Here is a 47,375-nt window from a genome sequence, read left to right on the forward strand (position 1 = left end):
GCCGGTCCGGTCGATCCGGTCCAGGTAGCCGGCGACGTCGTGCCAGTCCCAGTCGAAGTCGGCCGGATCGCCGTTCCAGCCTGCGAGTTGGCTGCGCAGCGCGGGCCGTGTGGTGTCGTCCACCGGGGCGTAGGACAGGCCGTCCTGGCCGAGGACCTCGCAGGTGACGCCCTGGGTGACCTTGGCCGGGTGCTCGGGTTCGAGCAGCAGGGCGAGGTCGGAGTGGGCGTGCATGTCGATGAAGCCTGGGGTCAGGACCAGCCCGTCGGCGTCCACCACCTCGGGCGCGTCGAGGCGGTCGCCGATCTCGGTGATCAGGCCGTCGGCGATCCGTACGTCCGCCCGGTAGCGCTCCGCACCGGTGCCGTCCACGACGGTGGCGCCCCGGAAGACCGTCGGGCCCGCCGGGTGCACCCGGTGCACCCGGTTCACCCGGTTCACCCGGTTCGCCACGCTGTCCGCTGTTGTCACGATGTCCGCCGCCGTCACCCGGTCCGCCGCCGTCACCCGGTCCGCCGCGCCCGCACCGGCCGCTCTTCCCCCAGCCATCAGAAGAACGTCCTGACCAGCCCGGTGACCTTCGGCTCGGCCGCGTCCGCGGAGTCCAGCACCGGGATCGCCGTCCACTTGTCGAAGGCGGTGCACGGGTGCGACACGCCAAGGCGCAGCACCGCACCGATCGGTGCGAGGTCGCCCGCGTCCCGCAGGAAGGCGTGCTGGTCGTTGAGCGCGGTGATCCGGGCCGCCGTCCCGGTCAACTCGGCTCCGCCGCGCACCCGTTGCGGCTCGGGCAGGCCCTCGTCGCAGGGCAGGTCGCGCTTTCCGGCGTCCAGCAGGGCGAGTTGCGGTTCGGGCCGGGAGATCACCCGGGCCCAACCGTGCAACGCGCCGCGGAACGGCGCCTCGCCGTCGGCCCGGGCGAGCGGCGAGATGCCCCGGTAGTAGCCGTCGTCGTGGGCGACGTACGCACCCGAGCGCAGCACGACCAGGGCGTCCGACAGGCCGGTCGTCTCCTCGGCCACCAGGTCGAAGTAGGCGCTGCCGCCGGCGGTGACCACCGGTGGCGAGTCGTCCGGGTAGGCGCGCGCGAGCCTGCCGTGGAGCTCGGCCAGGGCCCGGAGGTAGCCGCGGACGGCGGCCAACCCGTCGGCCGTGGCGTCGTGCGCGAGCGCGCCCTCGTACCCGCCGACGCCGGCGAGGCGCAGGGTGGGGGCGCGCAGCACGGCGGCGGCGACCTCGACGGCCGCGTCGACACCGCGGGCGCCGGTCCGCCCGCCGGGGCCGCCGAACTCGACCAGCACCTCGACCTCCCGCTCAGCCCCGGCGGCGCGCAGCGCCTCGTCCATCAGCCGGACGCTCTCGGCGGAGTCGACCCAGGAGAGGAAGGCGAAGCCGGGGTCGGAGGCCAGTTCATCGGCGAGCCAGGCCAGTCCGGCCGGGTCGAGCAGGGTGTTGGCGAGCAGGATCCGCTGCACCCCGAAGGCCCGGGCGACCCTCACCTGGGGCAGGTTGGCGAGGGTGATGCCGTGGGCTCCGGCGTCGAGCTGCGCCTGCCACAGGGCGGGGGCCATGGTGGTCTTGCCGTGCGGGGCGAGCGCGACGCCCGCCTTGGCGCACCAGTCGGCCATGGTGCGGACGTTGTGCGCGAGCGCGGCGCCGTCGAGGGTGAGCAGCGGGGTGCCGAGCGAGGAGAGGGTCGGGCCGCCGGTCAGCCACTCCCGCACGGTGACGCCCCCGGGGGCAGCTGCCGGCCGCAGGGCCGACGGAGTGTCCGGTGGAGCGGCCTTGAACCGCCAGTCCAGCGGCTCGTCGGCCAGGGCCTCCACCGCGCCGCGGGTGATGCCCGGCCCGGTGCCGCTGCTTGCGAAGGTCTGCTGCACGCTCTTCCTCCATTCGCCATGTTGCAACATGCGCAACGCGGGTTGCGCATGTTGGCAGCACGGTTCTAGCATCGGCGCCGGATCACGGTCAACGGAACTGACTCACGCTCAACGGACCCGGCCCGCGCCCGACACGGCGGGCGGGCACTCGACGGAACCGGCCCGCGCCCGACACGGCGTGCGGGCACTCGACGGAACCGGCCCGCGGTCACCGGCAACACACAACGGACCACGGACCACGGACCACGGCCCACGGACCACACACCGGACCACGGACAACCGACAACCGACAACCGACACGGTCGACGGAGTCGGCCCGCTCTCGACGCAACGGCCGCAGACGAGGAGCCCCGCACATGCCGCGACAGGACCCCCCGGGCCCGGCCCGCCCGGGCCCTCCCCCGACGGCCGTGTGCGTGGGCGAGTCGATGGCCGTCCTGCTCCCGGACCGCCCCGGCCCGCTGGAGTCGGTGGAGACCTTCCGACTCTCCGTCGGCGGCGCCGAGTCCAACGTGGCGGGCGTGCTGGCCGCGCTCGGCGTGCCGACCGCCTGGATCAGCCGGGTCGGCGCCGACGGCTTCGGCCGGCGGCTGCTGGCCGAGCTCGCCGCCCGCGGCGTGGACGTCTCGGCGGTCGCGGTCGACCAGCACCGCCCGACCGGCCTCTACCTCAAGGAGGTCGGCGGCTCCACCGGCCACCACCACGACCTCGGCCCCGGGCGCAGCCGACTGCACTACCACCGGCACGGTTCGGCAGCCGCCGCGCTCTCCCCCGCGCTGCTCGCCGACCCGGCCGCCGCCCGACTACTGGCCCACGCCCGACTGCTGCACCTGTCCGGCATCACCGCCGCGCTCTCCGACGACTGCCTCGCCCTGCTGCGCACTCTCGTCATCGAGCGCCGCCACGCCACGGGGGCCCACCCGGCCGGGGGCCGGGGGCTGGTCAGCTTCGACCTCAACTGGCGCCCCTCGCTCTGGCGGGACCGCGACCCGGCCGTGTTGCCGCCGCTGCTGGACGCCGCGGACCTGCTGCTGCTCGGCGCCGACGAGGCCCAGGCCGCCTTCGGCACCGGCGACCCGGCCGCCCTGCGCCGCCGCTTCCCGTCCCCCGCCACCGTCGTGGTCAAGGACTCCGGCCGGCACGTCACCGCCCTGGGGCGGGACGGCACGGCGGTCACCGAGCCGGCCCTCGCCGTCGAGGTGGTCGAGGCCACCGGCGCGGGCGACGCCTTCGCGGCCGGCTACCTGGCCGGCGCCGTCCGGGGCCTGGACCAGCGCCGCCGCCTGCGGCTCGGCCACCTGAGCGCCGCCTGCGCCCTGACCGCCCACGGCGACCAGGCCGAGCTGCCGCCGGCCGCCGTGGTGACGGCGTTGCTCGACGCCTCGCCGGCGGACTGGGCCGCCACCCGGGTCACCGTGGACGGCATCGCCGGCCCCGCCCTGCCCGTCGGCCGCGCCCCTGGATCCGACCACGCGCACCTCGCCGACGGCACGCACCGGGCCGCCCCGGCACACCCCACCGAGCCCGCCGACCGCGTCCCGCCCGCCGACCGCACCCGGGCACAATGAGCAGGAACCCCGGCCCTCGAAGCGGAGCACGATGAGTCAGACCGTCACCCGCGCCCTGCGCATCCTCGCCCAGCTCGGCGAGGGCGAACGTTCCCTCGACCAGCTCGCCGAGGTGCTCGGCGTCCACAAGACGACCGTGCTCCGGCTGCTCCAGAGCCTCGAAGAGGAACGATTCGTCTACCGCGACGCGGCCTACCGCTACCACCTGGGCGCCGGCCTCTTCGCCCTCTCCGGCCTGGCCCTGGAGCAGCGCGGCATCCGCCGGATCGCCGCCCCGCACCTGGCCGAGCTGAACGCCGCCACCGGCCAGACCGTGCACCTGGCCGCGTACGAGGGCGGCGAGGTGGTCTACATCGACAAGTTCGACTCCCGTCACCCGGTCCGGATGTACTCCCGCATCGGCCTGCGCGCCGCGCTGCACAGCGCCGCGGTCTCCAAGGTGTTGCTGGCCGACCTGCCGCTGCCCGAGCGGCGCCGGGTGGTGGCCGGGATCGACTTCATTCCGCACACCGAACGCACCCTCACCACGCCCGAGGCGCTGCTCGCCGAGCTGGACAAGGTCGCCGCCCAGGGCTGGGCGCAGGACCACGCCGAGCACGAGTCCTTCATCAACTGCGTGGCCGCGCCCGTCCGGGACGCCAGCGGTCGGGTCGTCGCCGCCGCCTCCATCTCCGTCCCGGACGTCGTCCTCCCGTACGAGCAGGTGCTGGACCTCCTCCCGCACCTGCTCGCCACCGCCCGCGCCGTGTCGGCCGACTGCGGCCGCCCTGACCACAACTGACGGTCCGTCACCACGCGCAGAGGAGCCCCATGCCCGCCGAGCACCCCCAGACCGCCGAGCACCCCCAGACCATCGCGACGCCCGAGACCACCGCGGACCCCCGGGCCACCGCGAACCCCCGGGGCGCCGAGAAGGCCGAGATCCGCACCGACGGCGCCCCCGCCCCGGCCTGGACGTTCTCCCAGGGCGTCCGCAAGGGACCGATCCTGCAGGTCTCCGGCCAGGGCCCGCAGGACCCGGCGACCGGCGAGTACCTCCACCACGGCGACGTGAAGGCGCAGACCCGGCGCACCCTGGAGAACGTCAAGGCCATCGTCGAGGCCGGCGGCGCGACCATCGACGACGTGGTGATGTTCCGCGTCTACCTCACCAAGCGCGCCGACTTCCCGCTGATGAACGAGGTCTACGCCGAGTTCGTCGAGGAGAACATCAAGCCCGGCGGCGTGAAGCCCTGCCGCACCACCGTGTTCGTCGAGCTCCCGCAGGAGCCGATGCTGGTGGAGATCGACGCCCAGGCGGTCGTCGCCTGACGATCCCGCACCCCCGCCCGCACCCACCGCAGGGCCCGGACGCCTCCCCGCGCGTCCGGGCCCTGCGGCGCTTGCCACACCCGACCGACCACATTAGGTTAGGCTCACCTAACCAACTGGAGGTCCGTCCATGAGCCTGCCCACCGGCGACACCGAGGTCCCCGAGCCGACCACCGCCGAACGGATCCTGAACCTGCTCAGCACGACCTCCTCGCTCGCCGTCCGCGCCCTGGGCGAGCACCACGACCTGGACACCCCGGTCGCCGTCCACGGCTCCCGCCTGCGGCTGCGCGCCGCGCTGGACGCCCCGCTCACGGTGGCCGCCACCCACGCCACCGACGGCCTCGCCGTCGTCCTCGACGTCACCGACGTCTCCCCCGTCGCCGTCCGCGACCGCGTCCGCGCCCGCCTCACCCTGGCCGGCCGGCTCCACCTGGCCCACCTCGCCGACGACGGCCTCAGCGTCCACCTGCGCGTGGACGTCGCCCACGCCGTCCTCGCCACCCCGTACGGCACCGGCGCCGTCACCGCCGCCGACCTCGCCCACGCCGCCCCCGACCCGATGGCCCGCCACGAGGCCGCGATGCTCACCCACTTCGCCGACGACCACGCCGACGCGCTCGACGTCCTCACCCGCCTGCTCGACCCGGTGCTGCTCGCCCGGAACCCGGACGTCCGCCCGCTCGCCCTGGACCGCCACGGTCTGGTGCTGCGCCTGGACCACCCCGACGGCCACCGCGACGTCCGCCTGGTCTTCTCCGAACCGGCCCGCGACACCGAGGACTTCGGCCACCGGATGCACGACCTGCTGGCCGCCGCCCGGTACGGCCAGCCCGCCCACCGCGGCTGAGCCGGCCTCACCGCTCGAACCGCGCCCCGGGACGACCCGCCCCATCCGCCCGAGCAGCGCCGACAGCGTGTACGGGCGGACGTTCGGGTCCGTCCCGCCGCCGCACCCGAACTCCCCACCCCCTTCGGCGCGTTCAGCGGGCTCGAAGCCCGCGCCGCACTGGCCCCGGACATGGCAGCGGCCGGCCCGGCTCGCGAGGGAGGTGGGTCCCGCGAGCCGGGCCGGCCTGGGCGTGTCCCGCGCCCATGTCCACTGTGCGGCGATCATCCGGTCGAGCGGTCACCCGACATGACCATCCCGGAGGATCGATTCGCTCCGCAGCAGCGGTGGTTCCTGAAACCCCGGAAGGGTCAGAGCGCGACGCCGTGCGCGCGCAGGTAGGCGACCGGGTCGATGTCCGAGCCGTACTCCGAGCCGGTGCGGATCTCGAAGTGCAGGTGCGGGCCGGTCACGTTGCCGGTGGCGCCGGAGAGGCCGATCTGCTGGCCGACGGTGACGGTCTGACCGATCTTCACGCCGATCGACGAGAGGTGCGCGTACTGCGCGTACTTGCCGTCGGCGAGCTTGATCTCGACCTCGTTGCCGTAGGCGCCGCCGTTGCCGGCCTTGACCACGACACCGTTGGCGACGGCGCGCAGCGGGGTGCCGGTGGAGCAGACGAAGTCCTGGCCGGTGTGGTGGCCGGAGGCCCACATCGAGCCGGCCACGCCGTAGGCCTCGCCCAGCACCGGGTTGGCCAGCGGCGCGACGTAGCCGGCGGTGGCGGCGACCGGAGCGGCGGTCACGGCCTTGGCCGGAGCGGCGGTCTGAACCTGGGTCTGCACCGGGGCGGACGGCTTGGCGGCCTCGGTCTTGGCCTGGACCTGGGCCTGCGGCTTGGCAGGCTTGGCCGGAGCAGCCGGAGCGGCGGGCTTCGCCGGGGCGGCGTCCGCGGACGGCGCCACGGCGTGGCCGGCGATGGTGAGCTGCTGGCCCGGGAAGATCAGGTTCGGGTTGGCGCCGACGACCGAGCGGTTCTGCTCGTACAGCGCGTGCCAGCCGCCGTCGACGTTCTTGACGTCGGCGATCTTGGACAGGGTGTCACCGCTGACGACGCGGTAGCTCTCGTGCGCGGCGGCCGGAGCGGCCTGCGCGACCGGCTTGGCGTCGGCGGCGGGAGCGGCGGCGGGGGCCGCGGCCGGAGCGGCCTGCGCGACCGGGGCGGCCGGGGCGGTGTGGGCCTGGGCGCTGATCGCGGTCACGAGCGGGAGGGCGAAGGAGGCACCGGTGACGGCGGTGGCGATGCCGATGCGGGCGGCGCGGGGCAGGGCGATACGACGAGCCTGAGCAGGCATGGAAGTTTCCTCTCCGACGCCTGCGAGGTGAGCTGTCGGGTTCGGGCTGGAGTTGCCCGGCCGCATGCGCGGCTTCACCCCAAGCCGGCCCTGGACGCCCGCGCCCTGAGGCGCGAACTCCGGTCCGGCGACTTACCTGTGGGTCCCCCGCTCCTGCCGTACAGAGTTCAGTTCGAACCACCGGGAAGCGGCAGGACTCGGCGTTCCACCCGGTGGATCCGTCCGGGCTGGCCGGGCGGTCGCTGAACTAAAACCCATCCGTTCGGGTGAAGCAATGTCGATCTCTTGAAACCGCAACGACCCCCACGGCGCCGGTGACCCTCCGGATGATCCGCAGCACGGTGCGCACACAACCCATTCACCCCGTGCCACTGATCCACGACCCTGCGCAGACGTCGACGGCACTGCGCAGTCGTCCGCTCACGCACCGCCCACCACCAACACACCCGCCGGTGAGCCTTGTCACGTGGGCCCCACGAGGGCCAGGATCGGGCCGTGGCCACCTCTGAAGCCGGCACTCTGCGCCTGGGCACCGCGCAGGGTCGCTGGGTACTCCTGGCAACGGTGCTCGGCTCCAGCATGGCGATGCTCGACGGCACCGTGGTGAACGTCGCCCTGCCCCGGATCGGCGCCGACCTGGGCGCCTCCCTGGCGTCCCTGCAATGGACGCTGAACAGCTATCTGCTCACCCTGGCGGGCCTGATCCTGCTCGGCGGCGCGCTCGGCGACCGGTACGGCAGGCGCCGGGTCTTCCTGATCGGCGTGGTCTGGTTCGCCGTCGCCTCCGCGGCCTGCGCCGCCGCGCCGAACATCCAGGTGCTGATCGCCGCCCGCGCCGTCCAGGGCATCGGCGGGGCGCTGCTCACGCCCGGCTCGCTCGCCATGCTCCAGGCGGTCTTCCGCCCTGACGACCGCTCGGCGGCGGTCGGCCTGTGGTCCGGCCTCGGCGGGGTGTCGGCCGCGGTCGGCCCCTTCCTCGGCGGCTGGCTGGTGGACGGCCCCGGCTGGCGCTGGATCTTCCTGCTGAACCTGCCGCTCGCGGCCGCCGTGATCGCGGTCTCCACCCGGTCCGTGCCGGAGAGCCGGGACGAGGGCGCCACCGGCCGCTTCGACGTGATCGGCGCGGTGCTCGCCGCGCTCGCCCTCGGCGCGATCACCTACGCGCTGACCGCCGCCGGGGAGGGGGTGTCGGCCACCGTCTGGGCCGCCGGGGCGATCGGCGTGCTGCTCGGCGTCGCCTTCATCGTCGTCGAACGGCGCACACCCGAGCCGATGCTGCCGCTCGGCCTGTTCTCCTCCCGGCTGTTCACCGCCGTGAACCTGGTGACCCTCTGCGTCTACGCGGCGTTCAGCGGCGTCTTCTTCCTCCTGGTGGTGCAGCTGCAGATCGTCGCCGGGTTCTCGCCGCTGCTCTCGGGCTTCGCGCTGGTGCCGATCACGGTGCTGATGCTGGCGCTGTCGGCGCGCGCCGGACGGCTCGGCAAACGGATCGGCCCACGCATCCCGCTGACCATCGGCCCCCTGGTCTGCGCCGCCGGGGTGCTGCTGATGCTGCGCATCGGCGCCGACTCCTCGTACTGGACGGACGTGCTGCCCGCCGTCACGGTGATGGGCTGCGGTATGACGCTGCTGGTTGCGCCGCTGACGGCCACGGTGCTGGCCGCCGTCGAGGTCCGGCACGCGGGCATCGCGAGCGGGGTCAACAACGCCGCCGCCCGCGCGGCGGGCCTGCTCGCGGTGGCCGCCCTCCCGGCACTGGCCGGGCTGAGCGGCGACGCCTACCGGGTGCCGTCCGCCGTCGACTCCGCCTTCCACACCGCGATGCTGATCTGCGCGGGCCTGCTGACCACCGGCGGACTGATCGCCTTCGCCACCGTCCGGGGCAACGTGCTCTCCCCCGAGGACCACCCGGTGGCCGAGCCGGACTGCCAGTGGAACTGCGGCACCACCCCGCCGCTGGACCCCGGCCACGTCCACACGCACGAGGGCCCCGCCACCGGTCCGGCGGCGGGGCCCTCGCCCGAGAGCTGACGCTACGTCAGGAAGCCTCCACTCAGGGGCCGTCCACTCTGAGGACGGCCGCCCAGGGGGCGTGCGCCCAGAGCACGTCGGCTCAGAGGATGTCGGCCGGCGCGTACTTGGCGGCCTCCGGGTAGGCGGCCGCGACGGCCTCGACCAGGCGGACCACCTCGGCGACCTGGGCGCCGGCCGCACCGGTGAAGGAGAGCTTGTCGGCCAGCAGCGCGTCCAGCGCGGCGCGGTCCAGCGGGATCCGCTCGTCGGCGGCCAGGCGGTCCAGCAGCTCGTTCTCCCGGGCACCCGCGCGCATCGCCAGCGCGGAGGCGACGGCGTGCTCCTTGATGACCTCGTGCCCGGTCTCCCGGCCGACGCCCGCGCGCACCGCGCCCATCAGCACCTTGGTGGTGGCGAGGAACGGCAGGTAGCGGTCCAGCTCGGTCTCGACCACGGCGGGGAAGGCGCCGAACTCGTCGAGCACGGTCAGGAAGGTCTCCAGCAGGCCGTCGAAGGCGAAGAAGGCGTCCGGCAGCGCGACCCGGCGCACCACCGAGCAGGAGACGTCGCCCTCGTTCCACTGGTCGCCGGCCAGCTCGCCGGTCATCGAGGCATAGCCGCGCAGGATGACGGCCAGGCCGTTGACGCGCTCGCAGGAGCGGGTGTTCATCTTGTGCGGCATCGCGGAGGAGCCGACCTGGCCCTCCTTGAAGCCCTCCGTGACCAGCTCGTGGCCGGCCATCAGGCGGATGGTCTTGGCCAGGCTGGACGGCGCGGCGGCCAGCTGGACGAGAGCGGTGAGCACCTCGAAGTCCAGCGAGCGCGGGTAGACCTGGCCGACGCTGGTCAGCACGTTGTCGAAGCCGAGGTGCCCGGCGACCCGGCGCTCCAGCTCGGCGAGCTTCTCGGTGTCGCCGCCGAGCAGGTCCAGCATGTCCTGGGCGGTGCCGACCGGGCCCTTGATCCCGCGCAGCGGGTAGCGGGCGATCAGCTCCTCCAGACGGCGGAAGGCGACCAGCAGCTCGTCGGCGATCGACGCGAAGCGCTTGCCCAGGGTGGTGGCCTGCGCGGCCACGTTGTGCGAGCGGCCGGCCATGACCAGCTCGGAGTGCTGGGCGGCCAGCTTGGCCAGGCGGACCAGCACGGCCACCGTGCGGTCGCGGACGTGCTCCAGCGACTGGCGGATCTGCAGCTGCTCGACGTTCTCGGTCAGATCCCGGGAGGTCATGCCCTTGTGGATCTGCTCGTGGCCGGCGAGCTCGCTGAACTCCTCGATCCGGGCCTTCACGTCGTGGCGGGTGACCCGCTCACGGGCGGCGATCGAGCCGAGGTCGACCTGGTCGATCACCCGCTCGTAGTCGGCGACGGCGTTCGCCGGCACCTCGACGCCGAGGTCCTGCTGGGCCTTCAGGACGGCCAGCCACAGGTGGCGCTCAAGGACCACCTTGTGCTCGGGGGACCACAGCTGGGCCAGGGTCGCCGAGGCGTACCGGGAGGCCAGGACATTGGGGATCTGGGGCTTCGCGCTCACGCTTCGCAAGAGTAACAGTCGAGGTCACGCCGGGCGTCGGCGGATGGGGTAGGCTGCGTCGATTGAGTGCCATTCAGACGCCACAGTACAACCTTCTCGCCGCAAGGATACCACATCGATGAACGGACTTCCAGCGACCACCCGAAACTCCGACAGCGCCCTCGCCGAGGCCCTGCGCGCCGAACAGGCCCGTCTCACCCGGCTCTACGACCGGCTGGACACCGTCCGCGAACGGGCCCGCCGCACCGCCGCCGAGGCTCACGACGCAGCCGCACCCGGCGGCACCCACCAGGCCCGGCTGGAGCGCGAGGTCCGCGCCCGCGAGGCCGCCCGCCAAGCCGCCCGGCTCGACGCCGTCGAACGCGGCCTCTGCTTCGGCCGCCTCGACGAGCGCGACGGCACCGTCCGCTACATCGGCCGCACCGGCCTGACCGACGACGCGTACGAACCGCTGCTGCTCGACTGGCGCACCCCCGCCGCCCGCCCGTTCTACACCGCGACGCCCGCCGACCCCGGCACCGTCGTCCGCCGCCGCCACCTGCACACCCGCGGCCGCACCCTCACCGGCCTGGACGACGAGGCGCTCGACCTCGCCGGACTGGACGACTCCGGCCGCCGCGGCCTGGTCGGCGAGGCCGCCCTGCTCGCCGCCCTCGACCGCGCACGCACCGGCCGGATGCGCAGCGCCGTCGCCACCATCCAGGCCGAGCAGGACCGGGTGATCCGCTCCCCGCTGCGCGGCGCCCTGGTCGTCCAGGGCGGCCCCGGCACCGGGAAGACCCTCGCCGCCCTGCACCGCGCCGCCTACCTGCTGTTCACCCACCGCGCCGCGCTGGAGCGCCGCGGCGTCCTGCTGATCGGCCCCAACCCCGGCTTCCTGCGGTACATCGACGAGGTGCTGCCCGCCCTCGGCGAGACCGAGGTGGTGCTGCGCACCGTCGGCGAGCTCTACCCCGGCATCGCCGCCACCGGCACCGACGCCCCCGCCACGGCCGTCGCCAAGGGCGGCCCCTGGATGGCCGGGGTCCTCCGCCGCGCCCTCGCGGCCCACCAGTCGGCTCCCGCCGAGGGCCTCGACCTCGGCGAGGGGCTGACCGTCTCCGCCCGGGCCTGCGCCCAGGCCCGGGATGCCGCCCGCGGCCTGCGCGTGCCGCACAACCGGGCCCGCGCCTTCTACCTGCGCACCCTGCTCGACGCCCTCGCGATCGCCCAGGCGCTCTCCCTCGGCCGCCCGTACGACGAGGAGGAGGCGCACTACGCCCCGCGCGAGCTCTGGGCCCGGGCGGACGTCCGCGCCGTCCTCGACCCGCTCTGGCCCCTGCTCACGCCGCAGCAGCTGATCGAACGGCTGCTCACCAACGGCGAGTTGCTCATCGAAGCGGTCCCCGAGCACGCCGCCGCCCTGCTCCGCCCGCCCGGCTTCCCCTGGACGGCCGAGGACGTCCCGCTGCTGGACGAGGCCGCCGAACTCCTCGGCGAGGAGCGGCCGTCCGCGACCGCCGACCGGGATCAGGACGGAACCGACGACGAACTCGCCTTCGCCCAAGGCGTGTTGACCATCACCGGGCAGACCGACGACGTCCTGCTGGACTCCGCCGCCCTGGCCGGACGCTTCCGGGACGACGGCCCCTACCGCTCGACCGCCGAACGCGCAGCCGACGACCGCACCTGGGCGTACGGCCACGTCGTCGTCGACGAGGCACAGGAGCTGTCCGCGATGGCCTGGCGCGCCGTCCTGCGCCGCGTCCCGGCCGGCTCGCTCACCATCGTCGGCGACCTCGCCCAGACCGGATCCCCGGCGGGTGCCCGCAGTTGGGCCGAGATGCTCGACCCGCACCTGCCCGGCCGCTGGCGCGAGGAACGACTGACCGTCAACTACCGTACGCCGGAACCGGTCATGGCCCTCGCCGTCGCCGTCCTGCGCACCGCGGCGCCCGACCGGCAGCCGCCCGAGTCCATCCGCCCGGGCACCGAGCACCCGTGTGCGATCCCCGTCCCGGACGCCGACTTCGCCAGCGCGCTCGCCCGGCTCCCCGCGGCGCCGGGCACCGTGGGCGTGATCGCCCCGGACGACCTGGCCGCGGAGCTGGGCGCGCTGACCGTCGCGGCCGCCAAGGGCCTGGAGTTCGACGCGGTCGTCGTGGTCGAGCCGGCCGCCCTCGGCCCGAGGGACCGCTACGTCGCGCTCACCCGGACCACCCGCGCACTCACCCTGCTCCACCACCGGCCCCTGCCGCCGGAGCTCGCCGACCTGCTCTGACGGCGATGGGAGCGCTCGGCGCGGGCAACACGGGCGGCGCGGGACCTACTGCGCGCCGCCCGTCCGGCCGGCCAGCACCGGCAGGACCTGCGAGCAGATCGAGTGCAGGGCGATCCGCTGCTCGTCGGTCATCTCCGTGAAGGCCTGGTGGGTGCGGGCCATCTCGCCGCGGATGCGGGCGAGGATCTCCCGCCCCTCGGCCGTGATCACCACGATCTTCACCCGGCGGTCACCGGCCGCCGCCGCCCGGTTGGCCAGGCCCAGCGACTCCAGCCGGTCCACGATCCCGGTGACGTTCGACGCGTCGCAGCCCAGCCGCCCGGCCAGCGCACGCATCGGCACCGGCTCCTGCACCGCGCCCAGCGCCTTGGCCTGCGAGGAGGAGAGCCCGTGCCGGGCCGCGGCCGCCGCGAAGTCCTGGAAGTACGCGGCGCCGACGGCGGCCAAGACCTCCATCAGCTCGGCGTTGGTCGGTACGGTCGTCGTCGCTGTCGAACCCATGGGGTCAGGGTACGACCAGGTGCTTCAGCAACTCAAGCTTTGACCAGGGCAACCGTCCGCGAGGCGGCTCACACCGCCGCCCAGCGACCCGCCCGGCCCGCCCGCAGACCCGCCCGCAGACCCGCCCGACCGGCCGTACAGCAGCAGCGCTCAGAGCACCAGCTGGTCGAACAGCCGCCGCAGCTCCGCGTCCGGGTCCGTGGTCAGCCCCGTGTGCACCGGCCCCGGCTGGACGATCGCACTGCGCGGCGCGGTCAGCCAGCGGAACCGCTGCCCCGGGCTGTCCCCCGCCGCCGGACCGGCCTGCGGCCCGCCCAGGCAGACCGCCTCGATCCCGTGCAGCGCCCGCCGCACGCCCTGCACGTCCGCCACCGGGTCCAGCGCCAGCAGCCGCGCCTGGTCCAGGTGGGTGCGCGCCGCCAGGTGCGAACTCTGCCGGCAGTACAGCAGCACCCCCACGTTCACGCACTCGCCCCGCTCCACCCGCGGCACCGCGCGGATCACGGCGTACTCGTAGTCGTGCAGCTCGACGATGGCCGGCAGCGCGGACGTCGACGACCCGGTCATGCGGACACCTCCGGCAGCCAGTCACGCGGACCGGCCAGTCGCTCGTTCAGCTGGGCACGGTACGCGGCGCGCACCTCGTCGGGCGAGTCGAAGCCGAACTCGTCCGTCAGCCAGATCTCGGGAATGTCCGCCACGGCGGCCTCGATCGCCGCCTCCGCGAGCGGCGCGAGCGCCTTGTCCGCCGCCTCCAGGTCCGGCCGGGCGCGCAGCAGCGCATGGTCGGACGCGTCGTACGGGCGGCTCGCCCAGGCGGCGGCGCCCGGCCAGTTGTGGTGGAAGATCAGGCTCGCGCCGTGGTCGATCAGCCGCAGCCCGCCGGTCGCCACCAGCAGGTTGGGGTTGCGCCAGGACCGGTCCACATTGCCGATCAGCGCGTCGAACCAGAGCACCCGGCCCGCGAGTTCGGGATCCACCTCGAAGCAGAGCGGGTCGAAGTTGAGCGCACCGCTGACGAAGGCCATCCCGAGGTTGGTCCCGCCGCTGGCCCGCATCTGGTCCTGGACCTGGTGGTCCGGCTCACTGCGCGCGAGCACCGGATCCAGGTCGACCGTCACCAGTTCCGGCACCGGCAGCCCCAGCCGCCGCCCCAACTCCCCGGCCAGTACCTCCGCGACCAGGGCCTTGCGCCCCTGCGCCGCACCGACCCATTTCAGCGCGTAGAGCCGCCGATCATCGGCCTCGACCAGGCCCGGCATCGAGCCGCCTTCTCGCAGTGGCGTCACGTACCGGATCGCCGTCACCTCGGGTAGCACGCCCCCAGCCTATCGGTGACCCCGCGCCCACACCCACCTCCCCCGTCCCCACCTCCCCCATCCACCCCACCCCAGTGGCAGCCCCCGCCGCCCCACATCCACCACACCCCCCACCACACCCCCGACCCCACCTCCCCCATCCACCCCACCCCAGTGGCAGCCCCCGCTGCTCCGTGCGAGTGTGGCGGACAGTAACGGGGACCTTCACGGCAAAGGGATGAGCGATGGAACGACCTCGGATCCTGATCGTGGGCGGTGGCTTCGCCGGCCTGGAGTGCGCCCGCCGTCTCGAACACAAGCTGTCACCGTCGGAGGCCGAGATCTCGCTGGTCACGCCGTTCAGCTACCAGCTCTACCTCCCCCTCCTCCCTCATGTCGCCGCCGGCGTCCTCACCCCGCAGTCCGTGGCCGTCTCCCTGCGCCGTTCGCTGCGCCGCACCCACATCGTCCCGGGCGGCGCCATCGGCGTGGATCCGGCGTCCAAGGTGTGCGTCGTCCGCAAGATCACCGACGAGGTGGTCGCGCAGCGGTACGACATCCTGGTGCTCGCTCCGGGCAGCGTCACCCGCACCTTCGACATCCCCGGCCTGACCGACTACGCCCGCGGCATGAAGACGCTCGCCGAGGCGGCCTACGTCCGCGACCACGTGATCGCCCAACTCGACCTCGCCTCCGCCAGCCTGGACCAGAGGGAGCGCGAGTCCCGGCTCCAGTTCGTGGTGGTCGGCGGCGGCTACGCGGGCACCGAGACGGCTGCCTGCCTGCAGCGGCTGACCACCGCCGCCGCCCACCGCTACCCGCGCTTGGACGCCCGGCAGATCAAGTGGCACCTGATCGACATCGCCCCGAAGCTGATGCCGGAGCTCGGCGACCCGCTCGGCGAGGCAGCCCTGGAGGTGCTGCGGGCCCGCGGAATCGAGGTGTCGCTGGGTGTGTCGGTGGCCGAAGTCGGTGCCGAGTCGGTCAAGTTCACCGATGGACGGGTGCTCCCCTGCCGCACGCTGATCTGGACCGCCGGCGTGGCCGCGAGCCCGCTGATCGGCACCCTGGACGCCGAGACCGTCCGCGGACGGCTGGCCGTGACGGCGGAGATGCGGGTGCCGCAGTTCGAGGGCGTGTTCGCGCTCGGCGACGCCGCCGCCGTGCCCGACCTCGCGAAGGGCGACGGCGCGGTCTGCCCGCCGACCGCCCAGCACTCCGCCCGCCAGGGCCGCGTGGTGGCGAACAACGTGATCGCCTCGCTCCGCAACCAGCCCCTGGAGCCTTACTACCACAAGGACTTGGGCCTGGTGGTGGACCTGGGCGGCAAGGACGCGGTCTCCAAGCCGCTCGGCGTGGAGTTGCGCGGCGTTCCCGCCCAACTGGTGGCTCGCGGTTACCACTTGATGGCGATGCGCACCAACGTGGCCAAGTTCCGGGTGGGTTCCAACTGGCTGCTCAACGCGACCGCCGGGGACGACTTCGTCCGCACCGGGTTCCTGGCCCGCCAGCCCGCCCGGCTGCGCGACTTCGAGTACACCGATGCGTATCTGACGAAGGATCAGGTTCGCGCCCATGCCCAGTCCCTGCTCGCCAAGGGCTGAGCACGCCGAGTCCGGCGCCCCCGCGATCACGTCCGCGGGGGCGCCGGATCAGCGCGATCAGCGCGCGGCCAGGTACATCCCGCTCGCGTCCTGCCCGGCCGTGTTGCGGCACGAGTAGTCACCGCTCGGACGGCCCCACAGCAGCGTCAGGCAGCGCCCGACCGCCTGCTGGCCGTAGTAGTTGGGGTGCATCGACTCCTGCAGCGCGCCCTGCGTGGAGTTGAGCCCGCCGTCCAGGAAGCGCGCCCACTCGCTGGTGGTCGCGGACGGGCCGGAGCTCGTGGTCGGCTGCTTGGTGGCCGTCGAGCAGACCTCGCGGCCCTGCAGCATGTCCGACAGGTCCAGGAACTGCGCGCCCTTGGACGCGGCGACGCCCGCCAGCGCCTGGGAGATCTGCGGCACCATCGAGTCGCGGGCCCAGTCGGCGTCCCCGTCCCAGAACGGGCAGCCGCCGGTGTTGGAGCGGGTCCAGCCGCTCTCCGGGTAGCGCATCTCGGCGCTGCGCGGGATCGGCGACGGGTAGGACTGCAGCACCAGCCGGTAGTCGGACTGCGCGTAGCCCGCGCCGGCCATCACGGCACGGATCTCGTCGACCGCCTTGCCGACGCCGGCCATCGCGGTGGGCATCTTCCCGTCGATCTGGGACTGCGCGGAGTCGTGGCAGTACGAGTACCAGATCAGGTAGTCCTGGACGCAGTTGGAGATGATGTCCGCGAAGCCCAGGTCGTTTCCGCCGATCGACAGGGTGATCAGCTTGACGTTGTTCTGCCGGGCCACGGTGGCGAGTTGGTCGGCCTGCGGGGCCTCGCCCTTGAAGGACTGGCCGCCGTTGGAGGCACGGAAGATGTTGTCGGTGACGGCACCGGAACAGGCCAGGTTGATCTCGTTCTGGGCGCCGGTCGAGGCGCTGAGCACCTCGGCGACGTCGGAGCGGTCGCAACCGCTGGACGCCGTGGCGCCGTAGACCCGCGAGGGGTCGTACGAACTGCCGGTCCAGGCACGGTCGGAGCCGTTGCGGCTGCCGCTGGTGCCGGCGGAGTTGCCCTTCCAGCGACCGGCCTCGCCGGAGATGTAGCTGTCGCCGAGCGTGACGCTGGCGGTGGGCCCGGAGGGCACGGCGGTCAGTGCGGTCGGGGCGGCGTAGGCCGGTGCGGCGACGGCCAGGCCTGCGACGGCGAGCGGGAGGGCGAGGGCTGCGGTGAGCAGCCGTCGGCCGAGTCGAGGCGTGCTGCGGGTGATGCTCGAACGGATTTCGGGCACTGCGGAACTCCTGCGGCTCGGTCTCCCCGTGCATGGGGAACGGGAAGACGCGTAGGTGAGGGTGGGCCGCCGGCCGGTGGCGCGATGAAGATGACATGCCCTCTCCCGTTACCGCTAGGTATCTGCAGCAGGTTTCCGCTTTTGTTACCGCCGGGTTCAGACCAGACCGGCAACGTCGACCGGAGGCCGCCCGCGGTTCACACCCGCCACACTCGCCCCGCCTGCCCCACCACCCGCCCCGCCGTTCACACCAAACGCGAGCCGCCCCCGCCCGTCCCCAGCACCGCCGCCAGGTCCTCCGCCAGGCCCCTGGCCTGCGCCGCTTCCAGCCGGGCCGTGGTGAAGCGCAGCCCGGGCGGCGACTGGATCCGGTACCGCGCGCCGGGCGCCGCGACCCAGCCGCGCTGCACCAGCGCCGCCAGCGCCGAGGTCTCGTCCGGCACCGGCACCCAGACGTTCAGCCCGCTCTGCCCGTGCGCCTCGATCCCGCGCGCCGCCAGCTCGTCCAGTAGCGCGTCCCGCCGGGCGCGGTAGGCGGCCGCCACCCGTGCGACCGGCGCGGCGTCGCTGCGCCACAGTTCGGCCACGGTGCGCTGCAGCAGGTGGCTGACCCAGCCGGCGCCCAGCCGCAGCCGCCCGACGACCCGTCCGATCGTCTCCGCGTCGCCGACCGCCACCGACACCCGCAGGTCCGGCCCGTACGCCTTGGCAGCCGAGCGGACCACCGCCCAGTGCCGCGAGCCGGCGCCGACCAGCGGGTGGTACGGCTGGTCGACCATGCCGTGCCCGTGGTCGTCCTCGATCAGCAGTACTCCGGGGTGCTCGGCCAGGACGGCCTTCAGCTCCTCGGCCCGGCGTGCGGTGAGCGCCGCGCCGGTCGGGTTCTGCGCCCGACTGGTGACCACCACCGCCCGGGCGCCCTCGGCCAGCGCCGCCGCGAGCGCGTCAGGCAGCGGGCCCTCGTCGTCCAGCCGGACGGGCAGGTGCTTCAGACCCATCGCGGGCAGCAGGTCGAACAGGCTTCCCCAGCCCGGGTCCTCGACGGCCACCGCGTCGCCGGGGCGCAGCCGGGCGCCGAGGATGCGTTCGATGGTGTCGAGCGAGCCGGAGGCGACGGCGATCGGGCCGCCGGGCAGGCCGTCGGCCTCGAAGGAGGCGCGGGCGAGCGCGAGCAGCTGCGGGTCGACGGCCGGGTGCCCGTACAGCACCGGTTCGGCGCGCGCGGCCTCGGCGGCGGCCGCGAGGGCGGGGCCGAGGTCGGGCAGCAGCGCCGGGTCGGGGTTGCCGGTGGACAGGTCCCGGGCGTGCGGCGGGACGGGGACGCGGATCTGGTCCCGTGGGGTGAGGGCGGGCCTGGGGAGGATCCGGCTGCCCTTGCGGCCGGCGGTCTCGATCACGCCGCGGTCGCGCAGCAGCCGGTAGGCGGCGGCGACGGTGTTGGGGTTGACGCCCAGTTCGGCGGCGAGGTCGCGCAGCGGGGGCAGCGCGGTTCCGGGGGCGAGCAGTCCGCTGCTCACGCCCTGTTCGATGTGCGCCGCGATTTCGCTGGCGCGTCGCCCTGTCAGCGGATAGTCTCCTAGCACAAACCAAATTATGCACTAGTACATAGAGGATGTCATGTCAGACAGCACGGAAGGCTCGCCGACCTACTCCCGTACCCCCAGGACCACGCCCACCCGCTACAAGGACCGGGCCACCTGGGAGCAGGAGGCGATCCACGCCATCCTCGACAGCGCCTACATCTGCCACCTCGGCTTCGTCGCCGACGGCGCGCCCGTGGTCCTGCCGACGATCTACGCCCGGGTCGGCAGCCGGCTCTACGTCCACGGCTCCACCGGCAGCCGTCCGATGCGCGGCGCCTCCGGCGAGCAGGGCATGCCGGTCTGCGTCACCGTCACCCAGGTCGACGCGCTGGTGCTGACCAAGTCCGCGTTCAACCACTCGGTGAACTTCCGCTCGGTCGTCGCCCACGGCACCGCCCACCAGGTCACCGACCCCGAGGAGCTGGACGTCGCGCTGGCCGCCCTGGTCGACCACGCGATCCCCGGCCGCTCCGCCGAGGTCCGCCCGGCCAACGCGAAGGAGCTCGCCGCGACCGCCGTCCTCCGGCTGGAGCTGGACGAGGTCTCGGCCAAGACCCGCGACGACGACGCCGGCGACGACCCGGCGGACGTCGACCTCCCCTACTGGTCCGGCCTGATACCGGTCACCACCGTGCACGGCACGCCCGTCCCGCACGACGACCGCACCATCCCGCGCCCCGCGCACCTGCGCGGCTACCCCCGCTGACGAGGAGCACCCGATGCTGATCAGGTCCTGGGACCGCGGCGACGAGGACGAGTGGCGCGCCTGGCTGGCCGAGGGCCGCGACTTCGGCCTGCTCGCCGCCAACGGCGGCCCGGGTGAGGGCCCGGTGCTCGTCCCGACGCACTTCCTGCTGGACGCCGAGCGCGGCGAGATCCTGCTCCACCTCGCCGCACCCAACCCGCTGCTGGCCGCCGTCCGGGCCGACCCGAGGGTCACCCTCGCGGTCACCGACGGCTACGCCTTCGCCCCGGGCCACTGGCGCGGCGCCCCCGGCACACCGACCAGTTACTACGCCTCGGTGCACTTCCACTGCACCGCCGAGGTCGTGGAGTCCGCCGCAGGCAAGGCGGAGATCCTCAACCGCCAGCTGGCGCACTTCCAGCCCGAGACGCCGGAGGTCCGAGTGGTGCCCGGTGACGGCGAGTTGGCCCGGCAGCTGCCCGGACTGCGCGGGCTCCGGCTGACGGTGAACGAGGTGCGGGCCAAGTTCAAGTACGACGACAAGAAGCCCGTCGAGGCGCAGCACGCGATGGCCGACCGGCTCGCCGAGCGGGCGGACGGCGGCGGGCGCGGCCGCGACCAGTACGCCGCCGCCCGCACCCAGCTGCTCCGCCGTCACCAGCGACGCACCACCGCGCCGCGCACCACCGCGCCACGCACCACCCCACCGCGCGCCGACGACCCGCGCACCACCGCGCCACGTACCACCGGCTGACTCCGCGTCACCCGTTCGGCTGCGCAACACGGGCAACGCGACCCCGGCGCTGCTCCAATGTGACACGAGCCCTGCCCACTCGCCGTCAGAGCGGGCCCGTCCACCCCGGGGAGCGCGCGTGTCCACAGCCAACGGCCGACGGGTGGGCGGCGAGGCCCACCTCGGCCACGTGGTGTTCATCTCGGCGGCCGCCGCCATGGGCGGCTTCCTGTTCGGCTACGACAGTGCGGTGATCAACGGTGCGGTGACGGGCATCCAGAAGCACTTCGGGGTGGGCCACGGCACCACCGCCTTCGTGGTGGCGATCGCGCTGCTGGGCTCGGCGGCCGGCGCGGTCGTGGCCGGCCGCCTCGCCGACCACTTCGGCCGGGTGCGCACGATGCTGCTGGCCGCCGTGCTGTTCGCGGCCAGCGGCATCGGCTCGATGTTCCCGCCGAACATCGAGACCCTCGCCGCCTGGCGCGTGGTCGGCGGCGTCGCGATCGGCATCGCCTCGGTGATCGCGCCGACCTACATCGCCGAGGTCGCGCCGACCGCCTACCGCGGCCGGCTCGCCTCCTTCCAGCAGATGGCGATCGTGCTCGGCATCACCGTCTCCCAGCTCGCCAACTGGGCGCTCAACCAGGCCGCGGGCGGCGAGTCCACCGGTCACCTCGGCGGCATCCAGGCCTGGCAGTGGATGCTCGGTGTCGAGACCGTCCCGGCCCTGGTGTACGGCCTGATGGCACTCTCGATCCCGGAGTCGCCGCGCTACCTGATCGCCGACCACCGCGAGGCACGGGCCCGCGAGGTGCTGGTGGAGGTCGAGGGCGAGGACGTCGACCTCGACGCGCGGGTCGCCGAGATCCGCGCGGTGCTGGAGTCCACCCACAAGCCCCGGCTCAAGGACCTGCTCGGCGGCCGCTTCGGCCTGCTGCCGATCGTCTGGGTCGGTATCGGCGCCTCGGTGTTCCAGCAGTTCGTCGGCATCAACGTGATCTTCTACTACTCGTCCTTCCTCTGGCAGTCGGTCGGCATCAACGAGTCCAACTCGCTGCTGATCAGTCTCTCCACCTCGATCATCAACGTGATCGGCACGGTGGTCGCGATGGTGCTGGTGGACCGGATCGGCCGCAAACCGCTCGCGCTGGCGGGCTCGGCCGGCATGGCGCTCGCGCTGGGTACGGCGGCCTGGGCGTTCTCCTACCGGCAGGGCACCGGCGACAACGCCACCCTCGACAACACCCACGCCACCGTCGCCCTGGTCGCCGCCCACGTCTTCGTGTTCTGCTTCGCCTTCTCCTGGGGCGTCGTGGTCTGGGTCCTGCTCGGCGAGATGTTCCCGAACCGGATCCGCGCGCTCGCCCTGTCCGTCGCCGCCTCGGCCCAGTGGATCGCCAACTGGGCGATCACCGTCAGCTTCCCGGACCTCGCCGACTGGAACCTCTCGGCGACGTACGTCATCTACGCGGTCTTCGCGCTGCTCTCCATCCCGTTCGTGGTCTTCTGCATCAAGGAGACCAAGGGCCGCGCCCTGGAGGAGATGGGCTGACCCGTCCCGCACCGAACCCCGCCGCACGCGGCCCGACCCACCGAGAGGAAGCCATGTCCGACCAGGGCGGCTCCCGGCAGAACGTCACCTTCCCGAGCAACGGCCGCACCGCGCACGGGTACCTGGCCCGACCTCCGCAGGGCGTCGGGCCCGGCCTGGTGGTGGTGCAGGAGTGGTGGGGGCTCACCTCGCACGTCGCCACCATGGCCGACCGCTTCGCCGCCGAGGGCTTCACCGTCCTCGCCCCCGACCTGTTCGGCGGCGCGACCACCCACGACAGCACCGAGGCGGCCCGGCTCAAGCGCGAACTCCCGGTCGAGCGGGCCGTCGAGGACCTCTCCGGGGCCGTCGACCACCTGCTCTCACTGGACGGCGTGGTCGGCGACGCCGTCGGGGTGGTCGGCTTCTGCATGGGCGGCGGCTTCGCCCTGCTGCTGGCGGCCCGGGCCGGCGACCGGGTGGCCGCCGCGGTGCCCTTCTACGGCCTCCCGCCGGACCCGGACTTCGACTACCGCGGCCTGACCGCCCACGTCCTCGGCCACTTCGGCGAGTCGGACCGTTCGATCCCGATGGCCGCCGTGGACGAGGCCGCGATCCGGATCGGCGAGGCCACCGACATCCGCCCCGAGGTCCACTTCTACCCGGCCGGGCACGCCTTCATGAACGACGAGAACCCGCTCGGCACCTACGACCCCCTCCAGGCCGGGATCGCCTGGGGCCGCACCCTCACCTTCCTCCGGGGTCACCTCGGCTGACTCCCCCGGGGCCACCCCGACATCGCCCCGGCCGAGCAGGCCGGCGCGACAGGTGCGCAAACTCGATGGACACCTGTACGAACTCCGGCCATAGTCGCCGGGTGCCGACCCCACCCCCACGCCCCCGCCGCCTCGCCTGGGCGAGCCGCAACTTCCGCATCCAGACCGCCGCCACCGTGATCAGCGGCCTGGGCAACGCCGGTGCCCCCATCGCCACCGCCTTCGCCGTCCTCGGCAACGGCGGCACCACCACCGAGGTCGGCTACGTCACGGCCGCGCGGCTGCTGCCGACCGTGCTGCTCCTGGTGCTCGGCGGAGCCCTCGCCGACCGCCTCCCCCGACACCGGATCATGGTCGCCGCCAACGTCTTCAGCGGCGCCTCCCAGGCCGTGCTGGCCGCGCTGGTCCTGGCCGGGCACGCGCAACTCTGGCAGCTGTTGCTGCTCTCCGCCGCAGGCGGCGCCGGCTACGCGCTCTACTCCCCCGCCTCCGGCGGCATGATCATGCAGGCCGTCCCCCAGGAGCACGCGGCCCGCGCCTTCTCGGTCTTCCGGATGGGCCAGAACGCCGCCCAGATCGGCGGCGCCGCCCTCGGCGGAGCCCTCACCGCCGCCCTCGGCCCCGGCTGGGTGCTCGCCCTGGACGCCCTCTGCTTCCTGATCGCCGCCGCGCTGCGCTTCTTCCTGGAGCCGGAGCAGGCCCCCGCCCCCTCGGGCGGCAGCATGCTGCGCGACCTGCGGGAGGGCTGGCGGGAGTTCGCCTCCCGCCGCTGGCTCTGGGTGGTCGTCCTGCAGTTCTCCGTCCTGGTCGCCTGCATCGGCGCGGTCGAGTCGGTCTACGGGCCGGCCATCGCCAAGGAGCGGCTCGGCGGCGCGGGCGCCTGGGGCCTGGCGATGTCCGCCTACGGCGTCGGCCTGGTCGCCACCGGCCTGCTGATGGCGCGCTGGCGGCCGCGCCGGATCCTGCTGGTCGGCAACTGGGGGGTGTTCCTGTTCGGCGTGCCCGCGCTGGCCCTCGCCGCCGGTGCGCCGCTGCCGCTGCTGGTCGTCGCCATGTTCCTCTCCGGTGTCGGTGTCACCGTCTTCAGCGTCAACTGGATGGTCGCGCTCCGGCAGGAGATCCCGGAGGAGATGTTCTCCCGGGTCTCCGCGTACGACGAGCTCGGCTCCTACTCGCTGGCCCCGGTCGGCACCGCGCTGGCCGGCCCGGCCGCCGTGGCGCTCGGCCTCGGCGGTGCGCTCTGGACCTGCGCCGTCGCCTGCCTGGTACTCAGCGCAGCGGTCCTGCTGGACCCGCAGGTACGCCGGCTGACCCGCCGGGGCACCACCGACGCACGGGTGCCCGCCACCGAGCCCGTACCCGCGCCGTGAGCCCCCTGTGCGCCCTGCGTGCGCCCACCGGGGCGCAACCGGTGGGACGGATGGTTCGTCCGAGCGGGTAGGAGACACGACCGCCCTGGGGGCCCACCGGTGCCGAAGCCACTGCTGTTCCTGGACGTCGACGGCGTCCTGAACCCGGTCTGCCCGCATCCGGACACCGGTTTCGACACCCACGCCCTGTTCGGCCACACCGTCCTGCTGTCCACCCGGCACGGCGAGTGGCTGCGCGAACTCGCCGGAACGTACGACCTGGTCTGGGCCACCACCTGGGAGGACCACGCCAACACCCACATCACCCCGGTGATCGGGCTCGACCCGCTCCCGGTGGTCCGCTTCAGCGGCTACGTCCCACAGCCCGGCGACCCGCGCGTCCCGCTGATGGAGCTGTTCTCCGCGGCCAAGTGGGCCCCGCTGCTGCGCCACGCCGGAGGCCGTCCGTTCGCCTGGGTGGACGACGTCATCCCGTCCCGGCTGGTCCGCCGGTCCCGCTGGCGCCGCGACCGCCTGCTGCTGCCGATCGACCCCGGCCAGGGTCTGGAGCGCCGGCACGTCGACCGGCTGCTCGCCCGCCCGCCGCGCGGGCGCGCACTCCGGATCGGGGCGTTCAGGGGGTCGGCAGCCAGCTGACGTGCCCGGCTAGCAGCGCGTAGCCGACGAAGGCCACCGTGTCGATCAGCGCGTGCGCCACCACCAGCGGCATCACCCGCCCCCAGCGCCGGTACAGCAGGCAGAACACCGCGCCCATCACCATGTTGCCGACCAGCCCGCCGACCCCCTGGTACAGGTGGTACGAGCCGCGCAGCACCGAACTCGCCGCCACCGCCGCCGGCCAGGACCAGCCCAACTGTCCCAACCGGCGCAGCAGGTAGCCGAGGACGACGACCTCCTCCAGGATGGCGTTCTGCCAGGCCGACAGCACCAGCACCGGCACCCGCCACCAGACGTCCGGCAGCCCCGAGGGCGCCACCGTCAGGTTGTACCCGGCCGCCTGCGAGGCCAGGTACAGCGCCAGCCCCGAGCCGCCGATCGCCGCCGCGACGGCCGCGCCCCGGCCGAGGTCGCGCAGCTTCTGCCCGAGGTCGAAGCCCAGCACCCGCAGCGCGACGCCCTCGCGCACCAGCAGGTAGCCGACCAGCACGACCGGCATCAGGCCGCGCCCGATGTAGTACAACTGCCACACCAGGTCCAGCCAGGGCCGCCCGGGCGCCCGCGAACCGTTCAGGGTGGCGACCTGCTGGCCGAGCTTGATCGGTTCGGTGAGCGAGCCGGCGAAGCTGATCAGCGCGCCGATCCCGCTGGCCCCGAGCGAGAGGCCGAGGACGATCAGCAGCTCCGCCCCGAGCAGCCGGCGGGTGAGCTGCTCGGTCTCCGGCGCGGTCGGGCGGGTGGTCACGGGGGCTCCAGCGGACGGGGCGGTCGCTCCGGCCGTCGGCCGACCGCCGGAGCGATCATCCTGACACAGCGGCCCGGCCGACCCACCGGCCAGGTGCGGTCCCGTCACCGGACGTGCTCCGGCGGCCGGGTGCGCGGCGGCTAACCCACCGGCCAGGTGTGGACCGGCTCCCCGCCGCGCATGTACTCGGCGTAGCGCCGGGTCATCGCCGCGAGCGCCGTCGGCCGGTCCATCCCGTACTGCTCGCGCAGCCGGTGGAAGGTCGCGCTCTGCCAGGCCGCGCCGTTGGTGCGGCGCAGGCAGCGCTGCTCGATGATGCCCAGGTAGCGGTCGCGGTCGGCGGGCTCCACGCCCCACTCGTCGAGACCCTGGTAGGCCATCGGCAGCAGCTCGCCCAGCACCAGGTCGACGGCGGACACCGTCTGCAGCCCACCGCCGCGCCCGGCCCGCCCGGGGCGCGGCCACTGGAACACCGCGTCGATGCCGTACCGCGCGCCCTGCCGGAAGTTCTCGTCCGCCCGCTCGAACGGCAGCCGGGTCCAGACCGGCCGGGGCTGCTCGGCGAGCACCCGCACCAACCCGTAGTAGAAGGCGGCGTTGGCCAGCGTGTCGGCCACCGTCGGCCCGGCCGGCAGCGCCCGGTTCTCCACCCGCAGGTGGGCCACCCCGCCGGCGATGTCGTAGATCGGCCGGTTCCAGCGGTAGATGGTCCCGTTGTGCAGCCGCATCTCGGCGAGCTTGGGAGCGCCGCCCGAGGCCAGTACCTTCAGCGGGTCCTCGTCGTCGCAGATCGGCAGCAGCGCGGGGAAGTACCGCAGGTTCTCCTCGAACAGGTCGTACGCCGAGTCCACCCAGCGCTCGCCGAACCAGGTGATGGGGCGTACGCCCTGCGCCTTGAGCTCGGCCGAACGGGTGTCGCAGGCCTGCTGGAAAAGCACCGGCCGGGTCTCCCTCCACAGCTCCCGCCCGAACAGGAAGGGGGAGTTCGCGCCCACCGCGAGCTGCGGCCCGCAGAGCGCCTGGGCGGCGTTCCACACCGAGGAGAACCGCTCGGGGGTCACCTGGAGGTGCAACTGCAGCGAAGTCGCGGCGGCCTCGGCGACCATGGTGATGGACTCCAGCTGGAGGTGCTCCACGCCCTCGATGTCGAGCGTGATCTCCTCCCCCCGCGCGGCCAGGATCTGGTCGCTGAGCAGGCTGTACCGCTGGTTGTGGCTCATCGAGTCGAGCCCGGTGTGGGCGTGCTCCAGGGTCGGCAGGATGCCCACCATGACGATCCGGGCGCCCGCCTCGGCGGCCCGCCGGTCGGCGTAGCGCAGCCCGGTGTCGATCTCCTCGCGCAGTTCCTCGAAGACGTGGCCGCAGAGCCGGTGCGGCGTGATGTTGACCTCGATGTTGAACTTGCCCAGTTCGGTCTGGAAGTCGCTGGAGCCGATCTCGCTCAGCACCTGGGCGTTGTTCATGGCCGGCAGGCCCTGCTCGTCGGCCAGGTTGAGCTCGATCTCCAGCCCCATCACCGCCCGCGGCCGGTCGAAGCGGTCCTCCCGCAGCATCCGTCCCAGTGCCTCCTGACAGGCCTGGAGCTTGCGCCGGTAGAGCTGCCGGTCCGCCAGATCCGCCCGAGTCGCCACGACCTTCTCGCCCACGGTCCCCTCCTTCTGAGACACCCCGTTGAGCCACCCGGCCGACCGACCGTGGAAGCATCATGCCCACCTCGAAGATCGATACCCGAATGCTTGTACTGGCTTGCAATGCAAGGCAACTGACGGAATATCAGACCATCTGCAGACTTGCCCGGCGCCACCGCCTGTGATAAACAGATCACCCTGCGCATCTGTTCGATGGAATTCGCACAGCCCTCCGGCCGGTCGGCTCCCGCCCCGAAACCCCTCGTCGACGGCGGCGACCGCGCCGGCACCGCGATCCTGACAACCGGACACGGCCAGGCCCCGTCGCCGTTGACGCGCCGCGCCATGCCGGTATGCCGCACTCGCACGCCGATCTCGCTTGGAGAGGCGGACCCCGCCATGACTCTGCAGACCCCCCAGCCCCCGCCGAGCGCCCTGCGCGCGGTCCTGGGCGCACTCGACTCGGAGACCGCGCTGCGCCAGCCCGCCGCCGCAGCGCTGCGTCATCCGGCCGGCCCCCTGGTCCCCGCACATCCGCTCGCGGTGCACGTCCTGGACGGCCCGCGCCCCGAACTCCCCGCCGCCCGCCGCACCGGGTGGCGCTTCCTGATCAAGGACGGCGCCGACGTGGCCGCCGCCGCCGAGGTGGTACAGGCCGTCGAGGGCCACACCTTCTCGCACTTCACCGCCGGCCCCTACCTCGACTCGACGGTCCGGGCGCTGCGCGAGGCCTGGCAGCTCGCCCAGAGCTCCCGGATCCGCCAGCAGCCCCGGCTGCTGACCTTCCCCGGCCAGTACGCGACGGCGCTCTGGCTGCACAGCCCCGACACCGGCCCGGCCGCCGACCTGCTGATCCCGCTCGCCCCGGCCCCGCTCGGCGTCACCGCCCACCGCGCCTACCCGGCCGCCGAACTCCTGCCGCTGCTCGCCAGGGCCCCGCTCGTCAGGCCGCTGCTGCTCGGCTCCTCCTGAACCACCCGCATCCGCACGGGCCGCCGGACCACCCGCCCGGCGGCCCTCCGCCATGCCCGCGTGCCCGCCGGTCCTCCACCATGCCCCGCGCCCCGGGCCGGAGCGCGTCACCCGAACGGGCTCCGTACCGGCCGGCAGATGGGTGCCACCCGAACGGGGCACCCGCCATGGCCCGATCGGGCCATCCCTCACCTGATCCACCGGTGCGCGATTTCCCCCCGGCCCCACCTGAACGGGTGATCTCTGCCCGGGAGTTGTGGCGCATGTCACGAAATCCCTGCGGGCACGTCCGCAGATGCCGACACTGGGAACCAGCGTGGAAGGACCACCTGTCCTACCCACTTGAGCGCCGGTCAACACCTGGTCGGCGTGCGGACAGGATCCGACCACCGCGGCGGCCTCCGGACGGCACGACCTCCGGCGACCGCACCACGGGGAGGATCGCAGAGCGAAGCGAGGGTACGTATGTGCCAGCACCGTCCTGAGTGCCCATCGGCCGAGTCCGAGGACCGCGAAGCGGCCGTGTCGGTGGCCTGCCACCCGGAGCAGGGCTGGAGCCTGCTCTGCAACGGCGTCGTCCTGTTCGAGGACACCGGAGAGCTGCTGCCGGACGGCCGGGTGATCGCCCCGCGCCGCCCCGTCGCCCACGCGGCCTGACCGCGCGGTCCGACCGTACGGCGGGCGCGGCCGCCGAATCGATCGCAGTACGGGCAGGGCCCCGGCGGAGAGTTCCGCCGGGGCCCTGCCGTCCGTCCGGTCGCCGTGGCGACCGGATCCGTCAGACGCCGTACTCGTCCAGCGGCGGGCAGGAGCAGACCAGGTTGCGGTCGCCGTACGCGCCGTCGATCCGGCTCACCGGCGGCCAGTACTTGTCCGCCGGGTTCACGCCCGCCGGGAAGACCGCCTCCTGCCGCGAGTAGCCGTGTGCCCAGTCGCCCGCCAGCTCGGCGGCGGTGTGCGGGGCGTTGCGCAGCGGGTTGTCGTCGGCGGCCCACTCGCCCGAGCCGACCTTGTCGATCTCGGCCCGGATCTCGATCATCGCGTCGCAGAAACGGTCGATCTCGTGCAGGTCCTCGGACTCGGTCGGCTCGATCATCAGCGTGCCGGCCACCGGGAAGGACATCGTCGGCGCGTGGAAGCCGTAGTCGATCAGGCGCTTGGCGATGTCGTCCACCGTCACGCCCGTCTCCTTGGTCAGCGGGCGCAGGTCGATGATGCACTCGTGCGCGACCAGCCCGCCCGGGCCGGTGTAGAGCACCGGGAAGTGCGGCGCCAGGCGCTTGGCGATGTAGTTGGCGTTCAGCACCGCGACCTGGGTGGCGTGCTTGAGGCCCTCGCCACCCATCAGCCGGACGTACGCCCAGGAGATCGGCAGGATCGCCGCCGAGCCCCACGGGGCTGCCGAGATCGGACCGACACCGGTGGCCGGGCCGGCCTCCTCCTGCAGCGGGTGGTTCGGCAGGTAGGGCGCCAGGTGGGCACGCACCGCGACCGGGCCGACGCCCGGGCCGCCGCCGCCGTGCGGGATGCAGAAGGTCTTGTGCAGGTTCAGGTGCGAGACGTCCGCGCCGAACTTGCCCGGCTTGGCCAGACCGACCAGGGCGTTCAGGTTGGCGCCGTCCACGTAGACCTGGCCGCCGGCCTCGTGCACCATCGCGCAGATCTGGGTGATCTCGGTCTCGTACACGCCGTGGGTCGACGGGTAGGTGACCATCAGCACCGAGAGGTTGTCGCGGTGCTGCTCGATCTTGGCCTTCAGGTCCTCGACGTCGACGTCGCCGTCGACCAGGGTCTTCACCACGACCACGCGCATGCCGGCCATCACGGCGGAGGCCGCATTGGTGCCGTGCGCCGAGGACGGGATCAGGCAGACGTCGCGCTGGGTGTCGCCGTTGGCGTGGTGGTAGGCGCGGACGGCCAGCAGGCCGGCCAGCTCGCCCTGGGAGCCCGCGTTCGGCTGGATCGAGACCGCGTCGTAGCCGGTCACCTCGACCAGCTGCTGCTCCAGCTGGCGGATCAGGGTCAGGTAGCCCTGGGCCTGGTCGATCGGCGCGAAGGGGTGGAGCTGGCCGAACTCCGGCCAGGTCACGGCCTCCATCTCGGTGGTCGCGTTGAGCTTCATGGTGCAGGAGCCCAGCGGGATCATGCCCCGGTCCAGCGCGTAGTCCCGGTCCGACAGGCGGCGCAGGTAGCGCAGCATGGCGGTCTCCGAGCGGTGGCTGTGGAAGACCGGGTGGGTCAGGTACTCGTCCTCGCGCAGCAGCGCGGCCGGCAGCGCGTCGGCGGCCTCGGCGACCTCGACCGCCGGGACGCCGAAGGCGGCCCAGACACCGGCCAGGTGCTCGCGGGTGGTGGTCTCGTCGGTGGAGACCGAGATCCGGTCCGCACCGTCCTGGTACACGTTGACGCCGTTGGCGCGGGCGGCCGCGGCGATCTCGGCGGCCCGGCCCGGGACGACGGCGGTGACGGTGTCGAAGAACTCGCCGTGCAGCAGCTCGACGCCGCCGGCCCGCAGGCCCTCGGCGAGGGCCGCGGCGTAGCGGTGGGTGCGGCGGGCGATGTCGGCCAGGCCGTCCGGACCGTGGTACACGGCGTACATGGAGGCCATCACGGCGAGCAGCACCTGGGCGGTGCAGATGTTGCTGGTGGCCTTCTCGCGACGGATGTGCTGCTCACGGGTCTGCAGCGCCAGGCGGTAGGCCCGGTTGCCGTCGGAGTCGACCGAGACACCGACCAGGCGGCCGGGCAGCGAGCGGGCGTACTCGGCGCGCACCGACAGGTAACCGGCGTGCGGGCCGCCGAAGCCCATCGGCACGCCGAAGCGCTGCGAGGTGCCGCAGGCGATGTCGGCGCCCAGCGAGCCCGGGGACTTCAGCAGGGTCAGCGCCAGCAGGTCGGCGGCGACGGCGACGATCGCGCCCAGGCCGTGCGCCTGCTCGATGACCGGGGTGAGGTCGCGGACGACACCGGTGGCGCCCGGGTACTGCAGCAGCACGCCGAAGACGCCGCGCTCGGCGATCTCGGCCGGGATGCCGGCGGACAGGTCGGCGACGACGACCTCGACACCGGTCGGCTCCGCGCGGGTCTGGATCACCGCGGTGGTCTGCGGCAGGGTCTCGGCGTCGACCAGGAAGACGCCGCCCTTGACCTTGGTGACGCGGCGGGCCAGCGCCATCGCCTCGGCGGCCGCCGTGCCCTCGTCCAGCAGCGAGGAGCCGCAGGTCGGCAGGCCGGTCAGGTCGGAGACCAGGGTCTGGAAGTTGAGCAGCGCCTCCAGGCGGCCCTGCGAGATCTCCGGCTGGTACGGGGTGTAGGCGGTGTACCAGGCCGGGTTCTCCATGACGTTGCGCAGGATCACCGGCGGGGTGAAGGTGCCGTAGTAGCCCAGGCCGATCATCGGCTGAAGCACCTGGTTGCGGCCGGCCAGCTCACGCAGCTCGGCGAGGACCTGGGCCTCGGACCGGCCGGCGGGCAGGTCCAGGCCGGTGATGGAGCGGATCGCCTCGGGCACGGCGGTGGCGGCGAGCTCGTCCAGCGAGCCGTAGCCGACGGACGCCAGCATCTTCTCCTGCGCGGCGGCGTCGGGGCCGATGTGGCGGTTCTCGAAGGGGCTGGCCAGCTCAAGCTCGGTGAGGGTCGAGGCGCCGGTGGGGCGTCCCGCGTTCGGCTGGGCGTTCATGGTGGTCGAGGCCTCCTGGTCACGGACCGGCGGGGGTACGCACGCCGGCCGACCTTCCCGCTGCGGACAGCGAAATCAGCCGTGGCGGGCGAACCCGACAGGCCTCCCCCTCTGTCATCGGGACCTGAGAGCTTCGCCCGCACGGCGCGCCGTGGGCGCTCCGTCGGCTTGCACCGTCGGTGAGGGTGGTGGTCGCCGGCTTCCGTGCCGACACTCCTGCCCTGCTTTCCAGAGTGACCTACCCCACACGGTACGGATGCCTGAGAGATTCCGGGGAGGAGTTGCTCCTTCGGCGCTCCGACCAGCGGTTTTCGCGGCGGAGACTCTCCCGAGCGGGCTCTGCGGTCGCCGCCCAGGGTACCAGCGGGAGGCCTTCCGATCACGGGTGCTTCAGGTCACGCCGGGTCTACGCGCGTCCCCCGGACGGCCCAGCCCACAGCCCGTCCGGCGCACCCCGGTCGCGCCCGTCCGATTCATGGCATTTGGTGTGGAGTGGCGGACGGAACGGGTGCTCCGGCCGCCTTCCTGCGGGGGTTCCGCAGGCCCAGCGCCCTGGAGGAAAGAGTGCAGACCGACATCGACCCCCGGGACCTCATCGGCCACAAGGCGGTCGACCGCAACGGAGACAAGATCGGTACGGTCGACGAGGTCTATCTGGACGATGCCACCGGCCGGCCCGAGTGGGCCGCCGTCCGGACCGGCATCTTCGGCCGGGACGCCTTCGTCCCGCTCACCACGAGCGACTTCTCCGGCGAAGAGCTCCGGGTCCCGTACGACAAGTCGCTGGTCAAGGAGTCCCCGGACTTCGGTGTCGGCCAGCACCTGTCCCCCGCCCAGGAGCTCCAGCTCTACCGCTACTACGGCCTCGACACCCCGGGGAGCGACGACCCGGCCGACGACGACGGCGGCCACGCCGCCCAGTCCGACCTCGACTTCGGCACCGGCTCGGCGGCCCCGGTCGCCGTGCCCGCGGCAGCGGCCGCAGCCGTCACCAAGCCGCTCGCCCTGCACTCCCCCGAGCCCGCCCCGATCAACACCAGCACCGCCACGGAGGCCCACGTGCGCACCCTCAGCGCCCCCGCACCCGCTCACGCCCCCACTCCTGCTCCCGCTCCCGCCGTCACGCCTCCCGTCGAGCCGAAGCCGCAGCAGCAGTCGCAGCCGCACCCGCACCCGCAGCCCGCCGAGAGCACCGTGGGCGCCGCCGCCCCCGCCCCCACAGACCCGATCGAGGTCACCTGCCGCGAGGAGCGGCTGGACGTCAGCACCGAGTGGCACACCGTGGGCACCGCGAAGCTGCGCAAGTACGTGACGACCGAGCAGATCGAGCGCCGCGTCCCGGTGGTCCGCGAGCGCGTCCGGGTCGAGCGGATTCCGGTCGGCGAGGCCGAGCGCGCCTCCCTCACCGAGAAGGAGATCGCCGAGGCCGTCGAGGAGGTCACCCTCCGCGAGGAGCGCCCGGTGGTGCACAAGCACCTCGCCCCCATCGAGCGCGTCCGCCTCGTCGTCGAGCGCTACACCGCCGAGGAAGTGATCCGGGACGAAGTCCGCCGCGAGCACGTCGAGGTCCACGACGACACCCCCGCCGAGGACCCGCAGCCGTCGTCGATCGCGCCCGCCCCGGAGACCTCCCGCCCCACCGCCATGCGCCCCCTCGTCTGACCCACACCCCGTCAAGGGCCCCGGCCACCCCTGGCCGGGGCCCTTCCGCATGCCCAAGCCCCGGCCTCACCATCACCCACGCGCCACGGCCTCCACAGCCCAACCCGGCACCCCGCCCCCGGCCCGCCGCAGGCGCCCGACAGACCCCCGCCCCTCCCCCTTTGCCAAAGCTTAACCACTCGATATTTGACACTCTGAAGTATCTCCCTGCATGGTTACTTCAGTTCATTCACTATGTACGGGAGGAAGCAACCGTGAGTGAGGCATCCCAGCCCACCACCGCGGCCGAGAAGCAGAGCAGCGCCCGGGTCCTGCCGGCCCTCATCCTGGCGATGCTGTCGTTCAGCGTGGTGCAGACCGCGGTCGTCCCGATCCTGCCCTCGCTGGCCAAGGAACTGAGCGTCTCGGCCTCCAGCATCACCTGGCTGATGACCGCCAACCTGCTCTCCGCCGCCGTGCTGACTCCCCTCCTCGGCCGCTTCGGCGACCTCCGGGGCCGTAAGCCGATGCTGCTGATCTCGCTGGCGGGCCTGGTCGCCGGTTCGGCGCTGGCGGTCAGCACCCACTCCTTCACCTGGCTGGTCGTCGCCCGCGTCCTGCAGGGCGCCGGCGGTGGCGTGATGCCGCTGGCGATCAGCATCGTCCGCGACGAGCTGCCCAAGCAGAAGGTGACCGGCGGCGTCGCCGCCATCAGCGCCTCGATGGGCGTCGGCTCCGGCCTCGGCCTGGTCGCCACCGGTCTCCTGCTGGAGCACTGGAACTACAAGTCGATCTTCTGGATGGGCCTGGTCTTCGGCCTGATCGCCGTCGCCCTGGTCGCCATCCGCGTCCCGTCCGACCCGGTCACCGACAAGGAGGGCGGCGCCGACCCGCTCGGCGCGATCACCCTGGCCGGCTGGCTCTCCGCGCTGCTGGTCGCGGTCAGCCAGGGCAACCACTGGGGCTGGACCTCGACCAAGACCCTCGGCCTGTTCGCCGTCGCCGCCGTCGTCGCCCTGGTCTGGGGCATCATCGAGACCAAGGTCGCGCACCCGCTGGTGGACATGAAGATGATGTCCCGCCCGGCCGTCGCCTTCACCAACACCGCGGGCCTGCTCATCGGCTTCGGTATGTACGGCTCCTTCATGGTCATCAGCAACTTCGCCCAGACCCCGGAGAAGCTGACCCACTACGGCTTCACCGCCACCGTCCTGCACGCCGGCGTCATGCTGCTGCCGTCCGCGATCGGCTCGATGGTGGCCGCCCCGCTCGGCGCGGTGCTGATCGCCCGTCGCGGTCCGCGTCTGCCGCTGGTCCTCGGTGGCGTCCTCGGCGCCATCGCGATGGCCTACCTGGCCCTGCGGCACAGCCACGAGGGTGACATCTACACCGCCTCGGCGATCTTCGGCCTCGGCGTCGGCCTCGCGTTCGCCGCGATGCCGGCCTACATCAACGGCGCCGTGCCGGTCGAGCAGAGCGGCATCGCCAACGGCATGAACTCGGTGCTGCGCACCGTCGGTGGCGCGATCGGCACCGCCGTCATGGCCGCCATCCTGACCGGCGACACCATGAAGCTGCCGCCGCAGATCCCGCTGCTGCTGCCCACCCTGGACGCCTACAAGCACGCGTTCTGGACGGCGGCCGTGGTCTGCGCCGTCGCCGGTGTCGTCCCGTTCCTGATCCGCACCGTCAAGCCGGCCGCTCCCCTGACCGTCGTCGAGGGCTCGGCCCAGCAGGACTCCAGCGACAAGCTGGTGAAGACCGACGCCTGACGAGGCGTCCGGCCCCCGCGCTCAGGGACAGGGCGCGGGGGCCCGGTCTCCGTACGTCGCGAGGGCATCACGAACGTACGGAGTCCGGCACGGTGATGCGGCTCCACCCGGTACTCCCCCACCGGGTGGGGCCGTTTTCGTGTCTCGGCCCGCTCGCCCGCGCCCGCTCTCAGCCCCGCTCGTCCACCCCGTCGGCCCGGCCCGCGCCCGGACCCGCGCCCGCGCCCGGGTCCTCGCCCGCAGCAGGGTCCGCATCCGGATCAACGTCCGGGTCCCGGCGCAGCGACAGCGGCCGGGCCGGCTCCAGCGCCGGGTCGTCCACCGCGAAGGTCCGCACCCGCCCCGGCCCGCTCCACGGCGTCTCGAACCGTACGGTGACCCTTCCGACGCCGCTGCCCTGCACCCAGCCCGGCCCGAACTCCGTGTGCCGGACGTCCTGTCCGGGCATCCAGCGCCGGACCACGACGGCCTCCGGCTCCTCCTCGGCCTGCTCGGCCTCGGCCGCCGCCTCGGCGTGCTCCGCCGCCTCCTCCCGCAGGGCCTGCGCGAACAGGTCCTCCTGGGTGTAGTCGGCGAGCTGGGCGACGCCCACACCGAGCAGCCGGACCCCGCCGGTGATGTCCACTTGCTCGGCGAGTCGGCGCGCGGTCGCGGTGATCACCGCCTCGTCGTCCGTGGGCCCGCCGAGCGTTTCCGAGCGGGTCAGCGTCGAGAAGTCGAACCGGCGGACCTTGAGCACCACGGTCCGCCCCGAGCGCCCGGCCGCCCGCAGCCGCCGCACGCACCGGGCGGCCAGCGCCTCCACCTCGCGCAGCACCCGGTCCCGGTCGGCCAGGTCCACCTCGTAGGTGTCCTCCACCGAGACGGACTTGGCGTCCTGGTCGGCCACCACCGGCCGATCGTCCAGCCCTATCGACATGTGGTGGATCCCGGCGCCGTGCGCCCGCCCGAGCAGCTGCACCAGCTCCGCCTCGCCCGCCTCCGCGAGGTCGGCCACGGTGTTCAGCCCGGCCCGCCGCAGCACCTGCTCGGTGGCCGGCCCGATCCCCGGCAGCGCCCGTACGGGCATCGGCCCGAGCACGGCCCGCTCCTGACCGGGTTCGATCAGCACCAGGCCGTCCGGCTTGGCCTGTTCGGAGGCGATCTTGGCCATCAGCTTGGAGCCGGCCGCGCCGACCGAGCCGGTCAGCCCGGTGAGCCGCTGGATGTCCGCCCGCAGGTCCTCCGCCAGCGCGAGCACCAGCCGCTCGCCGGTCTCGTGGTCCGTCTCCGCCAGCACCGGGCCGTACGGGCCTGCCTCCAGGTCCACGAAGGCCTCGTCCAGGCTGAGCGGCTGCACCAGCGGCGACAGCTCCCTCAGCAGGCCCATCACGATCTCGCTGACCTGCCGGTAGGCCTCGAAACGGCCCGACAGGAAGGCCGCGTTGGGGCAGAGCCGACGCGCCTGCGCCATCGGCATCGCCGAGTGCACCCCGAACTTCCGCGCCTCGTACGAGGCCGTGGAGACCACTCCGCGCCCGCCGAGCCCACCGACGATCACCGGCTTGCCGCGCAGGCTCGGCTTGGCCGCCTGCTCCACCGCCGCGAAGAAGGCGTCCATGTCGAGGTGGATGATGCTCGGCAGTGATCGCACCCGCCGATCATCGCGTACGGGTCCGACAGTGCGTACGAACCCGGCCGGGCGCCCTGCGGGCAGCCGCCTACGGCTGCTTCTTCGCCGCGTCCGCGAGCGCCTTCGGAATGCCGTCCTCCTTGGGCCCGAGGAACACCGGGTCCGGCCGCAGCCAGGCGTTGACCGCCGCCTTGCCCGCCCCGGCCACCTCCCGCAACCCGCCGTACAGCCAGGTCTCGTCGTGCAGTTCCGGCACCCCGACCGCGTACGAGCGGATGCCCGCCGCCTCGCACAGCGCCAGCGCCCGCCGGACGTGGAAGTCCTGGCTGACCAGCACCGCCCGGTCCACCCCGAATATCCGGTGCGCCCGGGTGCAGGAGTCCCAGGTGTCGAAGCCCGCGTAGTCCCGGACCACCCGCTCCGCAGGCACCCCGTGCGTGGTCAGGTACGTGAACATCGCGTCGGGCTCGTCGTACTCGGTCCGCCCGTTGTCCCCGGTCACCAGGATCGCCTGCACCTTGCCCTCCCGGTACAGGTCCACCGCCGCGACGAGCCGGTGCTCCAGGTACGGCGAGGGCTTGCCCTGGTCCAGCCCGGCCCCGAAGACCACCGCGACCGGCGCGGACGGCGCGCTCTCCACCGTGCCCACCCGCTCACCCGCGGAGAGCCACACCCAGGCGCTCGGGGCCAGTGCCAGCGAGCAGAGCAGCGTCCCGACCTGGAACACCCTGCGCTGCGTCCCCCGCTGCCGCAGCCGCGCTCCCAGCAGCGCGGCCCTGCGCCGCAGCAGCTCCGCCATCCCCGTGCCGACCCGCACGTGCCCTCCCTCGATCGTTTCGCCAGGCAACACGACGAGGCCGCGGGTCCGAACGGTTCCCCGTCCGGGCCCGCGGCCCCGTCGAATCGATGCTCAGACCGCCCGGTTGCGCCGTTGGGCCAGTTCGTCGGCCGGGTCCTGCCCGACCAGGGTCTCGCCGGTGTCCGTGCGCTCCGCGTGCAGCCGCCCGAGGGTGAGCTCCAGCTCCCGCCAGACCGCTCCCACCGCGATACCGAAGACCCCCTGACCGCCCTTCAGCAGATCCACCACCTGCTGCGGCGTGGCGCACTCGTACACCGTCGCGCCGTCGCACATCAGCGTCATCCCGGCGAGGTCGCCCTGGTCGGCGGCCTGCAAGTGGGCGACGGCCACCCGGATGTTCTGCAGCGAGACGCCCGCGTCGAGCAGCCGCTTCACGATCTTGAGCAGCAGGACGTCGCGGAAGCTGTAGAGCCGCTGGCTGGTCGCCGGGTAGGCCGTCCGGACGCTGGGCTCCAGCAACCCGGTGCGGGCCCAGTAGTCCAGCTGGCGGTAGGTGATGCCGGCCGCCGCGCAGGCCGTCGGGCCGCGGAAGCCGATCAGTTCGGACGTCGGGGCCAGCCGCTCGATGGCCGGCTGCCCCGGCTGTACGGCGGGGAACCTGCTCACCCGGGGAAGGTCCGCGACGGTACGGGCGGTGCGCGGCACGTGCACGGCGCACAGGCCTCCCACGGCGTCATCGCCGGTGCTGCTCATGCCTGCCTCCGTCCACTCGTGCTGCGGGCAACCCGACTGCGGGCATCGGCCACCCGGACAGCCACTCCTGACGGTAGGCAGTCCCCTATGACCCGTCAACGATCGCCACGCCGGGCCAGACAAACCACATCACTCAGGAGAGTGGTTTTTCGTGCCCCTAGTCTGGGTAGGTCGACGGTTTTTGGCAAAACGATGAGCCGAATGGCCGTTCAGCCGGTCCCCACTACTGCGGGCCGCCGCCCCCGAAGTCCTCGGGCGACACCTGGTCGAGGAACTCCCGGAACTTCTCGACCTCGTCCTCCTGCTCGTCCGGGATCGCGATGCCCGCCTCGGCGAGCACCTCCTCGCTCCCGTAGATCGGCGTACCGGTCCGCAACGCCAGCGCTATCGCGTCGGACGGCCGGGCGCTCACCTCGACCCCGCCGGCGAACACCAGCTCGGCGTAGAACACACCCTCCCGCAGATCGGTGATCCGCACCTCGGTGAGATGCTGGCCGAGCGCCTCCAGGACGTCCTTGAAGAGGTCGTGCGTCAGCGGGCGCACCGGCGTCATGCCCTGCTGGGCGAAGGCGATCGCGGTCGCTTCGCCGGGGCCGATCCAGATCGGCAGGTAGCGATCTCCCCCGACCTCCCGCAGCAGCACGATCGGCTGGTTGGAAGGCATCTCCACTCGGACACCCACGACGTCGAGCTCATTCACACAGGCAACCCTATGGCTCCGATCCCGGATATGAAAGCGCAGAGCCGACGCCGCTGGTCAGCGCGGTGCCACCGGCGCCCGGAGGCTGCCCGGGAGCCTACCCGCGGGTCCGCAGACCCGCCTGGACCATGGCCGCGTGCAGCCGTACCGACAGCGTCGCGAGCTCCCGCGCGGTGGCCTCGGCATGGGCCCTGGTCTGCGGGTTCCGGTGCCGGCGCAGCGGCGCCACCACCTGCTCCACCAGCGCGACCTCGCGGTCGGCCGCCGCCTTCATGGCTCTCAGGTGCCGCGGCTCCAGGCCGTACCGACCGAGCTCCGCGACCAGCCGGGCCACCTGCAGCGCCTCGCCGTCGTACCCGCCGTCCGGGCCCGGCGCGACCAGCCCGTACGACTCCCACTCGACGAGCTCCCGCTCCCCGGCCTCGGCGGCGGCGAGCAGCTCGGCACGCCCCAACCGGACCCCGGAGGGAACGTCGGCGGAGGCCACCAGCTCGCGGTCCGCCTCCTCCATCGGGCCGGGCCGGTTGTCGGTCGGGGCGGGCAGCGCCGGCGGGCTCTCGCCGCGCTCGATGGCGTCCAGGTGCTCGCGGATCACCCGCAGCGGCAGGTAGTGGTCCCGCTGCATCCGCAGGACGTAGGCCAGCCGCTCGACGTCGGCCGGGCTGAACTTGCGGTACCCCGAGGGCGTGCGCTGCGGCTCGACCAGCCCCTCCGCCTCCAGGAAGCGGATCTTGGAGATCGTGACCTCGGGGAAGTCGTCGCGCAGGAAGGCCAGCACCGCGCCGATGCTCAGCAGTTCGTCACCGCCGCGGCGCCGACCGGCGGGCCGGTCCGTGCGGACCGGCTGCCTGGGGCCCGCGACCACCCCGCGCCCGCCGCGGTCCGCCTGCGGACCGGACGGAGCTGGGGTGGCCGCCCCGAGAGAAGAGGAAGGGGTATTCGTATTCACTCGGGCTCCTGCCGACGTTGGTTTCAGTACCCCCGGTTGTGGCCGGCGAAGAACACCAGCCGGTACTTCCCGATCTGGACCTCGTCGCCGTTGTTCAGCGACACCTCGTCGATCCGCTCCCGGTTCACGTAGGTGCCGTTCAGGCTGCCCACGTCCGCGACGCTGAAGCCGGCCGGGGTGCGGCGGAACTCCACGTGGCGGCGAGAGACCGTCACGTCGTCCAGGAAGATGTCACCCTGCGGGTGGCGCCCCGCCGTGGTGATGTCCGAGTCCAGCAGGAAGCGGCTGCCCGAGTTCGGGCCGCGCTGCACGATCAGCAGGGCCGAGCCCGGCGGCAGCGCGTCGATCGCCGACAGCACCTCGGCCGACAGGGCCGGCGTGGCACCGGTTCCGGTCGTGGTGTTGGGGTCGTACGACTCCAGGCCGGAGATGGAGATGGTCGACGTGGTCTCCGCCGGCGCCTCCGGCAGCAGGCCGCCGCGCAGCGCCGTACCGCAGTTGGAGCAGAACCGGGCCGAGGCCGGGTTCTGGTTGCCGCACCTGGGGCACGGAGAGGAGCCAGCCATGTTCACAGCCTCCTGGCGCGGCACACCCGACGGGTTGTGCCCGGCGTACGGGTCCGGGGCAAACCCTCCACCAGAGGTTGAGGGTGCTGACGGGAAACCTATGCGCGGGTCGCCGGAGGGGTCAACCGACGCGCCGTAGCCCGCCGGATTCCCGGCGTACTGGGCGGCGCCGCCGTCCCGGAACAGCTGCTGGCCGGCGTACGGCGCGGCCTCGGGAGCGGGTCGCATGCCCGGCACGGCGGGCTCGTCCTCCGACCGGCGGTGCCGCGCGGTCGGCGCCTCCACGGCGGCCGCGCCGTTGTCCTTGTTACGACCGAACAACTTCGAGAAGAAACTCACGGGCGAATCCCCTTGCGTGTGACAGACCCGCCCGCGGGGCAGGGTGAGAACCTCGGACAGGCTGCGAGCCCGGTTGCGGCTCGGGCCCGCTTGAGTGGTACTCCGACAGTTGGTGCTGCGGTTCTTGATCCGGAGCGTACTGGTGCGAACCAGTCTCGCCCACGTGACGGCGGCGCCCCGCACCGGGTGCCGTCGGCCCGTGACGGGCCGTTCGTCGGACGCCTCGTCACTTCGAAGCCGGCTTGGCGTACTGCGGCGTCTTCGGATCCACGAGGGCGTCCACGACAACCTTCTGCTGCTGGGTGATCGTCGCCCGCGCCTGGTGGCTCTCCAGCGTACGGACGACACCCCCCGGGATGTTCAGCGCGGGTGTCAGATCCTGCGGGTTCCCCACGACGGTGAACCGATAGGGCTGCGAGACCTTCTTCCCGTCGATCTGCACCCCACCGCCCGCGAGGTCGGTGAAGTAGGTGTTGACCACCACGCGCACATCGTTGATCTGAATCGCCTCCGCCCCCGCCGCTCGAAGTTCCTGCAGGGTGTCCAGCAGCATATCTGCCTTCACCTGCCCTTGGGGATCATCGACCGTGAGTACGATGCCCGGACCAGTGGCTCTGACAGTACCGGCGAGCACGCCGAGTTCCGTCACCTTCTTCCTGGTCTGCTCCTGGGCCTCCTTGGCCTGGTTGGAGCTGTTCTCCAACTTCGCCAGGGACTGCTCCAGCTCCGCCTTCTCCTGCTGGAGACGCTGCTGACGGCTGTCCAGTTCGTCGAGGATCCGGACCAGGTCCTCCTGCCGGGCGCCACGCAGCTGGCTGTGGTGGTCGTTGGTCGACCGCACCTGAATGGCCAGCCCCAAGCCGAGCGAGAACAGCAGCAGTGCCACCACCAACTGCCCGCGCGACAGCCGCGGCGGCCACAGCGCCGCCTTCAGTCGCCGCCGACCGGCGTTCCGGTCCACGACGGGCGCCTGCGCGCCGGGCTCCGCCGCTGCGGGCTCGGGCTCACCCTCAGGCTCCGGTACGGACTCCGGCTCGGCCTGCGACTCCGGGCCTGCCTCTCGCTCCGGGCCCGCCTGAGGCTCCGGCTCCGGCCGGACCGGCTTCACCAGCCGCAGCGTCGGCTCCGGCATCGAGTCGGCCTCGAGCTCAGCTTCAGCGTCAGACCTCTCCCCGGCCGGCTCCTCCGCGGCATCCGGGACCTGCTCGCCCCTCGCAGCCGGGACGGCCGCTCCGGCCTCCTCAGCAGCCTCGTCCGGCTCTGCCGGCCCGTCCGACCCGGACGGGTCGCCCGTCTCCGGCGCGGGTCCCTCGACGGCCTCCACGGCGGGCTCCTCGGCCGTCCTGCCGTCCGGCTCCGCGGCCGGCTTGCCGACGGCCGGCTTCGCGACGGTCCGCACGGCGGCCCGCTCCTCCTGTGCCGCCTCCTCGCGGCCCTGCTCAGGCACGGAAGACATGGCGCCGGATCGCGGCCGCGTTGGAGAAGATGCGGATGCCGAGGACGACGACCACACCCGTGGACAGCTGCGAGCCGACGCCCAGCTGGTCACCGAGGAAGACGATCAGGGCTGCGACCACCACGTTCGACAGGAACGAGACGATGAAGACCTTGTCGTTGAAGATCCCGTCGAGCATCGCCCGGACGCCGCCGAACACCGCGTCCAGGGCCGCCACCACCGCGATCGGCAGGTAGGGCACGACGGCGTCCGGCACCTCGGGTTGGACGAACAGGCCGACGACCACCCCGATCACAAGACCCAGTACGGCAATCACGGTCTGGCTGCTCCTGTCCCTGTCGTGGTCTTGGCGGATCCGGTCGACGGACGCCGCTTGGGGTTAGGACCCCCGCTGGTCGCGGATGGTGAAGGGCTTGGTGGGGCCGACGGTGAGACGGACGCGCCCGGGGCCTCCGAGGTTCCGGGCCCGGGCGAGGCCGTTCCGCTCACGGATGCCGTGGCCGTGGCCGACGGTGTCGCCGTCGACGAGGGCTCGGGCGTGACCGGCTGCGCGGTCCGCAGCGTCACCCCCACCGCTGCCGGAAGCGTCAGGCTCTTCTGCGTGGAGAGCGTCGACTTGATGCCGTACTTCTCCTGGAGCAGCCGCAGGTACTGCCCGGCCATGTCGTTCTCGAAGGCGGTGAGGAGTTTCGGCCCGTCCCCGATCGCCTGGATGGTGTACGGCGGCACCAGCGGCCGGTTGTCGACCAGCACCGCCTCACCGGCGGCCCGGATCGCGGAGAGCGCGGTGAGCCGCTGGCCGTTGATCGCGAGGGCTTCGGCCCCGGATCCCCAGAGGCCGTTCACCACGAGTTGCAGGTCGTGGTCCCGCAGCCGGCCGCTGTTGGAGAAGCCCTGCCCCGCCCGCGGGTCGACGTTGCCGCCCAGGCCCGTCCCCGCGGCGTCCTCCAGGACCAGCTTCATTCCCGGCCCGGTGACCTCGCCGAGGCCCACGGCGCCGCTCAGACCCCCCGTGTCCCCGTCCCCCGAGGCCAGCGCCTGTTGCTGCGTGCTGTCGACCTTGCGCCGCAGCTCCTGCACCTGCTTCTGCAGCCGGTCGGCCGAGGTGTTGCTGTCGTTGATCCGCTGGATCAGCGCGTCCCGCTCCTTGGCCAGTGTCGGCTCGGCCTTGTGCGCGTTCACCGCACCCACCGTCACGACCGCTCCGACCAGCGCCAGCCCGGCGCCCAGCGTGAGCAGGCCCTGGAGCGTCCCGGGTATCCGACTGTCGCGGGCACCGCCGCGCGCCGCGGCCGCCTCGGCGTAACCCTCGTCCAGGCTGTGGTCCATCACATTGGTCAGCAGGGACATCGAGGCGTCCGGGCGGTTGTACCGCCCGTTCGGGGGACTCGAAGTCGGCGTCGCTGGCATGGGGACCATCGTCCCATGACGACGAGGGGGCCCGTGCACGGCCCCTGAGCTGCACACACGCTGCACACAAGACGGAAGCGACGGATTGTTCCGAATGATGTGAAAACGGACAGCGGGGCGCACGAACGATGCCGTGCGCCCCGCCGATCAGGGCCGTTCGGTACTCAGCCCCGGGCCGTCACCGCCCGGCGCCCTCGACCACCGCCGCCCACTCGTCCAACAGCGCCTCGGTGGCCGCGTCGTCCGGGCCCTCCGCCCAGAGGTGAGTGATCGCCTCGGCCGGATCCGGCAGCACGAGCGTCCAGCGCCCGTCCGCCTCGACAACCCGGACACCGTCGGTGGTGTCCAGGCGCCGGCTCCCGGCCGCCTCCACCACCGAGCGCATGACCATGCCCTTGGCCGCCCACGGCGTCGCGATGTCCCGGCGCCGGATGTGCGCCTGCGGGATCCGAGCGTCGATCTGGCTCAGCGTGAGCTGGGTCCGCGCGACCAGGCCGACCAGCCGGACGAAGGCCGCGGCCCCGTCCAGCACCCCGCTGAACTCGGGCACCACGAAGCCGCCGCGCCCGTCCCCGCCGAACACCGTTCCCTCGGCGGAGGCCGCCTTCGCGAGGTCGTCCGGCGTCGTCGTGGTCCAGATGACCTGGGTGCCGTGGTACGCGGCGACCTGCTCGGCGATCCTGGTCGTGGTCACCGGCAACGCCACCTGCCCGCTGCGCCGCTCGGCCGCCACCAGGTCCAACAGGACCAGCAGCGCCCGGTCGTCGTCGATCACCCGGCCCAGCTCGTCCACGAACGCGACGCGCTCGCCGACCGGGTCGAAGCGGACCCCGAAGGCCGCCCGTGAGGAGGCCACCAGCTCACCGAGCCTGGCCAGCCCGGCCCGCCGCGTCTCCGCGTCCTCCGTCGGCCGCGACTCGTCGAGCCCGCTGGAGACGGTCAGCGCCTCCACCCCGAGCCGCCCGAGGATGCTCGGCAGGACCAGGCCCGCGCTGCCGTGCGCGGTGTCCACCACGACCTTCAGCCCGGCCTCCCGGACCCCGGTGGTGTCCACCGTCCGCAGCAGGTTGCCCGCGTAGGAGTCGAAGACGCTGGACGGGAAGGTCAGGTCCCCGATCTCGCCGGGGAAGGCCCGCCGGTACTCCTGGCGCGCGTACACGCGGTCCAGCTTGCGCTGCCCGCCCTGCGACAGGTCCGCGCCGCGCTCGTCGAAGAAGAGGATGTCCAGCGAGTCCGGCACCCCCGGCGTGGTCCGCAGGAAGATCCCGCCCGCACTCCCCCGCGCCGTGTGCTGCCGGGCCACCGGCATCGGAACGTTCTCCAGGTCACGGACGTCGATCGCCGAGGTCTGCAGCGCCGAGATCATCGCCCGTTTGAGCGCACGCGCACCACGCGAGTGGTCACGCGCAATGGTGACGGTGGCTCCCTTCTTCAGCGTCGTCGCGTACGCCCCGGCCAACCGGACGGCGAGCTCCGGGGTGATCTCGACGTTCAGGATCCCCGACACGCCACGGACGCCGAAGAGGTGCTCCTGGCCGCGCGACTCCCAGATCACCGACGTGTTGACGACGGCGCCGGCCTCGATGGTCTTGAACGGGTACACGCGGACGTTCGCCCCGATGATCGACTCTTCGCCGACCAGGCACTCGTCCCCGATCACCGCTCCGTCCTCGATCCGCGCGGCTCGCATCACATCGGTGTTCTTGCCGATCACGCAGCCCCGCAGATTGCTCTGCGGCCCGACGTACACGTTGTCGTGCACCACCGCCTTGTGCAGGAACGCACCGCGCTTGACGACGACGTTGCTGCCCAGCACGGTGTGCTCGCGGATCTCGACGCCGGCCTCGACCTTGGCGTAGTCCCCGATGTACAGCGGACCGCGGAGCACCGCTTCGGGGTCCACTTCGGCCCCCTCGGCGACCCAGACTCCGGGCGAGATCTCGAACCCGTCCAGCTCGACGTCGACCTTGCCCTCCAGGACGTCCGCCTGGGCCTTGCCGTAGCTCTCGTGAGTGCCCACGTCCTCCCAGTAGCCCTCGGCGACGTAGCCGTAGACCCGCTTGCCCTCCTTCAGGAGCTGCGGGAAGACGTCACTCGACCAGTCGACGGACTCACCCGCTGCGACGTAGTCGAAGACCGCGGGCTCCATCACGTAGATACCGGTGTTCACCGTGTCCGAGAAGACCTGCCCCCAGGTCGGCTTCTCCAGGAATCGCTCGACCCGTCCGTCGTCGTCCGTGATCGTGATACCGAACTCCAGTGGATTCGGCACCCTGGTGAGACAGACGGTGACCAGCGCGTCCTTGCTTCGATGAAAGTCGATCAATTCAGAGAGATTGAAGTCGGTCAACGCGTCACCGGAGATCACCAGGAACGAGTCGTCCTTCAGCGCGTCTTCGGCATTCTTGACACTCCCCGCAGTGCCCAGTGGTGTCTCCTCGTGGGCATACGTCAGATGCATGCCCAACTCCTCGCCATCACCGAAGTAGTTCTTGACCAGTGACGCCAGGAACTGCACGGTGACGACGGTGTCGGAGAGGCCGTGCCGCTTCAGCAGCCGAAGCACGTGCTCCATGATCGGCCTATTGGCGACCGGAAGCAGCGGCTTCGGCATGCTGGAGGTCATCGGGCGGAGTCGAGTGCCCTCGCCCCCTGCCATTACAACGGCTTTCATTACGGGTGCGTCCTCCTTCGCGGTGGTGGACCAGCAGGTCCATCAAACCGTTCCAGAGGGTTCTCTACCCGGAAGGTATCGTCCGACTCACCGATGAGGCGTGGGGCTTCTCTCAGATCACGTCTCAGACTGCGGACGCCGAGCCCGCCGGCCGCCCCTTGACGATCTGCCGCGCCTGCACCGCGTAAAGAATGGCGGCCCACCAGTACAGCGTGGTGCCCCACCAGATGAAGGCCCAGCTCACCACCTCGGCCGGCCGCGCGATCCAGCTGTCCACGCTGCCGAGCAACAGGAGCGGGAACGCGTACATCAGATTGAAGGTCGCGGCCTTCCCCAGGAAACTCACCTGCAGCGGGCCGTAACCGTGCTTGTTCAGAATGGGCAGCAGCGCGGCGATGAAAAGTTCCCGGGCCAGCAGAATCGCCGTCAGCCACCAGGGCAGAATCTCACGCCAGGTCAATCCGACCAGCGTGGACAGCACATAGAGCCGGTCGGCCAGCGGGTCCAGCAGCTGCCCCACCCGACTGATCTGCCCCCACCGTCGGGCGAGCTTTCCGTCCAGGTAGTCGCTGACACCACTCAGCGCCAGGATCAGCAGCGCCCAGCCGTCATTGTTGGGCCCGCCGAAGACCGGCCACAGAATGAGCCAGAGAAAAAGCGGGACGCCGACCAGCCGGCCCATGCTCAGCAGGTTGGGGATGGTGAGGACGCGATCGGTCTGGACTCGCGTCTCCTGGACCTCCACCCGGGGGCCTCCTGTCCGTTGTGGCGACAATGCACACTGACCTTACAACAGAGAAGCCCCCGTCCGGTTCACCCGGCGGGGGCTTCTCTCGAAGAATTGTTCGGCGGCGTCCTACTCTCCCACAGGGTCCCCCCTGCAGTACCATCGGCGCTGTGAGGCTTAGCTTCCGGGTTCGGAATGTAACCGGGCG

General features: G+C 72.8%; 40 protein-coding genes, 1 rRNA gene and 3 riboswitches. Of the genes, 17 read left to right on the forward strand and 24 right to left on the reverse strand.

Annotation, left to right across the window (positions count from 1 at the left end; all coding sequences use genetic code 11):
• Both ABTY56_RS33210 and ABTY56_RS33215 read right to left on the reverse strand, forming a co-directional pair.
• The coding region (locus ABTY56_RS33210; RefSeq protein ID WP_350633095.1) for an amidohydrolase family protein at positions 1–549 on the reverse strand (549 nt) is incomplete at its 3' end.
• Complete coding sequence (locus tag ABTY56_RS33215; protein ID WP_350633096.1) at positions 549–1,880, reverse strand: alanine racemase; 1,332 nt, start codon at positions 1,878–1,880, stop codon at positions 549–551. The genes ABTY56_RS33210 and ABTY56_RS33215, both read right to left, overlap by 1 nt.
• 356 nt (positions 1,881–2,236) lie before the next feature.
• On the opposite strand from ABTY56_RS33215, the gene ABTY56_RS33220 reads away from it, so the two are divergent.
• The 4 genes from ABTY56_RS33220 (at position 2,237) to ABTY56_RS33235 (ending at position 5,609) form a co-directional block, all read left to right on the forward strand.
• Positions 2,237–3,448: a sugar kinase gene (locus ABTY56_RS33220; RefSeq protein ID WP_350633097.1), complete on the forward strand. Its 1,212-nt coding sequence runs from the start codon at positions 2,237–2,239 to the stop codon at positions 3,446–3,448.
• Positions 3,449–3,479: 31 nt separating this feature from the next.
• Positions 3,480–4,229, forward strand: a complete 750-nt coding sequence (locus tag ABTY56_RS33225; protein ID WP_350633098.1) for an IclR family transcriptional regulator — start codon at positions 3,480–3,482, stop codon at positions 4,227–4,229.
• Between the two features lie 29 nt (positions 4,230–4,258).
• Positions 4,259–4,759 (forward strand): RidA family protein, encoded by a 501-nt coding sequence (locus ABTY56_RS33230; protein ID WP_350633099.1) that lies wholly within the window; start codon positions 4,259–4,261, stop codon positions 4,757–4,759.
• 130 nt (positions 4,760–4,889) lie between these two features.
• Positions 4,890–5,609 (forward strand): DUF2470 domain-containing protein, encoded by a 720-nt coding sequence (locus ABTY56_RS33235; protein ID WP_350633100.1) that lies wholly within the window; start codon positions 4,890–4,892, stop codon positions 5,607–5,609.
• Between the two features lie 350 nt (positions 5,610–5,959).
• Here ABTY56_RS33235 and ABTY56_RS33240 read toward each other — a convergent pair whose 3' ends face one another.
• Complete coding sequence (locus ABTY56_RS33240; RefSeq protein WP_350633101.1) at positions 5,960–6,943, reverse strand: peptidoglycan DD-metalloendopeptidase family protein; 984 nt, start codon at positions 6,941–6,943, stop codon at positions 5,960–5,962.
• Between the two features lie 2 nt (positions 6,944–6,945).
• Positions 6,946–7,126: riboswitch (cyclic di-AMP (ydaO/yuaA leader) on the reverse strand.
• Between the two features lie 312 nt (positions 7,127–7,438).
• On the opposite strand from ABTY56_RS33240, the gene ABTY56_RS33245 reads away from it, so the two are divergent.
• Entirely contained in the window at positions 7,439–8,974 is a 1,536-nt protein-coding gene (locus ABTY56_RS33245) for an MFS transporter (RefSeq protein ID WP_350633102.1), read from the forward strand.
• 82 nt (positions 8,975–9,056) lie between these two features.
• Here ABTY56_RS33245 and purB read toward each other — a convergent pair whose 3' ends face one another.
• Complete coding sequence (gene purB / locus ABTY56_RS33250; RefSeq protein WP_350633103.1) at positions 9,057–10,496, reverse strand: adenylosuccinate lyase; 1,440 nt, start codon at positions 10,494–10,496, stop codon at positions 9,057–9,059.
• 109 nt (positions 10,497–10,605) lie between these two features.
• On the opposite strand from purB, the gene ABTY56_RS33255 reads away from it, so the two are divergent.
• Positions 10,606–12,747 carry a HelD family protein gene (locus tag ABTY56_RS33255; protein WP_350633104.1) on the forward strand — a complete coding sequence of 714 codons (2,142 nt, stop codon included), beginning with the start codon at positions 10,606–10,608 and terminating at the stop codon, positions 12,745–12,747.
• Positions 12,748–12,792: 45 nt separating this feature from the next.
• Here the strand turns inward: ABTY56_RS33255 and ABTY56_RS33260 are convergent, their stop codons facing one another.
• The 3 genes from ABTY56_RS33260 to ABTY56_RS33270 all read right to left on the reverse strand — a co-directional run bounded on the left by ABTY56_RS33260 (position 12,793) and on the right by ABTY56_RS33270 (position 14,567).
• Positions 12,793–13,248 (reverse strand): MarR family winged helix-turn-helix transcriptional regulator, encoded by a 456-nt coding sequence (locus ABTY56_RS33260; protein WP_350633105.1) that lies wholly within the window; start codon positions 13,246–13,248, stop codon positions 12,793–12,795.
• Between the two features lie 150 nt (positions 13,249–13,398).
• Positions 13,399–13,815 carry a DUF3037 domain-containing protein gene (locus tag ABTY56_RS33265; protein WP_350633106.1) on the reverse strand — a complete coding sequence of 139 codons (417 nt, stop codon included), beginning with the start codon at positions 13,813–13,815 and terminating at the stop codon, positions 13,399–13,401.
• The gene (locus ABTY56_RS33270; protein WP_350633107.1) at positions 13,812–14,567 is read right to left on the reverse strand and encodes a HipA family kinase; all 756 of its coding nucleotides are present in this window, start codon (positions 14,565–14,567) and stop codon (positions 13,812–13,814) included. The genes ABTY56_RS33265 and ABTY56_RS33270 overlap by 4 nt, the downstream gene beginning before the upstream one ends.
• Before the next feature lie 224 nt (positions 14,568–14,791).
• Between ABTY56_RS33270 and ABTY56_RS33275 the strand changes: the two genes are divergently transcribed.
• A complete protein-coding gene (locus ABTY56_RS33275) occupies positions 14,792–16,150 on the forward strand; it encodes an NAD(P)/FAD-dependent oxidoreductase (protein ID WP_350633108.1) in 1,359 nt (452 codons plus the stop codon).
• Positions 16,151–16,207: 57 nt separating this feature from the next.
• Here ABTY56_RS33275 and ABTY56_RS33280 read toward each other — a convergent pair whose 3' ends face one another.
• Together ABTY56_RS33280 and ABTY56_RS33285 are read right to left on the reverse strand one after the other, a co-directional pair.
• A complete protein-coding gene (locus tag ABTY56_RS33280; RefSeq protein WP_350633110.1) occupies positions 16,208–17,410 on the reverse strand; it encodes a GDSL-type esterase/lipase family protein in 1,203 nt (400 codons plus the stop codon).
• Positions 17,411–17,655: 245 nt separating this feature from the next.
• Positions 17,656–18,993: an aminotransferase class I/II-fold pyridoxal phosphate-dependent enzyme gene (locus ABTY56_RS33285; RefSeq protein ID WP_350633111.1), complete on the reverse strand. Its 1,338-nt coding sequence runs from the start codon at positions 18,991–18,993 to the stop codon at positions 17,656–17,658.
• 34 nt (positions 18,994–19,027) lie between these two features.
• Here ABTY56_RS33285 and ABTY56_RS33290 point away from each other — a divergent pair, with 34 nt between their 5' ends.
• The 6 genes from ABTY56_RS33290 (at position 19,028) to ABTY56_RS33315 (ending at position 24,724) form a co-directional block, all read left to right on the forward strand.
• Complete coding sequence (locus ABTY56_RS33290) at positions 19,028–19,699, forward strand: pyridoxamine 5'-phosphate oxidase family protein (protein WP_350633112.1); 672 nt, start codon at positions 19,028–19,030, stop codon at positions 19,697–19,699.
• Positions 19,700–19,712: 13 nt separating this feature from the next.
• The gene (locus ABTY56_RS33295) at positions 19,713–20,432 is read left to right on the forward strand and encodes an FMN-binding negative transcriptional regulator (protein WP_350633113.1); all 720 of its coding nucleotides are present in this window, start codon (positions 19,713–19,715) and stop codon (positions 20,430–20,432) included.
• 118 nt (positions 20,433–20,550) lie between these two features.
• A complete protein-coding gene (locus tag ABTY56_RS33300) occupies positions 20,551–21,963 on the forward strand; it encodes a sugar porter family MFS transporter (RefSeq protein ID WP_350633114.1) in 1,413 nt (470 codons plus the stop codon).
• A 53-nt stretch (positions 21,964–22,016) separates the two neighbouring features.
• Positions 22,017–22,718 (forward strand): dienelactone hydrolase family protein, encoded by a 702-nt coding sequence (locus ABTY56_RS33305; protein ID WP_350633115.1) that lies wholly within the window; start codon positions 22,017–22,019, stop codon positions 22,716–22,718.
• Between the two features lie 101 nt (positions 22,719–22,819).
• On the forward strand, positions 22,820–24,088 hold the full coding sequence (locus ABTY56_RS33310) for an MFS transporter (protein WP_350633116.1): 1,269 nt from the start codon (positions 22,820–22,822) through the stop codon (positions 24,086–24,088).
• Positions 24,089–24,187: 99 nt separating this feature from the next.
• On the forward strand, positions 24,188–24,724 hold the full coding sequence (locus ABTY56_RS33315; RefSeq protein WP_350633117.1) for an HAD domain-containing protein: 537 nt from the start codon (positions 24,188–24,190) through the stop codon (positions 24,722–24,724).
• Here ABTY56_RS33315 and ABTY56_RS33320 read toward each other — a convergent pair.
• Together ABTY56_RS33320 and ABTY56_RS33325 are read right to left on the reverse strand one after the other, a co-directional pair.
• Entirely contained in the window at positions 24,702–25,490 is a 789-nt protein-coding gene (locus ABTY56_RS33320; RefSeq protein WP_350633118.1) for a CPBP family intramembrane glutamic endopeptidase, read from the reverse strand. The genes ABTY56_RS33315 and ABTY56_RS33320 overlap by 23 nt on opposite strands.
• Positions 25,491–25,630: 140 nt before the next feature.
• Positions 25,631–27,136: a glutamate-cysteine ligase family protein gene (locus ABTY56_RS33325; RefSeq protein ID WP_350633119.1), complete on the reverse strand. Its 1,506-nt coding sequence runs from the start codon at positions 27,134–27,136 to the stop codon at positions 25,631–25,633.
• Positions 27,137–27,517: 381 nt separating this feature from the next.
• Between ABTY56_RS33325 and ABTY56_RS33330 the strand changes: the two genes are divergently transcribed.
• Together ABTY56_RS33330 and ABTY56_RS33335 are read left to right on the forward strand one after the other, a co-directional pair.
• Positions 27,518–28,090, forward strand: a complete 573-nt coding sequence (locus ABTY56_RS33330; RefSeq protein ID WP_350633120.1) for a hypothetical protein — start codon at positions 27,518–27,520, stop codon at positions 28,088–28,090.
• A 465-nt stretch (positions 28,091–28,555) separates the two neighbouring features.
• The gene (locus ABTY56_RS33335; protein WP_030256473.1) at positions 28,556–28,747 is read left to right on the forward strand and encodes a DUF5999 family protein; all 192 of its coding nucleotides are present in this window, start codon (positions 28,556–28,558) and stop codon (positions 28,745–28,747) included.
• A 121-nt stretch (positions 28,748–28,868) separates the two neighbouring features.
• Here ABTY56_RS33335 and gcvP read toward each other — a convergent pair whose 3' ends face one another.
• The gene (gene gcvP / locus ABTY56_RS33340; RefSeq protein WP_350633121.1) at positions 28,869–31,769 is read right to left on the reverse strand and encodes an aminomethyl-transferring glycine dehydrogenase; all 2,901 of its coding nucleotides are present in this window, start codon (positions 31,767–31,769) and stop codon (positions 28,869–28,871) included.
• 104 nt (positions 31,770–31,873) lie between these two features.
• Positions 31,874–32,006: riboswitch (glycine riboswitch) on the reverse strand.
• Position 32,007: 1 nt separating this feature from the next.
• Positions 32,008–32,110, reverse strand: a riboswitch (glycine riboswitch).
• Between the two features lie 223 nt (positions 32,111–32,333).
• Between gcvP and ABTY56_RS33345 the strand changes: the two genes are divergently transcribed.
• Positions 32,334–33,431: a PRC and DUF2382 domain-containing protein gene (locus ABTY56_RS33345; protein ID WP_350633122.1), complete on the forward strand. Its 1,098-nt coding sequence runs from the start codon at positions 32,334–32,336 to the stop codon at positions 33,429–33,431.
• Between the two features lie 254 nt (positions 33,432–33,685).
• A complete protein-coding gene (locus ABTY56_RS33350) occupies positions 33,686–35,182 on the forward strand; it encodes an MFS transporter (protein WP_350633123.1) in 1,497 nt (498 codons plus the stop codon).
• Positions 35,183–35,351: 169 nt separating this feature from the next.
• Here the strand turns inward: ABTY56_RS33350 and ABTY56_RS33355 are convergent, their stop codons facing one another.
• The 12 genes from ABTY56_RS33355 to rrf form a co-directional block, all read right to left on the reverse strand.
• Positions 35,352–36,815, reverse strand: a complete 1,464-nt coding sequence (locus ABTY56_RS33355) for a DNA polymerase IV (RefSeq protein WP_350633124.1) — start codon at positions 36,813–36,815, stop codon at positions 35,352–35,354.
• Positions 36,816–36,882: 67 nt separating this feature from the next.
• The gene (locus tag ABTY56_RS33360) at positions 36,883–37,593 is read right to left on the reverse strand and encodes a SanA/YdcF family protein (RefSeq protein WP_350633129.1); all 711 of its coding nucleotides are present in this window, start codon (positions 37,591–37,593) and stop codon (positions 36,883–36,885) included.
• A 111-nt stretch (positions 37,594–37,704) separates the two neighbouring features.
• Positions 37,705–38,346 (reverse strand): MerR family transcriptional regulator, encoded by a 642-nt coding sequence (locus ABTY56_RS33365; RefSeq protein ID WP_350633125.1) that lies wholly within the window; start codon positions 38,344–38,346, stop codon positions 37,705–37,707.
• 223 nt (positions 38,347–38,569) lie between these two features.
• Positions 38,570–39,046, reverse strand: coding sequence for a bifunctional nuclease family protein (locus ABTY56_RS33370; RefSeq protein ID WP_350633126.1), 477 nt, complete (start codon positions 39,044–39,046; stop codon positions 38,570–38,572).
• 97 nt (positions 39,047–39,143) lie between these two features.
• Positions 39,144–39,839, reverse strand: a complete 696-nt coding sequence (gene ftsR, locus ABTY56_RS33375; protein ID WP_350633130.1) for a transcriptional regulator FtsR — start codon at positions 39,837–39,839, stop codon at positions 39,144–39,146.
• 179 nt (positions 39,840–40,018) lie between these two features.
• Positions 40,019–40,900 (reverse strand): double zinc ribbon and FHA domain-containing protein, encoded by an 882-nt coding sequence (locus ABTY56_RS33380; RefSeq protein ID WP_502893240.1) that lies wholly within the window; start codon positions 40,898–40,900, stop codon positions 40,019–40,021.
• A 226-nt stretch (positions 40,901–41,126) separates the two neighbouring features.
• A complete protein-coding gene (locus ABTY56_RS33385) occupies positions 41,127–42,032 on the reverse strand; it encodes a DUF881 domain-containing protein (RefSeq protein WP_350633132.1) in 906 nt (301 codons plus the stop codon).
• A 307-nt stretch (positions 42,033–42,339) separates the two neighbouring features.
• Positions 42,340–42,672 (reverse strand): small basic family protein, encoded by a 333-nt coding sequence (locus ABTY56_RS33390; RefSeq protein ID WP_030062488.1) that lies wholly within the window; start codon positions 42,670–42,672, stop codon positions 42,340–42,342.
• Positions 42,669–43,766, reverse strand: coding sequence for a DUF881 domain-containing protein (locus ABTY56_RS33395; RefSeq protein ID WP_502893241.1), 1,098 nt, complete (start codon positions 43,764–43,766; stop codon positions 42,669–42,671). Before ABTY56_RS33395 ends, ABTY56_RS33390 begins: the two co-directional genes overlap by 4 nt.
• 178 nt (positions 43,767–43,944) lie before the next feature.
• The gene (locus tag ABTY56_RS33400) at positions 43,945–46,440 is read right to left on the reverse strand and encodes a sugar phosphate nucleotidyltransferase (RefSeq protein ID WP_350633127.1); all 2,496 of its coding nucleotides are present in this window, start codon (positions 46,438–46,440) and stop codon (positions 43,945–43,947) included.
• A 124-nt stretch (positions 46,441–46,564) separates the two neighbouring features.
• The gene (clsA, locus tag ABTY56_RS33405; protein WP_350633128.1) at positions 46,565–47,185 is read right to left on the reverse strand and encodes a cardiolipin synthase ClsA; all 621 of its coding nucleotides are present in this window, start codon (positions 47,183–47,185) and stop codon (positions 46,565–46,567) included.
• A gap of 98 nt (positions 47,186–47,283) precedes the next feature.
• Positions 47,284–47,375 (reverse strand): 5S ribosomal RNA (gene rrf / locus ABTY56_RS33410); the annotation flags it as partial.

Origin of the sequence: Kitasatospora sp. NPDC097691 (assembly GCF_040302665.1) — a bacterium.
Taxonomy (GTDB): Bacteria; Actinomycetota; Actinomycetes; order Streptomycetales; family Streptomycetaceae; genus Kitasatospora.

What these genes read in the sequence shown, in the direction of transcription:
- ABTY56_RS33330 (WP_350633120.1), top strand. Translation starts at nt 27,518, where the DNA reads ATGACTCTGCAGACCCCCCAGCCCCCGCCGAGCGCCCTGCGCGCGGTC.
- ABTY56_RS33360 (WP_350633129.1), bottom strand. Translation starts at nt 37,593, where the DNA reads ATGGCGGAGCTGCTGCGGCGCAGGGCCGCGCTGCTGGGAGCGCGGCTG.
- ABTY56_RS33230 (WP_350633099.1), top strand. Translation starts at nt 4,259, where the DNA reads ATGCCCGCCGAGCACCCCCAGACCGCCGAGCACCCCCAGACCATCGCG.
- ABTY56_RS33395 (WP_502893241.1), bottom strand. Translation starts at nt 43,766, where the DNA reads ATGCCAGCGACGCCGACTTCGAGTCCCCCGAACGGGCGGTACAACCGC.
- ABTY56_RS33400 (WP_350633127.1), bottom strand. Translation starts at nt 46,440, where the DNA reads ATGAAAGCCGTTGTAATGGCAGGGGGCGAGGGCACTCGACTCCGCCCG.
- ABTY56_RS33385 (WP_350633132.1), bottom strand. Translation starts at nt 42,032, where the DNA reads ATGCCGGAGCCGACGCTGCGGCTGGTGAAGCCGGTCCGGCCGGAGCCG.
- ABTY56_RS33255 (WP_350633104.1), top strand. Translation starts at nt 10,606, where the DNA reads ATGAACGGACTTCCAGCGACCACCCGAAACTCCGACAGCGCCCTCGCC.
- ABTY56_RS33260 (WP_350633105.1), bottom strand. Translation starts at nt 13,248, where the DNA reads ATGGGTTCGACAGCGACGACGACCGTACCGACCAACGCCGAGCTGATG.
- ABTY56_RS33365 (WP_350633125.1), bottom strand. Translation starts at nt 38,346, where the DNA reads ATGAGCAGCACCGGCGATGACGCCGTGGGAGGCCTGTGCGCCGTGCAC.
- ABTY56_RS33225 (WP_350633098.1), top strand. Translation starts at nt 3,480, where the DNA reads ATGAGTCAGACCGTCACCCGCGCCCTGCGCATCCTCGCCCAGCTCGGC.
- ABTY56_RS33240 (WP_350633101.1), bottom strand. Translation starts at nt 6,943, where the DNA reads ATGCCTGCTCAGGCTCGTCGTATCGCCCTGCCCCGCGCCGCCCGCATC.
- ABTY56_RS33220 (WP_350633097.1), top strand. Translation starts at nt 2,237, where the DNA reads ATGCCGCGACAGGACCCCCCGGGCCCGGCCCGCCCGGGCCCTCCCCCG.
- ABTY56_RS33295 (WP_350633113.1), top strand. Translation starts at nt 19,713, where the DNA reads ATGCTGATCAGGTCCTGGGACCGCGGCGACGAGGACGAGTGGCGCGCC.
- ABTY56_RS33275 (WP_350633108.1), top strand. Translation starts at nt 14,792, where the DNA reads ATGGAACGACCTCGGATCCTGATCGTGGGCGGTGGCTTCGCCGGCCTG.
- ABTY56_RS33305 (WP_350633115.1), top strand. Translation starts at nt 22,017, where the DNA reads ATGTCCGACCAGGGCGGCTCCCGGCAGAACGTCACCTTCCCGAGCAAC.
- ABTY56_RS33335 (WP_030256473.1), top strand. Translation starts at nt 28,556, where the DNA reads ATGTGCCAGCACCGTCCTGAGTGCCCATCGGCCGAGTCCGAGGACCGC.
- ABTY56_RS33290 (WP_350633112.1), top strand. Translation starts at nt 19,028, where the DNA reads ATGTCAGACAGCACGGAAGGCTCGCCGACCTACTCCCGTACCCCCAGG.
- gcvP (WP_350633121.1), bottom strand. Translation starts at nt 31,769, where the DNA reads ATGAACGCCCAGCCGAACGCGGGACGCCCCACCGGCGCCTCGACCCTC.
- ABTY56_RS33235 (WP_350633100.1), top strand. Translation starts at nt 4,890, where the DNA reads ATGAGCCTGCCCACCGGCGACACCGAGGTCCCCGAGCCGACCACCGCC.
- ABTY56_RS33265 (WP_350633106.1), bottom strand. Translation starts at nt 13,815, where the DNA reads ATGACCGGGTCGTCGACGTCCGCGCTGCCGGCCATCGTCGAGCTGCAC.